Annotated in this window: 43 protein-coding genes and 1 riboswitch; of the genes, 8 read left to right on the forward strand and 35 right to left on the reverse strand. The window is 72.1% G+C overall.

The window, feature by feature from the left end; all coding sequences use genetic code 11:
* A partial coding sequence (locus tag ACFC09_RS38370) for a peptidase C39 family protein (protein WP_376536365.1) occupies positions 1 to 1,315 on the reverse strand: 1,315 nt, incomplete at its 3' end.
* A gap of 258 nt (positions 1,316 to 1,573) precedes the next feature.
* Here ACFC09_RS38370 and ACFC09_RS38375 point away from each other — a divergent pair.
* Positions 1,574 to 2,194: a uridine kinase gene (locus ACFC09_RS38375; protein ID WP_376536445.1), complete on the forward strand. Its 621-nt coding sequence runs from the start codon at positions 1,574 to 1,576 to the stop codon at positions 2,192 to 2,194.
* A gap of 432 nt (positions 2,195 to 2,626) precedes the next feature.
* Positions 2,627 to 4,492, forward strand: coding sequence for an AAA family ATPase (locus ACFC09_RS38380; protein WP_376536367.1), 1,866 nt, complete (start codon positions 2,627 to 2,629; stop codon positions 4,490 to 4,492).
* Positions 4,493 to 4,573: 81 nt separating this feature from the next.
* On the opposite strand, the gene ACFC09_RS38385 is transcribed toward ACFC09_RS38380, so the two are convergent.
* The 10 genes from ACFC09_RS38385 to ACFC09_RS38430 all read right to left on the reverse strand — a co-directional run bounded on the left by ACFC09_RS38385 (position 4,574) and on the right by ACFC09_RS38430 (position 14,013).
* Entirely contained in the window at positions 4,574 to 5,659 is a 1,086-nt protein-coding gene (locus ACFC09_RS38385) for a hemolysin family protein (protein ID WP_376536369.1), read from the reverse strand.
* Positions 5,656 to 6,990, reverse strand: a complete 1,335-nt coding sequence (locus ACFC09_RS38390) for a hemolysin family protein (RefSeq protein ID WP_376536371.1) — start codon at positions 6,988 to 6,990, stop codon at positions 5,656 to 5,658. Before ACFC09_RS38390 ends, ACFC09_RS38385 begins: the two co-directional genes overlap by 4 nt.
* 206 nt (positions 6,991 to 7,196) lie before the next feature.
* Positions 7,197 to 7,652 carry a PH domain-containing protein gene (locus ACFC09_RS38395; protein ID WP_376536373.1) on the reverse strand — a complete coding sequence of 152 codons (456 nt, stop codon included), beginning with the start codon at positions 7,650 to 7,652 and terminating at the stop codon, positions 7,197 to 7,199.
* Between the two features lie 22 nt (positions 7,653 to 7,674).
* Complete coding sequence (gene hisG, locus ACFC09_RS38400) at positions 7,675 to 8,532, reverse strand: ATP phosphoribosyltransferase (RefSeq protein ID WP_376536375.1); 858 nt, start codon at positions 8,530 to 8,532, stop codon at positions 7,675 to 7,677.
* A gap of 73 nt (positions 8,533 to 8,605) precedes the next feature.
* Complete coding sequence (locus tag ACFC09_RS38405) at positions 8,606 to 8,878, reverse strand: phosphoribosyl-ATP diphosphatase (RefSeq protein WP_128789165.1); 273 nt, start codon at positions 8,876 to 8,878, stop codon at positions 8,606 to 8,608.
* Positions 8,879 to 8,912: 34 nt separating this feature from the next.
* Positions 8,913 to 9,398 (reverse strand): 6,7-dimethyl-8-ribityllumazine synthase, encoded by a 486-nt coding sequence (ribH, locus tag ACFC09_RS38410; protein WP_376536378.1) that lies wholly within the window; start codon positions 9,396 to 9,398, stop codon positions 8,913 to 8,915.
* A gap of 21 nt (positions 9,399 to 9,419) precedes the next feature.
* The gene (locus ACFC09_RS38415) at positions 9,420 to 10,778 is read right to left on the reverse strand and encodes a bifunctional 3,4-dihydroxy-2-butanone-4-phosphate synthase/GTP cyclohydrolase II (protein ID WP_376536380.1); all 1,359 of its coding nucleotides are present in this window, start codon (positions 10,776 to 10,778) and stop codon (positions 9,420 to 9,422) included.
* A complete protein-coding gene (locus ACFC09_RS38420) occupies positions 10,775 to 11,419 on the reverse strand; it encodes a nicotinamide riboside transporter PnuC (protein ID WP_376536382.1) in 645 nt (214 codons plus the stop codon). Before ACFC09_RS38420 ends, ACFC09_RS38415 begins: the two co-directional genes overlap by 4 nt.
* Positions 11,416 to 12,018: a riboflavin synthase gene (locus tag ACFC09_RS38425; protein WP_376536384.1), complete on the reverse strand. Its 603-nt coding sequence runs from the start codon at positions 12,016 to 12,018 to the stop codon at positions 11,416 to 11,418. The genes ACFC09_RS38420 and ACFC09_RS38425 overlap by 4 nt, the downstream gene beginning before the upstream one ends.
* A 149-nt stretch (positions 12,019 to 12,167) precedes the next feature.
* A riboswitch (FMN riboswitch) is annotated at positions 12,168 to 12,298 on the reverse strand.
* Between the two features lie 512 nt (positions 12,299 to 12,810).
* Positions 12,811 to 14,013 carry an ROK family transcriptional regulator gene (locus ACFC09_RS38430; protein WP_376536386.1) on the reverse strand — a complete coding sequence of 401 codons (1,203 nt, stop codon included), beginning with the start codon at positions 14,011 to 14,013 and terminating at the stop codon, positions 12,811 to 12,813.
* A gap of 146 nt (positions 14,014 to 14,159) precedes the next feature.
* On the opposite strand from ACFC09_RS38430, the gene ACFC09_RS38435 reads away from it, so the two are divergent.
* Positions 14,160 to 15,371 (forward strand): MFS transporter, encoded by a 1,212-nt coding sequence (locus tag ACFC09_RS38435; RefSeq protein WP_376536388.1) that lies wholly within the window; start codon positions 14,160 to 14,162, stop codon positions 15,369 to 15,371.
* Positions 15,372 to 15,405: 34 nt separating this feature from the next.
* Here ACFC09_RS38435 and ACFC09_RS38440 read toward each other — a convergent pair whose 3' ends face one another.
* A complete protein-coding gene (locus ACFC09_RS38440) occupies positions 15,406 to 16,665 on the reverse strand; it encodes an alginate lyase family protein (protein WP_376536390.1) in 1,260 nt (419 codons plus the stop codon).
* Positions 16,666 to 16,787: 122 nt separating this feature from the next.
* On the opposite strand from ACFC09_RS38440, the gene ACFC09_RS38445 reads away from it, so the two are divergent.
* From ACFC09_RS38445 to ACFC09_RS38455, 3 genes are all read left to right on the forward strand, one after another.
* A complete protein-coding gene (locus ACFC09_RS38445; protein ID WP_376536392.1) occupies positions 16,788 to 18,194 on the forward strand; it encodes a uracil-xanthine permease family protein in 1,407 nt (468 codons plus the stop codon).
* A 322-nt stretch (positions 18,195 to 18,516) separates the two neighbouring features.
* Positions 18,517 to 19,212 carry a DUF5995 family protein gene (locus ACFC09_RS38450; protein WP_376536394.1) on the forward strand — a complete coding sequence of 232 codons (696 nt, stop codon included), beginning with the start codon at positions 18,517 to 18,519 and terminating at the stop codon, positions 19,210 to 19,212.
* 86 nt (positions 19,213 to 19,298) lie between these two features.
* Positions 19,299 to 20,228 carry an LLM class F420-dependent oxidoreductase gene (locus ACFC09_RS38455; protein ID WP_376536396.1) on the forward strand — a complete coding sequence of 310 codons (930 nt, stop codon included), beginning with the start codon at positions 19,299 to 19,301 and terminating at the stop codon, positions 20,226 to 20,228.
* Between the two features lie 53 nt (positions 20,229 to 20,281).
* Here the strand turns inward: ACFC09_RS38455 and ACFC09_RS38460 are convergent, their stop codons facing one another.
* From ACFC09_RS38460 to fmt, 9 genes are all read right to left on the reverse strand, one after another.
* On the reverse strand, positions 20,282 to 21,979 hold the full coding sequence (locus tag ACFC09_RS38460; protein WP_376536398.1) for an FAD-dependent oxidoreductase: 1,698 nt from the start codon (positions 21,977 to 21,979) through the stop codon (positions 20,282 to 20,284).
* Positions 21,980 to 22,029: 50 nt separating this feature from the next.
* The gene (locus ACFC09_RS38465) at positions 22,030 to 22,818 is read right to left on the reverse strand and encodes a carbon-nitrogen hydrolase family protein (protein WP_376536400.1); all 789 of its coding nucleotides are present in this window, start codon (positions 22,816 to 22,818) and stop codon (positions 22,030 to 22,032) included.
* Between the two features lie 331 nt (positions 22,819 to 23,149).
* Positions 23,150 to 23,602, reverse strand: a complete 453-nt coding sequence (locus tag ACFC09_RS38470; protein WP_376536402.1) for an Lrp/AsnC family transcriptional regulator — start codon at positions 23,600 to 23,602, stop codon at positions 23,150 to 23,152.
* Positions 23,603 to 23,908: 306 nt separating this feature from the next.
* Positions 23,909 to 25,375, reverse strand: a complete 1,467-nt coding sequence (locus ACFC09_RS38475) for a GuaB1 family IMP dehydrogenase-related protein (protein WP_376536404.1) — start codon at positions 25,373 to 25,375, stop codon at positions 23,909 to 23,911.
* A 247-nt stretch (positions 25,376 to 25,622) separates the two neighbouring features.
* Positions 25,623 to 25,949 carry a barstar family protein gene (locus tag ACFC09_RS38480; RefSeq protein ID WP_376536406.1) on the reverse strand — a complete coding sequence of 109 codons (327 nt, stop codon included), beginning with the start codon at positions 25,947 to 25,949 and terminating at the stop codon, positions 25,623 to 25,625.
* A gap of 204 nt (positions 25,950 to 26,153) precedes the next feature.
* Entirely contained in the window at positions 26,154 to 27,191 is a 1,038-nt protein-coding gene (locus tag ACFC09_RS38485) for a sugar-binding transcriptional regulator (RefSeq protein WP_376536408.1), read from the reverse strand.
* 78 nt (positions 27,192 to 27,269) lie between these two features.
* Positions 27,270 to 27,956: a ribulose-phosphate 3-epimerase gene (gene rpe, locus ACFC09_RS38490; protein WP_376536410.1), complete on the reverse strand. Its 687-nt coding sequence runs from the start codon at positions 27,954 to 27,956 to the stop codon at positions 27,270 to 27,272.
* A gap of 375 nt (positions 27,957 to 28,331) precedes the next feature.
* Positions 28,332 to 29,750 carry an RsmB/NOP family class I SAM-dependent RNA methyltransferase gene (locus ACFC09_RS38495; RefSeq protein WP_376536412.1) on the reverse strand — a complete coding sequence of 473 codons (1,419 nt, stop codon included), beginning with the start codon at positions 29,748 to 29,750 and terminating at the stop codon, positions 28,332 to 28,334.
* 78 nt (positions 29,751 to 29,828) lie between these two features.
* Positions 29,829 to 30,761, reverse strand: coding sequence for a methionyl-tRNA formyltransferase (fmt, locus tag ACFC09_RS38500; RefSeq protein ID WP_376536414.1), 933 nt, complete (start codon positions 30,759 to 30,761; stop codon positions 29,829 to 29,831).
* Positions 30,762 to 31,241: 480 nt separating this feature from the next.
* Here fmt and ACFC09_RS38505 point away from each other — a divergent pair, with 480 nt between their 5' ends.
* Positions 31,242 to 31,784: a hypothetical protein gene (locus ACFC09_RS38505; RefSeq protein WP_376536416.1), complete on the forward strand. Its 543-nt coding sequence runs from the start codon at positions 31,242 to 31,244 to the stop codon at positions 31,782 to 31,784.
* A 305-nt stretch (positions 31,785 to 32,089) separates the two neighbouring features.
* Here ACFC09_RS38505 and ACFC09_RS38510 read toward each other — a convergent pair whose 3' ends face one another.
* The 14 genes from ACFC09_RS38510 to pyrR all read right to left on the reverse strand — a co-directional run bounded on the left by ACFC09_RS38510 (position 32,090) and on the right by pyrR (position 49,031).
* On the reverse strand, positions 32,090 to 34,237 hold the full coding sequence (locus ACFC09_RS38510; RefSeq protein WP_376536418.1) for a primosomal protein N': 2,148 nt from the start codon (positions 34,235 to 34,237) through the stop codon (positions 32,090 to 32,092).
* 231 nt (positions 34,238 to 34,468) lie between these two features.
* Positions 34,469 to 35,692, reverse strand: a complete 1,224-nt coding sequence (metK, locus tag ACFC09_RS38515; RefSeq protein WP_376536420.1) for a methionine adenosyltransferase — start codon at positions 35,690 to 35,692, stop codon at positions 34,469 to 34,471.
* A 240-nt stretch (positions 35,693 to 35,932) separates the two neighbouring features.
* Positions 35,933 to 37,135 carry a bifunctional phosphopantothenoylcysteine decarboxylase/phosphopantothenate--cysteine ligase CoaBC gene (gene coaBC / locus ACFC09_RS38520; RefSeq protein ID WP_376536422.1) on the reverse strand — a complete coding sequence of 401 codons (1,203 nt, stop codon included), beginning with the start codon at positions 37,133 to 37,135 and terminating at the stop codon, positions 35,933 to 35,935.
* A gap of 188 nt (positions 37,136 to 37,323) precedes the next feature.
* Entirely contained in the window at positions 37,324 to 37,596 is a 273-nt protein-coding gene (rpoZ, locus tag ACFC09_RS38525; RefSeq protein WP_005319902.1) for a DNA-directed RNA polymerase subunit omega, read from the reverse strand.
* 38 nt (positions 37,597 to 37,634) lie between these two features.
* Positions 37,635 to 38,192: a guanylate kinase gene (gmk, locus tag ACFC09_RS38530; RefSeq protein ID WP_376536424.1), complete on the reverse strand. Its 558-nt coding sequence runs from the start codon at positions 38,190 to 38,192 to the stop codon at positions 37,635 to 37,637.
* 59 nt (positions 38,193 to 38,251) lie between these two features.
* Positions 38,252 to 38,575, reverse strand: a complete 324-nt coding sequence (locus ACFC09_RS38535) for an integration host factor (RefSeq protein WP_030810589.1) — start codon at positions 38,573 to 38,575, stop codon at positions 38,252 to 38,254.
* Between the two features lie 301 nt (positions 38,576 to 38,876).
* The gene (gene pyrF / locus ACFC09_RS38540; protein ID WP_376536427.1) at positions 38,877 to 39,764 is read right to left on the reverse strand and encodes an orotidine-5'-phosphate decarboxylase; all 888 of its coding nucleotides are present in this window, start codon (positions 39,762 to 39,764) and stop codon (positions 38,877 to 38,879) included.
* A complete protein-coding gene (locus ACFC09_RS38545) occupies positions 39,761 to 40,876 on the reverse strand; it encodes a quinone-dependent dihydroorotate dehydrogenase (protein WP_376536429.1) in 1,116 nt (371 codons plus the stop codon). Before ACFC09_RS38545 ends, pyrF begins: the two co-directional genes overlap by 4 nt.
* A gap of 66 nt (positions 40,877 to 40,942) precedes the next feature.
* A complete protein-coding gene (carB, locus tag ACFC09_RS38550; RefSeq protein ID WP_376536431.1) occupies positions 40,943 to 44,260 on the reverse strand; it encodes a carbamoyl-phosphate synthase large subunit in 3,318 nt (1,105 codons plus the stop codon).
* A complete protein-coding gene (gene carA / locus ACFC09_RS38555; RefSeq protein ID WP_376536433.1) occupies positions 44,253 to 45,410 on the reverse strand; it encodes a glutamine-hydrolyzing carbamoyl-phosphate synthase small subunit in 1,158 nt (385 codons plus the stop codon). Before carA ends, carB begins: the two co-directional genes overlap by 8 nt.
* Complete coding sequence (locus tag ACFC09_RS38560) at positions 45,407 to 46,000, reverse strand: hypothetical protein (RefSeq protein WP_376536435.1); 594 nt, start codon at positions 45,998 to 46,000, stop codon at positions 45,407 to 45,409. Before ACFC09_RS38560 ends, carA begins: the two co-directional genes overlap by 4 nt.
* Complete coding sequence (locus ACFC09_RS38565; RefSeq protein ID WP_376536437.1) at positions 45,997 to 47,286, reverse strand: dihydroorotase; 1,290 nt, start codon at positions 47,284 to 47,286, stop codon at positions 45,997 to 45,999. Before ACFC09_RS38565 ends, ACFC09_RS38560 begins: the two co-directional genes overlap by 4 nt.
* Positions 47,287 to 47,291: 5 nt before the next feature.
* Positions 47,292 to 48,356 (reverse strand): aspartate carbamoyltransferase catalytic subunit, encoded by a 1,065-nt coding sequence (locus ACFC09_RS38570; RefSeq protein ID WP_376536439.1) that lies wholly within the window; start codon positions 48,354 to 48,356, stop codon positions 47,292 to 47,294.
* Positions 48,357 to 48,461: 105 nt separating this feature from the next.
* Positions 48,462 to 49,031 carry a bifunctional pyr operon transcriptional regulator/uracil phosphoribosyltransferase PyrR gene (gene pyrR, locus ACFC09_RS38575; RefSeq protein ID WP_376536441.1) on the reverse strand — a complete coding sequence of 190 codons (570 nt, stop codon included), beginning with the start codon at positions 49,029 to 49,031 and terminating at the stop codon, positions 48,462 to 48,464.
* 253 nt (positions 49,032 to 49,284) lie between these two features.
* On the opposite strand from pyrR, the gene bldD reads away from it, so the two are divergent.
* The gene (gene bldD / locus ACFC09_RS38580; protein WP_376536443.1) at positions 49,285 to 49,788 is read left to right on the forward strand and encodes a transcriptional regulator BldD; all 504 of its coding nucleotides are present in this window, start codon (positions 49,285 to 49,287) and stop codon (positions 49,786 to 49,788) included.
* Positions 49,789 to 49,849 lie beyond the last annotated feature (61 nt).

Here is a 49,849-nt window from a genome sequence, read left to right on the forward strand (position 1 = left end):
GCTGCGCCGGGAAGTAGAGGTAGCAGACCCCGCCGGTGCCCGAGGCCACCGTTCCACTGGCGTTGTACCGCTTGGTCCTGAGCCAGATGTTCTCCCACTCGCGCCGCGGGTAGACGCGGCGCACCGCGTCGTTGTCCGGTGAGGCCGGGTCGTTGGCGATCACATCGCCCTCGGCGGTGAAGCCGATCACCGTCATCAGGTGCCCCGAGGTGCCGTACCCGGCACCGGTCAGCTCGGTCTTGAGGAACGACTGGGACGTTATGGCCGGGATGCCGGCCGCGATCAGCGTCTCCAGGTCGGTGAGCGAGCCGAGCCGGGTGACCACGCCCTGCAAGCCCTGGAAAGTGGCCGCGTAGGCCGCGTTGAAGGGCCAGTTGCCGCACCCCTCGTACTGGTAGTCGTAGGTGTACCGGGCCGCGTGGTCCACCTGCGGGTCGGCGTAGCTCGGGTCGACCCAGGACAGTTGCTCGGGGGTGAGCCGGCCGCCCCAGTACTCGATGATCATTTGCGAGGAGGTGGGGCTGCACCACGCCTCGCCGCCGTTGTCGTACTCCGGGTACTGGCCGGCGTGCACCTCCTGCGAGTACCGCGGGACGAGGAGTTCCTGGGCGAGACCGGGCGTGGAGGCCGGGACGGTGAAGCGGTCCGGGACGTCGGAGCCCATCGCGCCGAGCCGCCACACAGTGGGGGTCAGCTTCGTGCCGGGCCTGCGGTAGAGGGTGAGCCGGAGCCGGTACGACACCAGGCGCAGCCCCGTGGAGGCGTCGTCGACGGCGAAGGTGTCCGTCCAGACGCTGCTCCTGCCGTCGCTCTGGCCGTCCACGGAGGTCCGCCGGATGTCCTGGTCACCGGCCGCCCAGCGGCCCATGACGTACCACGGGGTGGGCGTGCCGTCGGAGTACGTGCCGCTCAGCTCGACCTGGAGCCAGGTGCCCGCCGGGGTGTGCGCGTTCCAGGAGGCGATCGCCTCCGTGGCCGGGACGGTGAGGCGGTGGACCGGCGAGGTCCAGGTGGCGTACTCCCAGGCGGCGGTGGTGCCGGTGTGCGGGTCCGGGTAGTCGGTGGTGCCCGCGGGGGCGGCGATCACCACGCCGGGGCGGGCGCCCGTGACGGCCCGCGTCCCCTTGACGGCACCGGAACGCCAGTCGGCGTACGTGGTCCAGGCTCGGTAGTCCACGGTTCGGGCGGGTGCCGGGTCGTCGGCATCGGGGACGGACGCGGGCGCGGCGGCCGCCGGTGCTGCGCCCGAGACCACCGCGGCGGCGACCGCGGCGGTCAGGACGGTTCTGCGGGACGGGTGTTCGGCGTTGCTCATCGGCGGAAGTACCCCCAGGTGTCCGTGTCTGCGCAGGTCCGCTCCGCGGCGGTTCGGCTCCGGGCGGCGCTGCCGCGGGCCCGACGGCCGTACTGCTGTCCGCCAACTATGGATCAGGCGGCATGCCCCTGCCAGCACTTCGTCCCATGCCGCGCCCACGAATATTGGTCTCGTCCTCTGACGGCACCCGACCGGCCCCACGGGCGCCACTAGGATGTTTCCGAAATACCGCCCACGCACCTCACCCCGGGATCCGCCATTCACGACCTCGCCTCCCGACTGCGCCGCCTTCCGCCCTCCTGCGGTCCGGTCCGGCTGATCGGCGTCGACGGCCACGCGGGCTCGGGAAAATCCACGTTCACCGGGAAGTTGGCCGCCGCCCTGGGCGGGGCGCCGGTGCTCCACCTCGACGACATCGCGAGCCACGACGAGCTGTTCGACTGGACCGGACGGCTGCTGGCCCAGGTGATCGAACCACTGGCCCGGGGCACGAGCGCCTCGTACGCGCCCTACGACTGGCGGGCGCGGTCCTTCGGCCCGCCCCGCCCGCTCCCCCCGGCGCCCGTGGTCCTCGTCGAGGGCGTCGGGGCGGGGCGGCGCGCCCTGCGTCCGCACCTGGCGGGGCTGCTGTGGATGGAGCTGGCGCGCGAGGAGTCCTGGACCCGCGGGCGGCTGCGGGACGGGAGCGAGCAGCGGGAGTTCTGGGCCGGTTGGGTCGAGGCGGAGCGCCGGCACTTCGCCGCGGACCCCTCACGGCCGTACGCCGACCTGCTGGTGCACCAGTCACAGCGGGGGTACGAGGTGCTCCCGGGTCCCGCCGCGACGGGCGGATCCGACCGGATCGTCACACACGGTGACGGGCCGTCCGCTGCGTGTTGAGCTTGTGAAGATCCCTGCACGAGAACTTCTCCGACTGCTTCAACTCGGCTTGACCCGGGGGCCGTACAGGACTTACGTTCTCAATGTGCGGCCATTCGGAGCCGCCCACAGACGCGAAGCCCCCGGTTGTTCCCCCGTGATCGGGGGCTTCGTTCTGCCCGCACCCCCCTCTCCCGGGCGCTCAGCGCGCCGATCCGCTCACCGTCGGTCACTGTGCCGTGTGCGCCCCGTCTGCTCCCACCTCGTCAAACGGCCCCTGCGACACCCTTCGGCGGGCGCCCACCTCGCGGGTACGATGCCCCTGGTGCGACCTACGGACGGCAGTTTCGCGCACCTGCAACTCCGGTCCGCGGCACAGCGGTTCGACCAAAGGCGACCGCCGGGCACACGCCCGGCGGTGAACCAACGGGGGCACGGTTTGTGGGGGACGTGATGGACTTCGGCACGCAGGGCCCCGAGGCCCCGGCCGACCTCGCCTGGCTGCGAGGCGTGGACGCCTACACGATGGGCGGCTATCCGCAGGCGGAGGAGGAGTTCCGCACCGCGGTGCGGCTGGATCCCGGGATGGCCGACGCGTGGCTCGGGCTGCACGCGCTGCGCGTCGACACGACGACCGCTCTGCTTCGGATGTTCCGGCACCGGGACCGCTTCGGGGAGCAGCGGGCCCGGCACCGCCGGGCCCTCAACTCCTGGTACTGGCTGGGCTGGTGGGTCCAGCCGGTGCTGGAGAGCCCGCGCGACCTGCTGCTCGCGCACTCCTCGCACTGGCTGGACGGCCGCCATGTGCCGGAGCTGGACCGTGCGCTGGCCGGCCTGCCGCCGGTGGACGCCGACCCGCAGGTCCGTTTCCTGCACGCCTGCCGCGCCTATCTCGTCAAGGACTGGGAACAGCTCGTCCGGCACACCGACCCGCTGCTCGACGACGCCATGCTCGGCATCGAGGCGGGCCTGTTCGGCGGCATGGCCCGGGTCCGCCTGGAGACGTACGGCCAGGCGGAGCCGCTGCTGGCGGCGGCCCTGATGCGCTGCCGCAGCGAGCAGCCGCAGCGCAAGGAGCTGCGGTACTGGCTGGCCCGGGCGCACGAGGGCACGGGCCGCAGCGCCGCGGCCCTCCCCCTCTACCGGGCGGTGCACCGGGTCGACCCCGCCTTCATGGACACCTCGGCCCGGCTCGCCGCCATCGCCGACGGCGACGGGTACGACGACGCGGCGGACCTCGCGGCGATCATGCTCACCGGGGCCGGGCAGGACAGCGTGGACGGCCCGGACATGCTCGACTCCTTCTTCGGCGCCGAGGGTCGCGACCTGCGGCTGCCCGAGCCCGACCTGCCGCCGGCCGGCTCGCTGCCGGCGGTGACCGATCCGTCGGTACGGGAGCGGACCGGTGCGCCGTCGCCACCGCTGCCCCCCGTTCCCACCGATCCCGTCCTGCTGGCGCAAGCGCTCGCCGAACTGGAGCGCATGGTGGGACTGGAGCCGGTGAAACGCCAGGTCAAGGCGTTGTCAGCGCAGTTGAACATGGCACGGCTGCGGGCCGGTCAGGGACTGCCCGTACAGCCACCGAAGCGGCACTTCGTCTTCTCCGGCCCCTCGGGCACCGGCAAGACGACCGTCGCCCGCATCCTCGGCCGGGTCTTCTACGCCCTCGGGCTGCTCGGCGGCGACCACCTGGTGGAGGCCCAGCGGGCCGACCTGGTCGGCGAGTACCTGGGCCAGACGGCCGTGAAGGCCAACGAGCTGATCGACTCGGCCATCGGCGGTGTGCTGTTCGTGGACGAGGCGTACTCGCTGTCCAATTCCGGCTACGGCAAGGGCGACGCCTACGGCGACGAGGCGCTCCAGGTGCTGCTCAAGCGGGCGGAGGACAACCGGGACCACCTGGTGGTGATCCTGGCCGGCTATCCCGAGGGCATGGACCGCCTGCTGACCGCCAACCCCGGGCTGTCGTCCCGCTTCACCAGCCGGGTCGACTTCCCCTCCTACCGGCCGCTCGAACTCACCGCGATCGGCGAGGTGCTCGCCGAGGAGAACGGGGACGTGTGGGACGAGGAGGCGCTGGAGGAGCTGCGGTCCATCGCCGGGCACGTGGTCGACCAGGGGTGGATCGACGAGCTGGGCAACGGGCGGTTCCTGCGGACGCTGTACGAGAAGAGTTGCGCCTACCGTGATCTGCGGCTGTCGGGCTGCCCCGGCGCGCTGTCCCGGGACGACCTGGCGACGCTGCGGCTGCCCGATCTGATGCAGGCGTACGGCGAGGTGCTCTCGGGACGGGGGCCGCAGGATCCGTCGGCCAGGTGACCTGCGGATCCCGCGACCCGGTGCGGGCTGCCGGAAGGGTCCGGCCCGTGGGCCCTGCCCGGAGGGCCGGACCTGACCGGCTCAGCCCGCCAGTGCCTCCTCCGGCTCGCCGCTCACCCGCGGCTCCGTCACCCTGGCTCCCCCGGCCCGGCGGTGCGCGGGGTCCCGTACCTCACCGACCAGCAGCTCCAGTACGTCCTCCAGCGCGACCAGACCGAGGATCCGGCCGGACGCGTCGGCGACCTGCGCCAGATGGCCGGCGGCCCGCCGCATCACGGTGAGGGCGTCGTCCAGCGGCAGCTCGGCCCGGAGCGTGGTCATCGGCCGCCACACCTGCTGCGGCACGGCCCGCTCGGACTCCTCCAGGTCGAGGACGTCCTTCACGTGCAGATAGCCCATGAAGGCGCCGGACTCGGTGGCGACCGGGAAGCGGGAGAAGCCGGTCTCCGCGGTGAGCCGGACGATCTGCCCCGGGGTGACCGAGGGGGGCACCGTCACCAGCGACTCCCGTCCGAGGAGTACGTCGGTGACCGGGCGCGAGCCCAGCTCCAGCGCGTCCTCCAGGCGCTCCTGCTCCTCGGGGCCGAGGAGGCCCGCCTGCCCGGAGTCCTCCACCAGCCGGCCCAGCTGCACACTGGTGAAGACGGCCTCCACCTCGTCCTTGGGCTCGACCCGGAACAGCCGCAGGATGCCCTGGGCGCAGGCGCCGAGCGCCACGGTGATCGGCCTGCACAGGCGGGCGAAGGCGACCAGGCCGGGGCTGAGCCACAGCGCGGCCTTCTCCGGTGCGGCCATCGCCAGGTTCTTCGGCACCATCTCGCCGATCAGCAGGTGGCAGAAGACCACCGCGGCGAGGGCGACGACATAGCCGAGCGGGTGGACCATGCCGTGCGGCAGATGGATCCACTCGAACACGGGCTCCAGCAGATGCGCCACCGTCGGTTCGGCGACCGCGCCCAGGGTCAGTGAGCAGACGGTGATGCCGAACTGGGCGGCGGCCATCATCTGCGGCAGCCGCTCCAGGCCGTACAGCACCTGGCGGGCCCGCGCGGTGCCGAGCGGTTCGATCTGGCTGCGGCGTACGGAGACGAGCGCGAACTCGGCGCCCACGAAGAAGCCGTTGGCGAGCACGAGCAGCGCGGCGAAGAAGAGTTGCAGCAGGCTCATCGGACCGCCTCCACGGCCGGGGCCACGGGGGCGGTGCGCACCAGCCGGACGCGTTCCGCCCGGTAGTGCCCGACCTCGCGCACCGACAGCCGCCAGCCGGGCAGCTCGGCCCGGTCACCGGTGGCCGGGATGCGGCCGAGCAGGTCGGCGACGAGTCCGGCGACGGTCTCGTACGGTCCCTCGGGGACGTCGAGACCTATCCGCCGCAGGACGTCGACGCGGCAGCTGCCTTCGACGTCCCAGGCGGGTCGGCCGTCCTCGGGCGGGGCGGGTGCGAGTTCGGGGACGTCCTGGCCGTCGTGCTCGTCGCGGACCTCGCCGACGAGTTCCTCGACGATGTCCTCCAGGGTCACCACGCCCGCGGTGCCGCCGTACTCGTCGACGACGACGGCGATGGGCTGCTCGCTGCGCAACCTGGCCAACAGCGGCTGGACGGGCAGGGTCTCCGGGACCAGCAGCGCCTTGCGGGCGATCCGGCGGACCGGGGTGCGCAGCCGCTCGTGCGGCGCGATGGCCAGGGCGTCCTTGAGGTGGGCCATGCCGACGATCTCGTCGATCTTCTCCCGGTAGACGGGGAAGCGGGACAGCCCGGTGGCCCGGGTGAGGTTGACGACGTCCTCGGCGGTGGCCGAGGACTGGAGCGCGCTGACCTTCACCCGTGGGGTCATGACGTGCTGTGCGGTCAGCTCGCCCAGCGACAGCGTCCGCACGAACAGGTCGGCCGTGTCCTGTTCCAGCGCGCCGGCCTGGGCGGAGTGCCGGGCCAGCGAGACGAGTTCGCCGGGGGTGCGGGCGGAGGCCAGTTCCTCGGCCGGTTCGACGCCCAGGGCGCGCACCAGCCGGTTGGCGGCCGCGTTGAGCGCGGCGATCACCGGGCGCAGCAGCCGGGCGAAGCGGTGCTGCGGGCCCGCGACGAACCGGGCGACCTGTAGCGGCCTGGACACCGCCCAGTTCTTCGGTACGAGTTCGCCGATCACCATCTGGATCGCGGAGGCGAGCAGCATGCCGATGACGACGGCGACGCCGGGGACGGCGCCGTCGGGGATGCCGGTGGCGGTGACCGGGCCGCTCAGCAGTTCCGCGAGGGCCGGTTCGGCGAGCATGCCGACGACCAGGGAGGTGATGGTGATGCCGAGCTGGGTGCCGGAGAGCTGGAAGGACAGCTCCTTGAGGGACTCGACGACCCTGCGGGCGCGTCGGTCGCCGTCGGCCGCGGCCTTCTCGGCGTCCGGCCGCTCGACCGTCACCAGGCCGAACTCGGCCGCCACGAAGAAGCCGTTGGCGAGAATCAGCAGGAATGCGGCTGCGAGGAGCAGCAGGGGTGTGCTCATGATGCCGCCGCCTCCGCGGTATGTCGGGAGGGGGCGGCGCAGGTACTACAGGACGATCCGTCCATCGCCGGAGGTGGTCACTCCTCGGGTAGCAGGAACCCCTGTGCGCCGGGCGGCACAGCAGGGGCGGAGGCACAACGGGAACGCCTCCGCCCACCAGATTAATCAAGACACCGGCCGACGTGGCAGGGTGGCCGGGCCCCGAGTCAGCTGAGCAGCCGCTCCGGGCCCTGTCCGGCGCGGGCCTCGGCGAGGGCCCGCAGGGCCCTGGCGTCGGCGATGGCGCTCTGTTTGGCGATGCCCGGCTGGATGCCGAGCGCGGGCAGGCTGGAGCCGTCGCTGAGGTCGAGGAACACCCAGGGGTCGCCCGGACGGAGGTTCACCCGGAGGATCTCCGCCCACTCCAGACGGCGCCTGCTGGCGATGTTCACGACGGTGACACCGGACTCGTCGGCGACGACCCGGACCCGGGCGAGCAGCGCGAGCACCCAGAAGATCAGCGCCCCGACGAGGAAGAAGCTGAGCTGCTCCCCCGGGTTGAGCTGCTCCAGCAGGAGCGCGACTCCGCTTATCACCACGAAGATCGCCACACCGGAGGTGAGCAGGATCACCCGGGTGCGGTTCGGGCGGAAGGTCACGGGCAGGTCGGGCAGGTCGGACATGGGAGGCGCGGTCTCCTCGGTGTCACAGGCGGCAGGCGTGGATGGCCGTGGTGAGGATGGCCCGCGCGCCGATGTCGTACAGATCGTCCATGATCCGCTGCGCGTCCTCGGCCGGGACCATGGCGCGCACGGCGACCCAGCCTTCGTTGTGCAGCGGCGAGATGGTCGGGCCCTCCAGGCCGGGGGTGATGGCGACGGCCTCTTCCAGGTGCTCGGCCCGGCAGTCGTAGTCCATCATCACGTACGTCCGGGCGACCAGGACGCCCTGGAGCCGGCGCAGGAACTGCTGGACCTTCGGCTCGGCGGAGTCGTCGGCGCGGGCGCCGGTGCGGCGGACGACGATCGCCTCGGACTTCATGATCGGCTCGCCGATGATCTCCAGGCCGGCGTTGCGCAGTGAGGTGCCGGTCTCGACGACGTCGGCGATGACCTCGGCGACACCGAGTTCGATGGCGGTCTCCACGGCGCCGTCGAGGTGGACGACGGAGGCGTCGATGCCCTGGTCGGCGAGGTGCTTGGCGACGATGCCCTCGTAGGAGGTGGCGACCGTCCTGCCGTCGAGGTCGGCGACGCCGCTCGCGATGCCGGGCTTGGTGGCGTAGCGGAACGTGGAGCGGGCGAAGCCGAGCGGCAGGATCTCCTCGGCGTTGGCGCCCGAGTCGACCAGCAGGTCGCGGCCGGTGATGCCGATGTCGAGCCGGCCGGAGGAGACGTAGATCGCGATGTCGCGGGGGCGGAGGTAGAAGAACTCGACCTCGTTCACCGGGTCGACGATCCTGAGTTCCTTGGACTCCCGGCGCTGCCGGTAGCCGGCCTCATGCAGCATGTCCGCCGCAGGGCCGGACAGGGAACCCTTGTTGGGGACGGCGATGCGCAGCATGAGGTCGGCTTCCTTCGTGTGACGGGGCGGGGAGTGTGCGGGGGGGTGCTGCCCGTGGGCTCGGCCGGACGGCCTAGAGATGGGCGTAGACGTCGTCCAGGGAGATGCCGCGGGCGACCATCATCACCTGGACGTGGTACAGCAGCTGGGAGATCTCCTCGGCGGCCGCGTCCTTGCCCTCGTACTCGGCGGCCATCCAGACCTCGGCGGCCTCCTCGACGACCTTCTTGCCGATGGCATGGACTCCCTTGCCGACCAGTTCGGCGGTGCGGGAGGTGGCCGGGTCGCCATGGGCGGCCTTGTGCTGGAGCTCCGTGAACAGCTCCTCGAACGTCTTCTTGGACATGGTGGTCCCCACCCTACGCGGTTGCGGGGTCTCCTCAGCGCCAGGTCTCGGATACCGAGCGGAGCGCGGCGACGGTCGCGACCGCGGCGGTCACCGCCTCGTGGCCCTTGTCCTCGTGGGAGCCGTCCAGACCGGCGCGGTCCAGGGCCTGCTCCTCGGTGTCGCAGGTCAGCAGGCCGAAGCCGACGGGCACCCCGGTCTCCACCGCCACCTGGGTCAGTCCCTGGGTCACGCCCTGGCACACGTAGTCGAAGTGCGGGGTGCCGCCGCGGATGACGACACCGAGGGCGACCACGGCGTCGTAGCCGCGGCCGGCCAGTGCCCTGGCGGCCACCGGCAGCTCCCAGCTGCCGGGGACCCGGAGCGGGGCCGACTCCTCGATCCCCAGGTCGCGCAGGGCCCGCAGGGCGCCGTCGACCAGTCCGTCCATCACCTTCTCGTGCCACTGTGCCGCGACGACGGCGACCTTGAGGTCTCCGACGTTCTGGACGGACAGTTCCGGTGCACCCTTGCCGCTCACGTGTCTCCTCAGTGCTCTTGCTTACTTGTCGCCGCGGCCGGACGCGGCCTGTGCGTCCAGCCAGGGCAGGTCGTGCCCCATCCGGTCCCGCTTGGTGCGCAGGTAACGGAGGTTGTGCTCGCCCGCGGGCACGGGCATCCGCTCGCGCCCGTTGACCTTGAGGCCGTGGCGCAGCAGGGCGTCGGTCTTGTCGGGGTTGTTGGTCATCAGGCGCAGGCTGCGCACGCCGAGGTCGGCCAGGATCCGGGCGCCGGCGCCGTAGTCCCGGGCGTCGGCGGGCAGGCCGAGTTCGAGGTTGGCGTCCAGGGTGTCCCGGCCGCGTTCCTGGAGTTCGTAGGCGCGCAGCTTGGACAGCAGCCCGATGCCGCGGCCCTCGTGTCCGCGCAGGTAGACGACGACGCCGCGGCCCTCGTCCCGGATGCGTTCGAGGGCGGCGTCCAACTGCGGGCCGCAGTCGCAGCGCAGCGAGCCGAAGACGTCGCCGGTGAGGCATTCGGAGTGGACGCGGACCAGGACGTCCTCGCCGTCGCCGAGCTCGCCGTGCACGAGGGCGACGTGTTCGACGCCGTCGGCGGTGGAGCGGTAGCCGTACGCCGTGAAGGTGCCGTGCCGGGTGGGCAGGTGGACCTCGGCCTCGCGCCGCACGGCGGGCTCGGGCGTGGGCGCCCGCTGCGGGAGCGGGACCGGTGTGGGCACCCGTTGGGTGGCCGGGGCGGGCCGCTCGGTGAGGCGCCGGTGGGCGATCAGGTCCTCGATGGAGATGATCGTCAGGCCGTGCTTGCGTGCGAACGGGACCAGTTCGGGCAGGCGGAGCATGCGGCCGTCCTCGCCCGCGATCTCCACGATCGCGCCCGCCGCCCGCAGCCCGGCGAGCCGGGCGAGGTCGACGGCGGCCTCGGTGTGGCCGGGGCGGACCAGGACACCGCCGGAGCGGGCGCGCAGCGGGAAGACGTGGCCGGGGCGGACCAGGTCGCCGGGCTCGGCCGTGCCGCTCGCCAGCAGCCGGAGCGTGGTGGCGCGGTCGGCGGCCGAGATCCCGGTGGTCACGCCGTGGGCGGTGGAGGCGTCCACGGAGACAGTGAAGGCGGTCTTCATGGACTCGGTGTTGTCCTCGACCATCTGCGGGAGCCGCAGCCGGTCGAGTTCCGCGCCCTCCATGGGGGCGCAGATCAGGCCGCGGCACTCGCTCATCATGAAGGCGACGATCTCGGGGGTCACCTTCTCGGCGGCGATGACGAGGTCGCCCTCGTTCTCCCGGTCCTCGTCGTCGACGACCACGACCGGGCGGCCGGCCGCGATGTCGGCGACGGCCTGCTCGATCGGGTCGAGGCCGAAGTCCTCGATGTTGTCCGTGCCGTACAGGATCGGTGCCGCGGTCATGCGGGCGCTCCTTCCAGGACGGGCCGCGCGGTCCTGCGGGAGCGCAGCCACCAGTCGCGCAGGCCCCACAGGACGAGCGCGCCGTAGATGACGTAGACGAAGCCGGAGAAGGCGAAGCCGTTGGCGAAGTTGAGGGGGACGCCGACGGCGTCGACGAGGAGCCAGGCGCACCAGAACTCGACCATGCCGCGCGCCTGGGCGTACATCGCGACGACGGTGCCGACGAAGATGTAGGCGTCCGGCCAGGGGTCCCAGGACAGCGCGGGGTAGGCGTGGAACAGTCCGGAGACGGCGACCGTGCCGACGGCGGCGGCACCGGCCAGCACGGCCCGTTCGCGCCAGGTGGCGAACCGGACGGTGATGTGGCCGTCCGTGCCTCGCGCGGTGCCGCGGTTCCATTGCCACCAGCCGTAGCCGGCGGCGGCCATGACCACGATCTGTTTGCCCGCGCTGCCGGAGAGGTGGGCGGTGGCGAACGCGGCGAACAGGATCAGGCCGGACAGGAACTGCGTCGGCCAGCTCCACAGGGAGCGGCGCCAGCCGAACGCCAGGCCGATCAGGCCGAAGACGTTGCCGATCATGTCCGACCACTTGATGTGCTGGCCGAGGACGGTGAACGCCTGCGAGTTGAGCCAGTTCACCGGGTCGCTCCCCGGCCGGCGAGCAGCCGCTCGACGTACTTGGCGATGATGTCGACCTCCAGGTTGACCGGGTCGCCGGGCTTCTTGAGGCCGAGCGTGGTCAGGGCGAGGGTGGTCGGGATGAGGCTGACGGTGAAGTGGTCGGCGCCCGCCTCGACGACGGTGAGGCTGATGCCGTCGACGGTGATGGAGCCCTTCTCGACGACGTAGCGGGCGAGGTGCGCGGGCAGCGAGATCTTCACGATCTCCCAGTGGTCGGAGGGGGTGCGCGTCAGCAGTTCGCCGGTGCCGTCCACGTGGCCCTGCACGATGTGGCCGCCCAGGCGGGCGCCGACGGCGGTGGGGCGTTCGAGGTTCACGCGGGAGCCGACGGTGAGGGCGCCCAGGCTGGAGCGGTCGAGCGTCTCGGCCATCACGTCGGCGGTGAACTCGTCGCCCTCGTGCTCGACGACGGTGAGACAGACCCCGTTCACGGCGATGGAGTCGCCGTGCCGCGCGCCGTCGGTGACGACGGGGCCGCGGAGCCGGAAACGGGAGGCATCGCCCAGGTTCTCGACGGCGGTGACTTCACCCAGTTCTTCGACGATTCCGGTGAACACTTCCCGGGTCCTCCTGCCTCATTGGGGCACGGACTCCGGGGCCTGTCGATATCGACAGAAGGAACGGATGAGCACTCGGGGAACGGCGCCGGAGGGATCGCCCACAAGGGACGAACCCATATACGGCGGCGCGCACGGATGCCCGCCCGCCGCGCACTGCCTCCCATCCGGACTTTGACCGTCGGTCCAGGAATTTCACCTGATCAGCCGACCGCTGGACGCGGTCGGGTCGCGGACTGTAACCGCCGGTTCGGAATTTCACCGACCCCGGAGTGCGCTGCTTCTGGTACTCGACCAGTGTGCCACGCCCGGACACCGTCCAGACAGGGCGCCTCTGTGGGCTGTCTCACAGAGCGCCGTGCCGGACCCAGCCTCAGGGCCGTCGCAGGTCAACTACCGTTCAGGGGAACGTTCTTGACCATCGGTTCACACCCATTGACCTTACTGGTCTAGTCCTTTTAGGGTGCGGACGGGCCCGGTGGCGGTGACGACGGCCCTTGCCCGCCGCCGGGTCGCCAGCCTTCCGGCGGAGGGCCGGGCGACCACGGCCCGACGGCCGCCCGAAAGGACCCGCCCCGCGCGCCCCCTCTCGCCGCTTTCCCTTTCTGCCCGGCTTCTGCTGCCTTTCATTGAATTCCACCCCCTTTCCACACTTTTCCCGACTTCTCTCGCGTTTCGCCGACTTAGGTCACCTACTGGTCGTCTTCCCAGCGCTTTCACGTTCCTCCGCGTTTTCCGTGCCTTCGTCACCGACAGGGACCGCCTGCTCCGACGCCGCTTTCGAAACACGCCCTACTGGTCCCGGGGTGCGAACAAGTCGTCCTGGGCGCGTTCCCGCGCGGTCAGCAGGGCGCCGCGGAGCACGGCGCCGCCCCCCAGAGTGCTCGCGCGCACCTCGGTGGCCAGGGGCGACATCCCTCGGACCCGTTCCATGACCCGGGCCGCGAGCGTCGCGCCGCCCGCCTGGCCGACCTCACCGCCGAGGACCACGCAGCCGGGATCCAGAATCGCGACCACGGAGGCCGCGCCGATGGCCACCCGGTCGGCGAGGGCGTCGAGAAAGCGGTCGGCCGCGGTGTCGGCGCCCGCCTCGGCCCCGGCCACGGCGGCCCGGACCAGGCCCGCGGCGCGCGGCCCCTCCGTGTCGCCCGCGGCCACGGCGAGCCCGAACCCGTCGGCCAGCGCCTCGATGGCCGCGCCGCCCGCCAGCGAGTGGAAACCTCCCTCGCAGTCCGTCGCCGAGGGCAGCACCGAGGTGCCCGGCACGGGGAGGAAGCCGATCTCGCCCGTGCCGCCGGAGGCGCCGCGACGCAGGACGCCGTCCAGGACGACGGCGGCACCGGCGCCGTGACCGAGCCAGAGCAGGACGAAGGTGTCGCGGTCCCGGGCGCAGCCCTCGCGCTGCTCGACCAGGGCCGCGAGGTTGGTCTCGTTCTCCACGGTGACCCGGGCCGCGGGAATGCGCTCCTGGAGCGCGGCGACCAGCCGCCGGTGCCAGGCGGGCAGCCCGGAGGAGTCGCGGAGTTCACCGGTGACCGGGTCGATCAGGCCCGGCGCGCCGATGCCCACGGTGTGCAGCCGGTCGACCCCGGCCTCTTTCGCCGCCCGCTCGACCAGCGCCACCGCCTGCTCCACCGCCGGCCCGGTCCCGCTGTCCCCGGCGATGGGCACCGACGCCTCGGTGAGTACGCGGCCCAGCAGATCGGACACCAGCACGGAGACGCCCTCCGTGCGGACGTCGAGCGCGGCCAGATGGGCCCGGTCGGCGACGATGCCGTAGAGCCGGGCGTTGGGGCCGCGGCGCTGCTCTCCGGACTCGCCCACGATCGTGATCAGGCCGGATTCCGCGAGCCGTTCGACGAGGTCGGCGACGGTCGGCCGGGACAACCCGGTCAGGTGCTTCAACTGCCCGGCCGTGAGCGGGCCTTCCTCCTGCAACAGCCGCAGGGCGAGCCGGTCGTTGATGGCCCGGGCGGTGCTCGGTGATGCGGGCATGACGGGAATCCTCCCACTTCGGCGACGCCGTTCCCGGCCGCCCGTTGCCCTGCCGGGGACGGCAGAATACTCCCTATCTATCAGGCAGGGTCCCTGATAGTTTGCGCGGAGACAGCGGGGTGACCCATCCAGGGAGGGGCCGGAGCATGAGTGGCGTGATCCACACACAAGGTGAGGTGAAACGCTCCCGGTACGCCGTCGCGGCCGTGTTCACCGTGCACGGAGCCGTCACCGGCTCGTTCGCGACCCGGGTGCCCTGGATCCAGGACCACGCCTCGCTGAGCGCGGGCCAGCTCGGGTTCGCGCTGGCCTTCTCGGCGCTCGGCGCCTCGTGCGCGATGCCGCTGGCGGGCCGGATCAGTCACCGCTTCGGCAGCCGCACCGCGTTGCGCGGGCTGATCGCGCTGTGGACGCTCTCCCTGATCCTGCCCGGCCTGGCACCGAACCTGTACACGCTGTGCCTGGCGATGTTCGTCTACGGCGCGAGTTCCGGCACGGCCGACGTGGCGATGAACGCGCTGGGCGTGGAGGTGGAACGGCTGCTCGACAAGTCAATCATGTCGGGGCTGCACGGCATGTGGAGCGCGGGCGCCCTGACCGGCTCGGCCGCGGGCACCCTCGCCGCTCATCTGGGGTCGGACGCGCGGGTGCACTTCGGGCTCGCCGCGGCCGTCCTCACCCTGCTCGGCATCCTGGCCGCCGGCTGGGTGCTGGATCTCCAGGCCGCCGAGGACGAGGAGCCGCCGCCGCGGTTCGCGCTGCCGCCCCGTTCGGCGCTGCTGATCGGCGCGGTCGGCTTCTGCGCGGTGTTCGCGGAGGGCGCGAGCCTCGACTGGTCGGCGGTGTTCCTACAGGACCGGCTGGAGACCTCCGCCGGGCTGGCCGCGGCGTGCACGACCGGATTCATGCTGACCATGGCGGTGGCCCGGATCGCCGGGGACGCGGTGGTGAACCGGTTCGGCGCGGTGCGCACCGTCCGTACGGGCGGGGTGCTCGCCGCGGCGGGTGGGCTGTCGATCGTCCTCGCCGGGCATCCGGCGGTGGCGATGGCCGGGTTCGCACTGATGGGGCTGGGCATCGCGGTCGTCGTACCGCTGTGCTTCGCGGCGGCCGGGCACAGCGGCCCCAATCCGAGCCAGGCCATCGCCGGTGTGGCGACCATCACCTACACCTCGGGCCTGATCGCGCCCAGCATGATCGGCGGGGTGGCCCAGGCGACCAACCTGACGGTGTCGTTCTGCGTGGTGACCGTGCTGGCCTGCGGGCTCGCGGTGTTCGCGGGGGTGCTCCGCCCGCGCGGCCGGGCGCAGGCCGAGGCCGGCCGGCAGGCGGCGGCGGTGCCCGACCCGCAGCCCTGAAACGTCACCGCCGACGCCTCCACCGCCGCGGCCGTCAGCCCGCGATCGAGTCCAACTGCTCGGCGGCCGGGCGCAGTTGCCACAGGTCACCGCCGGGCGGCTCCGCCAGCAGCGGGACCGCCCGCCGGGCCGCCCGGTCCCCCGCGTCCGCCGCCGCCCGTACGACGTCGCTCGCCGCGAACCGTTCGAACTCCAGCTCCGGGTGCGGCCATGCGGCGGCGCCGGTGGCCGCGGGCAGCAGATAGTCCACGGCCTTGAACAGGCTCTGCCCGTCCGGTCCCCGGTAGGCCCAGAGGTCCACGCCGACGTGCCGGCCGATGGCCGCGAGGCGGGTGTAGGCGACCAGGTCGAAGGTCGAGTAGTGCCAGCTGCGGGTCCGGGCCAGCTCCTGGGGCTGGCTGCCGTCGCCCGCTATCTGCGGGTCGATGCGCCCGGCCCGCGCGTCCAGCACGGTGCGCCGGGCCAGGGCGGTGTCGCCGGTCGCGTAGGCCAGCGCGGCGAGCTGCATGTCGTAGAAGGTGCCGTGGTTGTTGGCGGCGGCACCTTCCTCCTTGCCGAAGTCACTGTCCTTCAGCCAGTCGCGGAAGTCGGAGTTCCACCGGGCCATGCCACTGCGGTCGGCCCCGGTCCAGCCGGGCGCCCCGGTGGCGAGGATCGCGAGCGCGTCGACGACGCCGGTGTACGACTGCGAGAAGTCGATGATGCCGATGGCCCTGCCGTCGTACTTGCAGGGGATGAACTGGGCGTGGTTCAGGTTCGGGTTCATCCTCGTGGCCGGGTCGAGGAACCAGGTGCGCAGGATCTGCCCGGCCTTCTCGGCGTAGCGCCGGTCGCCGGTGTAGTACCAGGCGAGCGAGAGGTCGTAGGCCGAGTCGAAGACCCTCTCGACGTCCTGGCGGTCGGTGCCGCTGTCCACTTCCGGATTGCGCTGTCCGTCCCGCTGGACGTAAGGGCAGCCCCAGGGGTTGCCGGCGGTCGGCGCCGTGCTCGGCCACCAGTAGGGGGCCTGGCTCAGATAGTCGTGGACGTCGCCGCCGGGGGCGGGTCTGGGCTTGTCGACGACCGTCCAGGGGCCCTGGTCCAGCCAGGTGTCCGCACGGGCCGTCAAGTCCTTGAGGACCGGCCACAGTCGACGGTCGCCGTGGTCCAGCCGGACCTTCGTCCGCTGGAGCCGGGCGCCGTCCAGGACGGCGGTGTCCGGGGCCTTCGGCGCCGCCTGCGCGCCGGGGACGACCACGGCCGCGAACGCCACCACCGCGGCGAGCAGGACCGCGGCGCGGGAGCTTCCACGCATCACACACTCCGATCATGGATATGAACGCAGTTCATGAGTGGGACCCGGTGAGCGTAGGACCACCAGGTAGCCGTGACAATGGTCCGGACCGTCATCACGTACAGAGAAAGTGACACCTCACCATGGACCTCGGCGTGCGCTGGAAGCTGCACGGTGACGGGCGCACGCCCGCGCCCGGAGCGGTGGTACGCCCCGACGAACGGCTGTCCTGGCCCCGCACGGTGGGCCTCGGCGCCCAGCACGTCGTGGCGATGTTCGGCGCGTCCTTCGTGGCCCCCGTGCTCATGGGGCTGAACCCCAACCTCGCGATCATGATGTCGGGCGTCGCGACGGTGATCTTCCTGCTCGCGACCCGCGGACGGGTGCCGAGCTATCTGGGCTGCTCCCTGTCCTTCGTGGGGGTCGCCGCGGTCATCCGTGCCCAGGGCGGCACGAGCGCCACGGTGACCGGGGCGGTCTTCGTGGTCGGCGTCGCGCTGTTCCTGGTGGGGCTCGCCGTGCAGCGCTTCGGGGCACGCATCATCCACGCGACGATGCCGCCGATCGTGACCGGCGCCGTGGTCATGCTGATCGGCTTCAACCTGGCGCCGGTGACCGCGTCCACCTACTGGCCGCAGGACCAGTGGACCGCCCTGCTCGTGATGGTGTTCACCGCCGTGTCCGTGGTCTGCCTGCGTGGTTTCTGGTCACGCATCGCGATCTTCCTCGGCCTGGTCTTCGGGTACGTCGCCTCCTGGGCCTTCGACCGGATCTTCGGCCGCATCCACTCGGTGGACGCGAGCGGCAAGCTCACCGACCACTGGCGCCTGGACCTGTCCGGCGTGGGCAGGGCCGACTGGATCGGGCTGCCGTCCTTCCACGGCCCGTCCTTCCACTGGTCGGCGATCCTGGTCGCCCTGCCGGTCGTCATCGCGCTGGTCGCGGAGAACGCCGGGCACGTCAAGGCGGTCGGCGAGATGACCGGCGATCCCCTGGACGACAAGCTCGGCACGGCGATCTCGGCGGACGGCGTCGCCTCGATGCTCTCGACCGCGGTCGGCGGCCCGCCGAACACCACCTACTCCGAGAACATCGGCGTGATGGCCGCCACCCGCGTGTACTCGACGGCGGCGTACTGGGCCGCGGCCGGCTTCGCGCTGCTGTTCGGCGTGTGCCCCAAGTTCGGCGCGATCGTCGCCGCCGTCCCGGGCGGGGTCCTCGGCGGCATCACCGTCATCCTGTACGGCATGATCGGCCTGCTCGGCGCGCAGATCTGGCTGCACGGCGGGGTGGACCTGCGCAACCCGCTGAACCTGGTCCCGGCCGCCGCGGGCATCATCATCGGCGTCGGCAACGTCTCCATGAAGTTCACCGACACCTTCTCGCTCAGCGGCATCGCCCTCGGCACGCTGGTCGTGATCATCGGCTACCACACGCTGCGCGCCCTCGCCCCCGCCCACCTCAAGGAGCAGCAGCCGCTGCTGGACGAGGGCACCTCCGCCTACGACGCGCCGGACACCGGGACGGACGGGCACCGCGCCGGTCCGTGACGAGCCGTGACGAGCCGTGACGAGCCGTGGACTCGGACGATCCGGGACGGGCAGTCACCTCGGCGGTCCGGGAGGGACGGTCACCTCGGCGGTCCGGACGGACGGTCACCTCACCGATCCGAGAAGGACGGTCATCTCACCGGTTCGGCGGCGTACTCCGGCATGCGCGTCGCGTCCGGGCCGGGCTCCGGGCGCGGTGCCCGGCCGGATCGGCGCTCCCCGGCGGCCCAACCCCCGCGCACGACGGCCCCGTTCCCTCGTTCCGGGGACCCGCCGGGCCCGTCGGCGCTTCGGCGGGCCCGAGGCTGGGACCCTGGCCCCCATGGCGCACTTGGAACAGCTCACCGCATCCGTCCGCACCGTCGACGCCGTCCTCTCGCGGATGCGCGCCCTGGCCGCCGGCCTTCCGGCCCGGGACGGGGTCGCGGTGTTCAACCGCGTCTACCTGACCGTCACCGAGGAGGTCGAACGGGGCCTGGGCACGGGGTACTTCACCGACCGGCGGAGCGCGATCGCGCTGGACGTCCGGTTCGCGCACCGGTATCTGGCCGCGGTGGACGCGGCCGCGGACGGCCGCCGCACACCGGCCTGTTGGCGGCCGCTGTTCCAGTTGCGCCGCCATCCGGGCGTACGGCCCGTGCAGTTCGCGTTAGCAGGCATCAACGCGCACATCGGCCACGACCTCGCACTCGCCGTGGTGGACGCCTGCCGCACGCTCGACTGCGAACCCGACGACCTGGAGGACGAGTTCGACCGGGTGGGCGACCTCCTCGTGGCGCTGGAGGAGCGCGTCCGCGAGGACCTGATGCCCGGCCCCGATCTCCTCCAGATCGCCGATCCGCTGACCCATCTGCTCGGCTCCTGGAGCCTGGAGCGGGCCCGGGACGCCACCTGGTCGGCGGCGCGGGCGCTGTGGGCGCTGCGCCGCTGCGGGGACCTCGCCGAGGAGTTCAGCGAACGCCTGGACGCGGTCGTCGGTCTCGCCGGCCGCCTGCTGCTCACCCCGCTACCGGACTGATCCGGCCATTGCGCAAGCCTTCCCAGGAACCGCCCTGCGACAAGGTTAGATTGACGGACAGCACTCGATCATGAAGGAGCACCGTCATGGCGACCCGGCTCGGACTCGGACTCCCGCAGATGCGCCACTACTCCATCGGCAGGGACGTACCCGACGTGGCGCGCGCGGCCGAACAGATCGGCTACGACAGCCTCTGGGTCTTCGAACGGGCCCTGTTCCCCGACCCGGCCACCCAAGGTCTCTACGGCATCGAGGGACTTCCCTGGCCGGACAGTTACCGGCACGTCGCCGATCCGCTGGTCACCCTCGCCCTGGCGGCGTCGGCCACCGAGCGGGCCGAACTCGGCTCCAGTGTGCTGGTGGCCCCGCTGCACCAGCCGTTCCAACTGGCCAAGGCCCTCGCCTCGGTGGACGCGGCGAGCGGTGGCCGGCTGATCGCGGGCTTCGGCACCGGCTGGTCCCTGGACGAGTACGCGGCGGCCGGGATCCGTCCGTTCGAGGAGCGCGGCCAGGTGCTGGACGAGATCATCGAGGTGTGCCGGGCGGTGTGGGGCCCCGACCCGGTGCGCTACGAGGGCCGTCTCACGAAGATCGCCTCGGCCGCGGTGGGGCCGAAGCCCGTCCGGCCGATCCCGGTCCTGCTGGCCGCGGGCAACAAGCGGGCACTGCGGCGGCTGGTCGACCACGCCGACGGCTGGCTGCCGGTGGCCACGGGCGCCGAGCAGCTGGCGGCGCAGTGGCGACAGGTGCAGGACCTGGCGGCCGAGCGGGGGCGTACGGAGCCCCTCCGTCTGGTCCTGCGGGCGAACTCGGTCCTCTCGGCCGAGCCCCACACCGGTTCCGACCGCCGGCCCTTCCAGGGCGATGCCGACCAGATCGTCGAGGACCTGGCGGCCCACGCCGCCGCCGGTGCGCAGGAGATCATCGTCGAGTTGCAGACCAGCGCCCGCGACGCCGAGCACCTGAAGGACATCGCGGCGGAGGTCCACGAGAAGGCCCGAGCCGCCGGGGTCTAGCCCCGCGGGGCCGGTCCAGCCCCGCGGAACCGGTCCAGCCCCGCGGAACCGGTCTAGTTCTCGGGGAGTTCCACCGGCGCGATCTCGTCGAACACGTCGCCAGGCCCGGGGTTGCCGGGATCCGTCGCCCCACCGAAGTGGTGCATCACGCCCCAGACCGCGTTCAGCGCGGTCTGGACGGCGCCCTCGGCCCACCCGGCGGTCCACGAGATGTCGTCGCCGGCGAGGAAGAGACCGCGCCGGCCGGCGGGCAGCCGGTCCTGCATGAAGTGGGTGAACAGCCGCCGCTGGTAGCGGTAGTGACCGGGCAGGTTTGCCTTGAACGCGCCCAGGAAGCAGCGCTCGTCCTCCCAGGAGACCGTCACCGGGTCGCCGATGACGTGCCCCCTGATGTCGACGTCCGGGTAGATCTCGCCGAGCGACTTCAGCATGACCTCCATCCGCTCGTCCGCGGACAGCGGCAGCCACTTCAGGCTGTCGTCGCACCAGGTGTAGGAGAGGCAGATGACCGCCGGCCGGTCCGGACCGTCGTCGAGCAGATAGGTGCCGCGGGTCATGCGGTCGGTGAGCGTCATCGACATCACGTCCCGGCCGGTGGCCGGGTCCTTGTCCCGCCAGAACGGCCGGTCGACCGGGACGAACAGCTTGCTGGACTCCATGTAGTGGGTGCGCTCGATCGCCGTCCAGTGGTCGATCGGAAAGAGCGAGTCGTCGCAGGCGATCCTGGAGAGCAGCAGCCAGGACTGGGCGGTGAAGACGGCCGCCCGGTAGGTGCGGACGTCGCCGTTCTCGTCCGTCACCGTGATCCGGTCGCCCGCGGTGCGATGCAGCCGGGTCACGGCGGGACGCGGCTCGCCGTCGTCGTGCAGCGACGCGAGGGAGGTCCCGGGGGACCAGTGCACGATCTTCTCCGGCTCGCGCCGCCACAGGCGCAGCGGCAGTTGCTGCGAGCCTCCGACGATGCCGCGGTGGTGGTCGTCGGCCTCGGTGTAGACGACGCGCAGGATCTCCAGGATGGAGTTCGGGAAGTCGGTGTCCCAGCCGCCGGTGCCGAAGCCGACCTGCCCGAAGATCTCACGGTGCCGGAAGGATCTGAAGGCATCGGAGTCGCACAGGAATCCGTAGAAGGTCTGGTCGTCGAGCTTCTCGACGAGCCGCGCCCAGATCTCCCGGATGCGCGGCACGTCCCGTTCGCGTAGGGCGCGGTTCATGGCGGAGAAGTCCGCGCCTTCTTCGAGACACCTGCGCCAGGCGTCGGCGACGTCCCGGTAGACCTGCGGCAGGTCGTCGATCGTGGTGGCGTAGTGCGACTCGCCCTTGAGGTCGACGACGGTGGACGGTGTCGCCTCGGCGAGGGGGTTGGGGAACGGGCTGGTCCGAAGGCCGACGAGGTCGATGTAGTGCTGGAGCGCCGTGGCGGACGGCGGGAAGCGCATCGCGCCCAGCTCGGCGGTCAGGGACGGGTCGCAGCCGTCGAAGCCGACCGTGCGCAGCCGGCCGCCGAGCTGGTCCGCCTCGTACACGACGGGCCTGAGGCCCATCTTCATCAGCTCGTAGGCGGCGACGAGGCCGGACAGGCCACCACCGATGACCGCGACCTCGGTGCCGTGCTCGGTCGCGGGTATCTGGCCGAGGCCCGCCGGGTGGGCGAGGAAATCGTCGTACGCGTAGGGGAAGTCCGGTCCGAACATGGTGATCGGCGGTTGCGGTCTGGCTGCCTGCTCGACGGCGGCGGGCACCGTGGACGTCATGGGGTACGGGCTCCTTGCACGGGTGAACTCAAGGGGAGGGCTGGCGGTGCTCAGACCAGGGACCGGTACAGGCCGGGGCGGCGGTCCCGCAGATACGGGTTGGCCTCGCGGGATGCCGTGAGGAGGTCGGGGTCGGCGTCGGCGAGGACGAGTTCCGCGGTGCGGCCCGCCCGGCCGCGGGCGACGCCGTCCGGGCCGGCCAGCGCGGACAGCCCGGCGAACTCGAACTCGCCCTCCGGGCCGACCCGGTTGACGTACGCGATGTACATCTGGTTCTCGAAGGCCCGCACGGGAACCAGCGACTCGGCGACGAACTGGTACGGGTGCATCAGCGCCGTCGGCACGACGAGCAGGTCGGTGCCGGCCAGCGCATGGGCCCGGACGTTCTCCGGGAACTCGACGTCATAGCAGATCAGCAGGCCGACGGTGCGGCCGTTCAGCTCGGCCTGTACGACCGGCCGGTCGCCGGGGGTGAAGTGGGCCTGTTCGAAGCCGCCGAAGAGGTGGGTCTTGCGGTAGTTGGCGAGCCGGGTGCCGTCGGCGGAGATCAGCTGGGCGGAGTTGTGGACGGCGCCGCCCGCGCGCTCCGGGTAGCCGTAGGCGATCGCGAGACCGCGCCGGGCGGCGATGCCGGCGACCGCGGCGGCGCCCGCCCCGTCGGCGGGCTCGGCGAGCCGGCCGACGGCGTCGCCGATCGCGTACCCCGTCAGGAACAGTTCCGGCGCGGCCAGCAGCCCGGCGCCCGCGGCGGCGGCGCGGGCCGCGGCCTCGTCGAGGACCTTGAGGTTCTCGACGACGGATCCGGGGCGGCCGGAGCTCTGGAGCAGGGCGGTGCGCATGCGTGATCCTCACCGGTGGGTGGCGGGGGGCGGGGGCATCTAGACCGTACGGTCGGCGCGCCGGGCCGGACAAGAAGCAGCCGTTGCGCACCGGTGAGCGGTTCGTTGCGTGCTCCGCGGCCCGGCCGGCGATTCGTTGCGCGTCCGCCGGCCCGACGGGCGCGCAACGCATCGCCGGGTCGTGCCCGGCCACCCATGGATCGGCATGGGCACGCGCGCGTACGTAAGCGCGCGTGCCCGGCGGTGTCTGTCGCCCGCGCCGCATCGGCCGTGGGCACCGGCCGCCGGCGCCTGGGGACGGACGTCGGTCCGGGGTGACGGTGACGGTGGATCAGCCCGGCGCGCCCGAGGAGAACCGGCGCAACAGGGGCGACAGCACCAGCACGGACTTGGTCCGTTCCACGAACGGCTCGCCCGCGATCCGCTCCAGCACCCGTTCGAAGTGGCGCATGTCGGAGGCGAAGACCTGGACGACGGCGTCCGCGTCACCGGTGACGGTGGACGCGGCCACCACCTCCTGGTAGCCCACCAGGCCCCGCTGAATGGTCTCCGGAGAGGTGTTGCGCCGGCAGTAGACCTCGATGAACCCCTCGGTCTCCCAGCCGAGCGCCGCCGGGTCCACCCGTACCGTGAAGCCGGTGATGGCGCCGGTGGCGCGCAGCCGGTCCACGCGCCGTTTCACGGCCGGCGCGGACAGGCCGACCAGGTGCCCGATGTCCGCGTAGGAGCGGCGGGCGTCCGCGGCGAGGGCGTGCACGATGCGTGCGTCGAGATCGTTCAGCACTGCGGGTGGTTCACTTCTTCGTCGGGGTCCTACTCCGCCGCCGCGACGGTCTGCGGGGTCGCGAGACGGGGACGGCGATGGCCGTACACGAAGTAGAACACGAGCCCCACCCTCATCCGGACGCCGCACACCACGCAGATGACCGTCGACGGACCGCCCCGGACCGCCCCTCATGCGGAAGGTCAGCCGTGCGTCGCACGGCACCGTCCCGCCGCCGCACACCGTGCTCCGCGACCGCGGGTCCTCCCCCGGTTCCCGGCGCGGCGGCGGGTCCGGCCGCCTGCCGGGCCGCGCGCCGCGGCCGGGTCAGTTCCAGCTGGCGTGCAGCGGCTTGCCCTCGGCGTAGCCGGCCGCGCTCTGCACGCCGACGATGGCCTTCTCGGTGAACTCGTCCAGGGAGGCGGCGCCGGCGTAGGTGCAGGCGGAGCGGACACCCGCGATGATCGAGTCGATCAGGTCCTCGACGCCCGGGCGGGCCGGGTCGAGGAACATCCGGGAGGTGGAGATGCCCTCCTCGAACAGCGCCTTGCGGGCGCGGTCGTAGCCCGACTCCTCCGTGGTGCGGTTGCGCACGGCACGCGCGGACGCCATGCCGAAGGACTCCTTGTAGAGCCGGCCGCTCGCGTCCTGCTGGAGGTCGCCGGGCGACTCGTACGTGCCGGCGAACCAGGAGCCGATCATGACGTTGGAGGCGCCCGCCGCCAGCGCCATCGCCACGTCGCGCGGGTGCCGCACTCCGCCGTCGGCCCACACGTGCTTGCCGTACTTGCGTGCCTCGGCGGCGCACTCCAGCACGGCCGAGAACTGCGGCCGGCCGACGCCGGTCATCATGCGGGTGGTGCACATCGCGCCGGGGCCCACGCCCACCTTGACGATGTCGGCGCCCGCCTCGATCAGGTCCCTGACGCCCTCGGCGGAGACGATGTTCCCGGCGACCACCGGGACCTGCGGGCCGAGGTCCCGCACCAGCTTGAGCGCGTTGACCATCGACTCCTGGTGGCCGTGCGCGGTGTCGATGACGAGCGTGTCGACGCCGGCGTCCAGCAGTTGTTTCGACCTGCCCGCCACATCGCCGTTGACACCGACGGCGGCGGCGATGCGCAGCCTGCCGTGGGCATCGGTGGCCGGCGTGTACAGCGTGGCGCGCAGCGCGCCCTTGCGGGTGAGGATGCCGGCCAGCTTGCCGTCCCCGTCCACCGCCGGGGCGTAGCGGCGGTTGGCCGTGTCCAGCGTGTTGAAGGCCTCGCGCGGGTCGATGTCCGCGTCGAGCAGCAGCAGGTCGCGGGACATGACCTCGGTCAGCTGGGTGAAGCGGTCGACCCCGGACAGGTCCCGGTCGGTGACGACACCGACCGGGCGGCCGGTCCCGTCGACGACGACACCCGCGTTGTGCGCCCGCTTCGGCAGCAGGGCCAGCGCGTCGGCGACGGTCTGGTGCGGGGCCAGCACGATCGGCGTGTCGAGGACCAGGTGGCGGCCCTTCACCCAGGCGATGACGTCGGTGACGACGTCGATCGGGATGTCCTGCGGCACCACCACCAGTCCGCCGCGCCGGGCCATCGTCTCGGCCATGCGCCGCCCCGCGATGGCGGTCATGTTGGCGACGACCAGCGGGATCGTGGTGCCCGTGCCGTCCGGGGAGCTGAGGTCCACGTCCTGACGCGAGCCCACCGAAGAACGGCTCGGCACCATGAACACGTCGTCGTACGTCAGGTCGTAGGGCGCCGACGAACTCGGCACAAGCCGACCGGTACCCGGCTCAAGAAAACGCATGACCCTACTTTTTCACGTGAAACGGCGCAGGTCACTGCCGCGAAGACACGACGAAGGGGCCCCATGCCCGTTGGTTCCTCCAAGGGGGCGGAAGGGGCCGCGCCGGCGGGAAGCGGTTACCTGCCTTGCACACAGATACTACCCAGGGGGCTACAGAGGGGGCCACGACGCTGGTGGGGCCGTGGTTCATCCCGGGGCGGGGGCCGTGCCGGTGCCGGCCGGTCGGCGCACCGCGGTCACTCGTGGTTCAGCCCAGCGCGAGGGCCACCGTCAGTCGTGGTTCGCGCTCGGACGCCTCGGTGAACACGTCCTGTGCGACCGTCCACTCCTGCGGCTGCCGTCGCGCGTACGCCCGCCAGCCGGTGACGACGACGAGCAGCGCGCGGCCGGCCGTCCGCGACGGCCACACGGACGGGTCGGCGAGACTGTCGGCGAGGGCGTCCCAGTTGCGCCCGAACCACTCGGGCAGTTCCAGCGCCCGCGCGGAGCGGTCCATGAGGCCCGCCTTGTCGATGATGCCCGCGAGGTCGAGCAGCACGACGTACGGGGTCGACATCGGCGACGGAGTCGTCATCTCAGCACCGTCCGGAACGATTCGTAGTGATCATCAAAGTAGTGGGCCTTCCCGCCCGGCCTCGCGGTGATGCCTCCGGCTGCCTTCGGACGTGTGCGGCGCGGCGGGGCGGGACCGAGGCGCGGAAAAGTGCGCGGGGACGGCCGTGCCGGCATGTGTCCATGCTGGCACGGCCGTCCCCGCGTGGGTCCGCCGCCCGGCCGGTCAGGGTCCGTCGGGGTCCGACCGGTTCAGGGCGGGCCGCGGCGCCGGGCCGGCGGTCATCAGGTAGTCCGCGGCCGAGGTGTCCGTCACCAGGCTGGTGACGAGACCCGAGCGCAGCACGGCGTCGATCGCGGCCGCCTTGCGCTGCCCGCCGGCGATCGCGACGACCTCCGGGACCCGCCGCAGCTGATCGGCCTTGACCGTGATGCACCGCTCCCCCAGGTCCCGGCCGATCCGGCGGCCTTCCGAGTCGAAGAGGTGCGCGGACATCTCGGCGGCCACCCCGAGCGAGTCGTAGTGGCCGCGCTCCTCGTCGCTGAGCATGTCGTACACCGCCGAGATGCCCGGCTCCCAGGAGCCGATCGAGACACAGGCGACCGTGACCTTGTCGAAGTACTCGAAGGCACGGGCGATCCCGGTCTGGTTGCGCAGCGCCGCCGCGGTGGCCGCGTCCGGCAGCAGCATCGGCGCGTAGATGGGATGCGCGTCGCCGCCGGACACCTGGGCGGCGCGGCGGACGGCCTCGACCGAGCCGCGCTCGGCGGTCCCGGCGTCGTACACGCCGGTCAGCTGCACCACCGTGCACGGCGGCAACCGGTCGAGGGCGGCGGCCATGTGAATGGTGGACCGGCCCCAGGCCAGGCCCAGCACGTCTCCCTCGTTGACCAGCTCACCGAGCAGGTCGGCCGCGACCTCGCCGAGGTTCTCCGGATCCGGGGTCTCCTCCGCCTCGGCCGGGGACTCGACCACGACGGCGTGCCTGAGCCCGTAACGGGCGCGGAGCGCGTCGGAGCGCTCGGCGTCCAGTTCGGCCGGCACACGGATCTCGATGCGTACGAGATCCCGTTCGAGGGCGGTCTCCAGGACCCTGGCCACCTTGAAGCGGCTGACGCCGAACTCCTCCGCGATCTGGATCTTGGACTTGCCCTCAAGGTAGAAGCGGCGGGCCATGGCCGCCGCCTGCACCAGCTCAGCGGGTCCCATCCGCGTGCGGCCCGCCGACATACCCGACACGGCGATCTCCTCACTGCTGTTCACATTCTCGATTCGCCGTTCATCCTTGCAGATCCGGCGCGGTTGATCAGCCCTGATGGCCGCCGTTCACGTAGCTGTGGCTCACTGGTCGCATGCCCAGGACGCCTTCGCGGTGGCCGCCTCCGCCTGGTTGCGCAGTGCACGTACCGCCGCTGCCGGGTCGTTTGCGCCGTAGACCGCCGAACCGGCGACGAAGACGTCCGCTCCCGCGTCCGCGCATCGCTCGATCGTGGCCGCCGACACGCCCCCGTCCACCTGGAGCCACAGTTCGAGGCCGTGCTTGGCGATCAACTCCCGGGTACGGCGGATCTTCGGGAGCATGATGTCGAGGAACGCCTGCCCGCCGAAGCCGGGCTCAACCGTCATGATCAGCAGCATGTCGAGTTCCGGGAGCAGGTCCTCGTACGGTTCGACGGGCGTCGCGGGCTTGAGCGCCATGGAGGCGCGGGCGCCCTTGGCGCGGATCTCACGGGCGAGCCTGACGGGTGCGCCGGCCGCCTCGACGTGGAAGGTGACCGAGGAGGCGCCCGCCTCGACGTACTGCGGTGCCCAGCGGTCGGCGTCCTCGATCATCAGGTGGCAGTCCAGCGGTGTGTCCGTGGCTCGGGCCAGGGACTCCACGACCGGTACGCCGAGCGTCAGGTTCGGGACGAAGTGGTTGTCCATGACGTCGACGTGGAGCCAGTCGGCTCCCTCGACCGCCTTCGCCTCGTCCGCGAGGCGGGCGAAGTCGGCGGACAGGATGCTGGGGTTGATCTGCACGGCCATGCCCCCAAGCCTGCCACGTCCGGGCCGGGTCCCTCGCCCCGGGCACGAAGGGCGGCCGGTACGGCGGCGGCCGTGCCGCGGAGCCCTCGGTAGCCCCGGTAGCCCCCGGTCGGAGCCCCGGACCCGGTCCGGGGCTCCGACCCAGTGTCTTCGATCGGCCTCCGCCCGGTCCGGCCCACTCGACGCGGTTCGCCCGGATCCGATTGCGGTGGATCCGATTGCCGTGGATCCGATTGCGGTGGATCCGATTGCGGTGAAGCGGTGGCAGTGCCTCCCGTGGGGGCCGTCCGCCGCCGCGTTCGGACCGGCCGACCAGCAGCCGGACGGCGAACCGGCGGACCAGGAGACCGGCGGACCAGGAACCCGGCGGCCCGGTCAGCCGGTCCGGCGGATCAGCGCCAGGTACATGGCGTCGGTGCCGTGCAGGTGCGGCCACAGCTGGATGTCGGGGCCGTCGCCGAGCGCGGGAACCTGGGACAGCAGCGGACGGGCGTCGACGAGTTCGCTGTGCGAGCGCTGTTTGAGCACATCGTCGACGACCGCCCGGGTCTCGGCGAGGTGCGGCGAGCAGGTCGCGTAGCCGACGACGCCGCCCACCCGCACCGAATCGAGCGCGGTGCGCAGCAGGGCGCGTTGCAGCGGTGCGAAGTTCTCCAGGTCCTCCGGCCGTCGCCGCCAGCGGGCCTCGGGCCGTCTGCGCAGCGCGCCGAGCCCGGTGCACGGCACGTCCACCAGGACCCGGTCGAAGGTGCCGGGCCGCCACGGCGGCCGGGTCCCGTCCGCGGTGACGACCTGCCAGGGCCCCGGGTTGCCGTCCAGTGCGTTGGCCACCAGACCGGCGCGGTGCGGCTGCTTCTCGGCGGCCAGCAGGACGGCTCCGCGCTCGGCGGCCAGCGCCCCGAGCAGCGCGGCCTTGCCGCCGGGTCCCGCGCACCCGTCGAGCCACTTCTCGTCCGGCCCGTCCAGCGGCGCGCTCGCGAGGGCGAGGGCGACCAGTTGGCTGCCCTCGTCCTGCACGCCGGCCCGGCCCTCCCGCACGGCGGCGATGGCGCCCGGTTCCCCGCCCTCGGTGAGCCGTACCGCATACGGCGACCAGCGGCCCGGCACGGCGGCGTCCTCACGGAGCAGTTCCTCGCGGCCGGAGCGGCCCGGCCGGGCGACGAGGGTCACCTCCGGGCGCTCGTTGTCCGCCGCCAGCAGGTCCTCGATCCCGGCCCGGCCGCCGCCGAGCGAGTCCCACAGCGCGGAGACGACCCAGCGGGGGTGCGAGTGCACCACGGCGAGATGGTCCTCGGGGTCCTCGTCGTAGGACGGCGCGACCTTGGCCAGCCAGCCGTCGAGATCGTCCTGCGCCACCTTCCGCAGCACGGCGTTGACGAACTTGGCCCGGCCGTCGCCGAGCACCGCCCGGCCCAGTTCGACGGAGGCGGACACCGCGGCGTGCGTCGGGATCCGCGTACCGAGCAGTTGGTGCACGCCGAGGCTGAGCACGTCCAGCACCGGCGGGTCGACCTCGCGCAGCGGCCGGTCGACACAGGAGGCGATGATCGCGTCGTAGGTGCCCTGGCGGCGCAGCGTCCCGTAGACCAGTTCGGTGGCGAGGGCGGCGTCCCGGCCGTCGAAGTCGCCCTTCTCCCGCGCCTTGCGCAACAGCGGCGGCAGTACGAGGTTGGCGTACGCGTCCCGCTCGTCCACGGCCCGCAGGGCGTCGAAGGCGAGGATGCGCACGGGGTCCCTGTGCGGGCGGCGGTAGGGCTTGGCGGGCTTGCGGGGACGACGGGACTGCTCGCTCACGAAAAGGTGCTCCGGTGCTGGAAGGGCTGCTTTCCCAGCCTACGTCGGAATGCCGCCGTCCCCGGCGCCGGGCGGGACTCAGCCGCCCAGGGTCTCACCGTCCGCGACCCGCACACCGCGCGCCCAGTCCGCCGCCCGCATCGGCTTCTTGCCCTGGGCCTGCACCCAGAGCAGTTCGACGGCGTGCGAGCCGGTGCCCACGTGCACGCTGTTCTTCCCGACCGACGGCTGCCCCGGGGCGAGGTCGGTGCGTTCGGGCGCGGGGGTGACCTGGATGACCTTGAGCCGCTCCCCGCGGAAAGTGGTCCAGGCGCCCGGGGCCGGGGTGCAGCCGCGCACCACCCGGTCGACCCGCAGCGCCGGGGCGGCCCAGTCCAGACGGGCGTCCTCGACGGTGATCTTCGGCGCGACGGTGACGCCGTCCACCGGCTGCGGTACGGCCTTCAGCGTGCCGTCCGCGATGCCGTCCATGGTCGCGACGAGCAGCCCGGCCCCGGCGAGGGCGAGCCTGGTGAGCAGGTCGCCGCTGGTGTCGGTGGGCCGGACCTCCTCGGTGACCGTCCCGTACACGGGGCCCGAGTCCAGCCCCTCCTCGATCAGGAAGGTCGAGGCGCCCGTGATCTCGTCCCCCGCCATGAGGGCGTGCTGCACGGGCGCGGCGCCGCGCCACGCGGGCAGCAGCGAGAAGTGCAGGTTGACCCAGCCGTGGGCGGGGACGTCGAGGGCCACGCGCGGCAGCAGCGCCCCGTAGGCGACGACGGGACAACAGTCGGGGGCGATCTCCCCGAGCCGCTCAAGGAACTCGGGGTCCCGCGGCTTCAACGGCTTCAGCACCTCGATCCCGGCCTCCTCCGCCCGCTCGGCCACGGGAGACGCGACCAGCCGGCGCCCGCGGCCGGCCGGCGCGTCGGGCCGCGTGACGACGGCGGCCACCTCGTGCCGCCCGGAGGCGATGAGGGCGTCCAGGGCGGGAACGGCGACTTCGGGGGTACCGGCGAAGACGAGCTTCATGGGCGGGTGGGGGCCTCTCGGGCGGGGTCGGACGGGCAGCGCACCAGTCTATGACGAGGTGTACGACGAGGGCCCGCCCACTCGGGAAGGGAAGGGAGGAGGTGCGGACGGCGGTCATCCCACGGTTCGTCCCACTCCTCGTCCCACTCCGCTGTGCGCCCGCCCTCCGAAGGCTCGTCCGGCTCCGCGACCTGCCGCCCTCCACCCGCCGCCCGTCGGCCACCTGCCACCTGCCACCTGCCACCTGCCACCTGCCAGTCGCCATCTGCGAACCGCCAGCCGCCAGCCACTGCCCGCCGGCGACCGGGCCACCCGGCGGGACACGGGTGGTGCGCGAGCAGGAGATGGGCGTACGCATATGCCCGTACGCCCCCACCGCGTGACCAGCGGAGCGCACACGCGTTGGTCAAGAAAGAGTTGACCACAACGGGCCGCCGACGCGGCCCGATTCCTTTCAACGCCGGTTCGAGAGGCTTGTTCATGGCCGACCACGCAACCCACGACGCCCAGGCCCGGGCCAGCCTGCACTTGCTGGTGCGGGACATCGAGCGGGTCCGCCGGCAGGTGGACGCACTGCGTACGCTCACCGCCCAACTGGGCAACGTCTACCGCCCGCGCCGCTCCGGCCCCTCCACGGGCTTCGTAGTCTACGGACGCGCCCCCGCCCCGACCGTCCGTCTCGCCCAGGAACTCCGGGACAGTGTCGAGACCCTGGTCACGGCCGCCGTGGATTTCGACCGCTCGCTCGGCTTCTCGTGGGACGCGGTGGGCTCGGCCCTCGGCGTCACCAAGCAGGCGGTGCACCGTCGTTACGGCGCCCGCCGCGCCGCGGCCCAGGCCGCCGCGGAGGCCGAGCGCACGCCGGAGCCGTCGGGCACCCGCACGATGAACGTGAACACCGGACTTCCCACGGTTCCGACGGTCCCCGCGGCCCGTTCGATGCCGACCCAGCCGACGGCGGGCAGCCCCACGCTCCGGGACGAAGTCCGTCCGACGGCCTTCCCGGCCCCTCGCAACGGCTGACCCGCTCCTGCCCCGCCCTCCCGGCACGTCCGGGAGGGCGGCTGCCCCTGAGGGCCATGGCGCGCCCCCACACCTCGGCTCCGTCAACGACCGTACGAAACCACGGGCGTCGACCCCTGACGAACGCCTGGGGCCGCGCCTACGGCCCGATCACCGCGCGCCCCGCCACGGACCGGCAACCGGAGGCCCGATCACCCGGCTCCCGGCGCGCCCAGCCAGACAGGCGCCGGACAGGCAGAGGCGGAGGCGCAAGGAGGAGCAGCGGCAGGAGCACGGGCAGGGGGCTGGGCACCGGCGAGGCCCCGTCACCCGATGTCCGGCGGATCGATCCGGACACGCACCGCCTCCTCGCCGCCCCGCACCATCCGTGCGGCCTGCGCAGCCTTCAACGCGGTCGCGAGTGCGGCCCCGCTGCCCGGCGGCACCCGCACCAGCGCACGCTCCCACTGCTCGCCCGGCGGCGGCCCCCCGGCCCGCCGCGGCCTCCCGGGCGGCGTGACCGGCAGTGGCACCGGCCCCAACACCTCGGCATCCGGCGGAAGCTCGACCTCCGCGAGAAAACCGGCGACGGCCTGTACCGACCCCGACACGGCCGCCATCCGGGACACCGGGGGGAACCCCAGCTCCGCCCGCTCGGCCAGCTCACGCACGGCGTGCCCGACCGGGTCCCACCGCACCAGTGCCTGCACGGGCCGCAGCGTCGGCTCGGCGACGACCACCACCGTCCCGCCCTCGCCCTGCGAACGGACCAGCGCGGCGGCCCCGAGCCATCGGCGCAGCGCGTCCTCACCGGCCCGCAGGTCGGGGCGGCCCAGCATGGCCCAGCCGTCGAGGAGCAGCGCCGCCGCGTAGCCGCCCTCGGCGACCGGCTCGGCTCCCGGGGTGCTCACGACCAGCGCGGGCGTCTCCGGCACCGTGTCCAGCACCTGTTCGCGCCCCGAGGTCCGCACCGGTACCGCGGGGAAGGCCCGCCCCAGTTCCTCAGCGGTCCGCCGCGCCCCCACGACCTGTGCGCGCAGCCGCAGCGACCCGCACTCCGGGCAGTGCCACGCGCTCTCCTCACGACCGCACCAGCCGCAGCGCAGCGCTCCCGCGTCGTGGGCCTCCAACGGCCCGAAGCAGTGCCGGCAGCGGGCAGGCGCTCGGCAGGTCGCGCAGGCCAGGCGCGGCACGTATCCGCGGCGGGGCACCTGCACGAGCACCGGCCCGTGCCGCAGCCCGTCCCGGACCACCTGCCAGGCCAGCGTCGGCAGCCTGGCCGCGCGGGCGGCCTCGTCCCGTGCCAGGTCGCCGTCGCCCACCGTCCGCACCAGCGGTGCGGACCGCCGCACCCGCTCCCTGCTCGCGACCAGGGGCCGCGCCCAGCCGGTCTCCACCAGCTGCGCGGCCTCCACGGTGCAGCTCCGGCTGCCCAGCAGGAAGGCGCACTTGTCCAGGGTGGCGCGCAGCAGGAGCACATCCCGGGCGTGCGGCAGCGGGGCGTGCTGCTCGCTGTGGTTGTCGTCCCCGTCGTCCCAGATGGCGACGAGTCCCAGATTCCACACGGGCGCGAACATGGCGGCCCGCGTCCCGACGACGGCCCGTACGGCGCCCCGGCGCACGGCCAGCCACTGCCCGTAGCGCTTCTCCGGCCCGGCGTCGGCGGTGAGCAGGGCATGCCGCCCCGGGCCGAGCAGCTCGGTGAGCGCGGCATCGACCCGGGCGGCGGCGCGGCCGTCCGGTACGACGACGAGCGCACCGCGCCCCGAGGCGAGCGTGGCGGCCACGGCGCGGGCCAGCTCCTCGTTCCACCGGGGGCCGGGCAGCGCGTTCCACACCGCGCGCGGCACGCCTCCCGAGGCCAGCGATTCGATGAAGGCCGCCCCTCGTTCGTACCGCGCCCAGGACCCGGGCTCGGGGGGCGCCGGCGGCGGCGACGGCGCGGGCGACGGCCGCCGCTCGGCGCGCGCGCTGCGCGGCGGCACGGCCAGTTGGAGCACATCGGCGAGGCTCCCCGCGTAGCGGTCGGCGACGGCTCGCGCGAGCCCCAGCAGTTCCTCGCTCAGCACCGGTTCCGGTGACACCACCTGGGCCAGCGCGGCCAGCGGCCCGGAGTAGTCGGACTCGGCCAGCCGCTCGACGAGGAACCCGCCGATGAGGCCACCGCCCTCCCGGCGCCCTTCCCGCACCCGGTGCCGTCCGGCCCCGAACCGCACCCGCACCCGCACCCCGGGCTGAGCCTGCTCGTCCAGTTCCTCGGGCACGGCGTAGTCGAAGTAGCGGTCGAGATGGAGCACACCCTTGTCGACCAGCACCCGGGCGACCGGCAGTTCCTTCGCCAGCGCGGCCCCCCGCCAGGTCCGCGGCTTGGCCCGCGGTGCCCTGGCACCGCGCACACTCTCCCGAATGAGCGCGAGCTGCTTGGGCGGCGCACCCTCAGCACCACCGTCACGACCGTCGTTCTCGCTGCTCACGCTTGCATTCTTACCAAACGCCACCGACAACCGCCGCCGCCCGGCCGTCGCCCTGGTCCGGTCCGATGTCGCCCTGGTCCGGTCCGACAGGGGCGGGAGTCGACGGTCACGATCGTGGAGGTCGGCCGCGCTCGCCGCCGCATCCGGTTCGGGCCGGTCGGGTGACCGAAGACGTGCCGGGGCCCGGCTCCCCGAAGGAGACCGGGCCCCGGCGGCGGTCGTACGCCGAAGCTACAGGCCCACGGCCGCACGCAGGGCGTCCACGCGGTCCCTGCGCTCCCAGGTGAAGTCCGGCAGTTCGCGGCCGAAGTGGCCGTAGGCCGCGGTCTGGGCGTAGATCGGGCGGAGCAGGTCGAGGTCGCGGATGATGGCGGCCGGGCGGAGGTCGAAGACCTCGTCGATCGCCTTCTCGATCCGCTCGGGCTCGACCTTGTGGGTGCCGAAGGTCTCCACGAACAGGCCGACCGGCTCGGCCTTGCCGATGGCGTACGCGACCTGGACCTCGCAGCGCGAGGCGAGGCCCGCCGCGACCACGTTCTTGGCGACCCAGCGCATCGCGTAGGCAGCCGAGCGGTCCACCTTGGACGGGTCCTTGCCGGAGAAGGCACCGCCGCCGTGGCGGGCCATGCCGCCGTAGGTGTCGATGATGATCTTGCGGCCGGTGAGACCGGCGTCACCCATCGGGCCGCCGATCTCGAACCGGCCGGTGGGGTTGACCAGCAGGCGGTAGCCCTCGGTCTCCAGCTTGATGCCCTCGTCGAGCAGCGCCTTCAGCTCCGGCTCGACGACGAATTCCCGGATGTCGGGCGCCAGCAGGGACTCCAGGTCGATGTCCGAGGCGTGCTGGCTGGAGACGACCACGGTGTCGAGACGGACCGCCTTGTCGCCGTCGTACTCGATGGTGACCTGCGTCTTGCCGTCCGGGCGGAGGTAGGGGATGGTGCCGTTCTTGCGGACCTCGGACAGCCGGTTGGACAGCCGGTGGGCCAGGAAGATCGGCAGCGGCATCAGCGTCGGCGTCTCGTCCGTCGCGTACCCGAACATCAGACCCTGGTCGCCCGCGCCCTGCTTGTCCAGATCGTCCTTGTCGCCGGCCGCCGCGCCGCTGTCGACCCGTGACTCGTACGCCGTGTCCACGCCTTGGGCGATGTCCGGGGATTGCGCGCCGATCGACACCGACACGCCGCAGGAGGCGCCGTCGAAGCCCTTTTTCGAGGAGTCGTAGCCGATTCCGAGGATGGTGCCCCGGACCAGGGTCGCGATGTCCGCGTACGCCTTGGTCGTGACCTCGCCGGCCACATGCACCAGGCCGGTCGTGATCAGCGTCTCCACGGCGACCCGGGAGGTCGGGTCCTCACGCAGAAGCGCGTCGAGAATGGTGTCGCTGATCTGGTCAGCGATCTTGTCGGGGTGACCCTCGGTCACGGACTCCGAGGTGAACAGGCGACGGGACACAACGCTCCCTGGGGTTGCAGCGGCTGCTGGCTGATCATTGGCGGACGGCACGGGGAGCTGCGCCCGGCGACATCCGCAACACAGTTTATCGGTCGCACTTCGCCGCGGGCCCAGCAGTCTCGCCGGTTGGGAACGCTGTGACCTGCGGCACGGGCATTCTGCCCAATGCCGTGCCGCATTGGCCAGAGGCCCCCCGGGAGAATGTCGTGCTGAGGGAAACTGTCGAACGGCTGAAACAAATCAGCCCAAACGGTCCCGTACCAGATCCCAGACGATCTCGGCGAGAGCCTCCTTGGGGCCGTGCGGCACCGGGGTCTCGCTGCCGTCGGCGCCCAATACCACGGCCTCGTTGTCCTCGGAACCGAACGTCTTCCCCTCCCCCACCTCGTTCACCACGAGGAAGTCGCACCCCTTGCGTGTCAGCTTCGCCCGGCCGTTGGCGAGGACGTCGTCGGTCTCGGCGGCGAAGCCGACGATCACCTGTCCGGGCCGCGCCCGGTCGGCCGAGATCTCCGCGAGAATGTCCGGATTCCGTACCAACGCGACGGGCTCGGGCTCCTGGCCGTCCTTCTTCTTGATCTTCCCGGTCGCGTAGGCGGCCGGACGGAAGTCGGCCACGGCGGCGGCCATCACCACCGCGTCGGCGTCGGCGGCGGCCTTGAGCACCGCCTCGCGCAGTTGGACCGCCGTGCCGACCGGGACGACGTCCACGCCGGCCGGGTCGGGCAGTCCGGTGTTCGCGGCGACCAGGGTCACCCGGGCGCCCCGCGCGGCGGCCGTGCGCGCGAGGGCGTAGCCCTGCTTGCCCGAGGAGCGGTTGCCGAGGAAGCGGACCGGGTCGAGCGGCTCGCGGGTGCCGCCGGCGGAAACGACGACGTGCCGCCCCTTCAGGTCGGGCTCGGTGACCCCGCGGGCCAGCACGCGCCGGCAGACCTCGAAGATCTCATCGGGGTCGGGCAGCCGGCCCTTGCCGGTGTCGACGCCGGTCAGCCGCCCCACCGCGGGCTCGATGACGACGGCGCCCCGGCGGCGCAGCGTCGCCACGTTCTCCTGGGTGGCCGGGTGCTCCCACATCTCGGTGTGCATGGCCGGGGCGAAGACGACCGGACAGCGCGCCGTCAGGAGCGTGTTGGTCAGCAGATCGTCGGCAAGGCCGTGGGCGGCCCTGGCGAGCGTGTCGGCGGTGGCGGGGGCCACGACGACGAGGTCGGCGTGCTGGCCGATCCGGACGTGCGGGACCTCGTGGGCGTCGTCCCAGACCTCGGTGGAGACGGGGTTGCCGGACAGCGCGGACCAGGTGGCGGCGCCGACGAAGTGCAGCGCGGCGGCGGTGGGGACGACACGCACGTCGTGCCCCGACTCGGTGAATCTGCGCAGCAGCTCACATGCCTTGTAGGCGGCGATGCCCCCGCTGACCCCCAGAACGACCTTCGGCTTGTCCACCGTCTCTCCCCGGACTCGGAAACCCGTACTCCATGCCCATGCTGCACCACGGCGCGGCGCCCGCCCCGCTCCCCCGAGCACACCACAGGCCCGACAGCTCGTGCTGACGGGCCTGTGGACAAGTCGACCGCAGTCCGAATGTATGACCGCGATGTACTACCGCGCGGATCAGGTGCTGCCGCGCGTCGTTACTGCGCGGGACCTTCGATGGCCTCGGAGGTCAGCAGACCCGCGTTGATCTCGCGCAGGGCGATCGAGAGCGGCTTCTCGTGGACGTGGGTGTCGACGAGCGGACCGACGTACTCAAGCAGGCCCTCGCCGAGCTGCGAGTAGTACGCGTTGATCTGACGGGCACGCTTGGCCGCGTAGATCACGAGACTGTACTTCGAGTCGGTGGCCTCAAGCAGCTCGTCGATCGGCGGGTTGATGATGCCCTCGGGCGCGGTGATGGAAGAGGACACGCTCTACCTTCCGAAAGATGGGAAAAGATCAGACACAATCACACAACGTCCATCAAGGCTAGCAGCTCGCCCGACACATCCTCGACGGAGGTGTTGACCAAGGTCAGGTCGAACTCCGGCTCGGCGGCCAGCTCGGTCCTGGCCGCCTCCAGACGGCACTCGATCACCTCGGGAGGCTCGGTGCCACGGCCGGTGAGCCTGCGCACCAGCTCCTCCCAGGTGGGCGGAGCCAGGAACACCAGTTGGGCCTCCGGCATGGACTCACGGACCTGCCGGGCGCCCTGGAGGTCGATCTCCAGGAGGACGGGCTCGCCCGCCTCCAGGCGGTCCAGCACGGCCGTACGCGGCGTGCCGTAGCGGTTGCCGGCGAATTCGGCCCACTCCAGCAGCTCGCCGTTGGCGATCAGCTTGTCCATCTCCTCGTCGGTGACGAAGAAGTAGTGGACGCCATGCCGCTCGCCGGGGCGGGGCCTGCGGGTGGTCGCCGACACCGAGAGCCAGACCTCGGGGTGTTCCTTGCGCATATGGGCGACGACCGTGCTCTTGCCGACCCCGGAGGGGCCGGAGAGCACGGTCAGCCGCGGACGTTCACTCATGCAGCAATTATTCCAGCAATCCCGGAGTGCCCGGGACTCCCTTCCCGGAGTACCCGGGCTCAGGAACCGGTGCTGCCGAACTCGCGCTCCAAGGAGGCGATCTGGTTGGAGCCGAGGCCACGTACACGGCGGCTCTCGGAGATGCCGAGACGCTCCATGATCTGCTTGGCGCGGACCTTGCCCACGCCCGGCAGGGACTCAAGCAGGGCGGAGACCTTCATCTTGCCGATGACCTCGTTCTCCTGGCCCTGCTTGATGACCTCGTGAAGCGAGGCGCCGGAGTGCTTGAGTCGATTCTTGACCTCGGCCCGCTCCCGGCGAGCCGCGGCGGCCTTTTCGAGCGCGGCTGCGCGCTGTTCAGGGGTAAGGGGCGGAAGAGCCACGCCTACGTCACCTCGGATGTCGAACTATTCGGATACGGACCGGTGAGGAACCTAGTCGCCCCACACCTGGGGAGCCACGAGCAACACGCTGGCCCGCTCTCCCCCACTGCCTTGAAGGGCGTGGGAGGTGCCCCCACTGCTCGGAGACTAGCGGGCAAGTCCGCCAGAGTCAGCGAGAACAGCGGAAAAGTCCTGGTCAGCCTCCATCAGGTCGGACATTTCAGACATACTGCCCCGGATTTGAGAATGTATCCAGACTCAAGGCGTCGCCGCGCCGCCGTCCGGACACCCCTCGGAGGACTCAGCCGGCCGTCACGCAGGCCCGGATCTCCTCCGCGAAACGTTCCGCGGCGGCCCGCAGCGCCCTGGGCTCGGGACCGTGACGCAGAACACTCCGGCTGACGTGCGGGACCACATTGCGCACGGCTTTCCCGAAAAGTCCGGGAAGGTCGGCCGGGGTCGCCCCCTGGGCTCCGATGCCGGGCGCGAGGAGCGGACCGTTGATGTCGAGGTCGTATGCCGACAGGTCGCCGAGCGTGGCGCCCACGACCGCGCCGAACGAGCCCAGAGGCGTCCGGCCGGCGTTCTCCGCCGCCAGGTGCGCCAGCATCGTCGCACCGACGGTCCGGCCGTCGGGACGCACCGCGTGCTGCACCTCGCCGCCCTCCGGATTGGAGGTCAGCGCCAGCACGAAGACGCCCGTGCCGCTCTCCCGCGCCAGGGCCAGGGCGGGGCCGAGCGAGCCGTAGCCGAGGTAGGGCGAGACGGTCAGGGCGTCCGAGAACAGCGGGGCGTCCGGGTGCAGGAACGCCTCGGCGTAGCCGGCCATGGTCGAGCCGATGTCGCCGCGCTTGGCGTCCATGACGACCAGGGCACCGGCCGCGCGCGCCTCCTGGACCGACTTCTCCAGGACGGCGATCCCGCGCGAGCCGAAGCGCTCGAAGAACGCGCTCTGCGGCTTGAGGACGGCCACCCGGCCGGCCACCGCCTCGACGACCGTGCGGCTGAACCGCTCCAGGCCGGCGACGTCGTCGTTCAGGCCCCACTCGGCCAGCAGGGAGGCGTGCGGGTCGATGCCCACGCACAGCGGGCCCCGCTCGTCCATGGCGCGGCGCAGGCGGGCCCCGAAGGGTTCCGCGGAGGAACGCTCGGACCCGGCGGGCCCGGATGAAGTGCGGGGGGCGCTCATACGGTCCTGCCTGCCTTCTTCACATCGGCGCCGACCGCGTCGGCGAGGGTGGCGTACGGGCTGGTGCCCAAGCGGGCGGCGAGGCCCTTGTGGATCGCGCGGGCCCAGAAGGGGCCCTCGTAGATGAAGGCGCTGTAGCCCTGGACCAGGGTGGCGCCCGCCAGGATGCGCTGCCAGGCGTCCTCGGCGTCCTCGATGCCGCCCACGCCCACCAGGGTGATCCGGTCGCCCACGCGCGCGTAGAGGCGCCGCAGCACCTCCAGGGAGCGCGTTTTCAGGGGCGCGCCGGAGAGTCCGCCCCTCTCCCCGACGGTCGCGGGGGCGGAGACCAGGCCGAGGCCGTCGCGCGCGATGGTGGTGTTGGTGGCGATGATGCCGTCCAGGCCCAGCTCCACGGCGAGGTCGGCGACGGCGTCGACGTCCTCGTCGGCGAGGTCGGGCGCGATCTTCACCAGGAGCGGCACGCGGCGGCCGGGCAGGGCGCGGTCGGCGGCGGCGCGGACCGCGGTCAGCAGGGGGCGCAGCGCCGCGGTGGCCTGTAGGTCGCGCAGCCCCGGTGTGTTGGGCGACGACACGTTCACGACCAGGTAGTCGGCGTACGGGGCGAGTCGTTCGGCCGACTTCACGTAGTCGGCGACCGCGTCCCCCTCGGGAACGGTCTTGGTCTTGCCGATGTTGACGCCCACCACGGTGCGGAAGACGGGCTCGCGTGCGGCGAGCCGGGCGGCGACGGCGAGCGAGCCCTCGTTGTTGAAGCCCATGCGGTTGATCAGCGCCCGGTCGGGGACCAGCCGGAACAGCCGCTTCTTCGGGTTGCCGGGCTGCGCCTCGCCGGTCACCGTGCCGATCTCGACGTGGTCGAAGCCCAGCATCGCCATGCCGTCGACACCGACGGCGTTCTTGTCGAAGCCGGCGGCGAGCCCGAAGGGGCCGTGCATGCGCAGCCCGAACGCCTCGGTGCGCAGCTCCTTGTGGCGGGGTGCGAGGGCGGCGGCGAGGAAGGTGCGCAGCACCGGGATGCGGGCGGCGCGGCGGATCCAGCGGAAGGCGAGCCGGTGCGCCTGTTCCGGGTCCATCCGCGAGAAGACCAGGCGGAAGAAAAGTTTGTACATGTCAGTGTCCTCTGGGTGAGCCCGACGAAGAGGGGGACACCGTTTCCGGTGTCCCCCTGGGGGCCGCTAGTCGCGGGCCGCGGTCAGGTGCCGCGCGTGTTCCTGGAGCGAGCGGACGCCCACGTCGCCGTGGGTGAGCGCGTCGATGCCCTGGACCGCCGCGGCGAGCGCCTGCACCGTGGTCAGGCAGGGCACCGAGCGGGCCACCGCGGCCGTACGGATCTCGTAGCCGTCGAGACGGCCGCCGGTGCCGTACGGGGTGTTGACGATGAGGTCGACCTCGCCGTCGTGCACGAGCTGGACGATGGTCTTCTCGCCGTTCGGGCCGGTGCCCTCGGACTGCTTGCGCACGACCGTGGCGTTGATGCCGTTGCGCCTGAGGACCTCGGCGGTGCCGGAGGTGGCGAGCAGTTCGAAGCCGTGGGCGACCAGTTCCCGCGCCGGGAAGATCATGGAGCGCTTGTCGCGGTTGGCGACCGAGATGAAGGCGCGGCCCTTCGTCGGCAGCGGCCCGTACGCGCCCGCCTGGGACTTGGCGTACGCCGTGCCGAAGACGGAGTCGATGCCCATGACCTCGCCGGTGGAGCGCATCTCCGGGCCGAGCACGGTGTCCACGCCCCGGCCGCGGACGTCCCTGAAGCGCGACCAGGGCATGACGGCCTCCTTGACGGAGATCGGCGCGTCCAGCGGCATCTCGCCGCCGTCGCCGCGGGCCGGGAGCAGCCCCTCGGCGCGCAGGTCGGCGACCCTCGCGCCGAGGGAGATCCGGGCGGCGGCCTTGGCCAGCGGCACGGCGGTCGCCTTCGAGGTGAAGGGGACCGTGCGGGAGGCGCGCGGGTTGGCCTCAAGGACGTACAGGATGTCGCCCGCCAGCGCGAACTGGATGTTGATCAGGCCGCGCACGCCGACGCCCCGCGCGATGGCCTCGGTCGAGGCGCGCAGGCGCTTGATGTCGAAGCCGCCGAGCGTGATCGGGGGCAGCGCGCACGCCGAGTCGCCGGAGTGGATGCCGGCCTCCTCGATGTGCTCCATGACGCCGCCGAGGTACAGCTCCTCGCCGTCGTAGAGCGCGTCCACGTCGATCTCGATGGCGTCGTCGAGGAACCGGTCGACGAGCACCGGCCGGGAGGGGCTGATCTCGGTGGACTCGGCGATGTAGGAGGCGAGGCGCGTCTCGTCGTAGACGATCTCCATGCCGCGTCCGCCGAGGACGTAGGAGGGCCGCACCAGGACCGGGTAGCCGATCTCGTCGGCGATGGCCTTGGCCTCGGCGAAGGTGGTCGCCGTGCCGTGCTTCGGGGCCGGCAGGCCGGCCTCGGCGAGGACGCGGCCGAAGGCGCCGCGGTCCTCCGCGGCGTGGATCGCCTCGGGCGGAGTGCCCACGATCGGCACGCCGTTGTCCTTCAGGGCCTGGGCGAGGCCCAGCGGCGTCTGGCCGCCGAGCTGCACGATGACGCCCGCGACCGGTCCTGCCTGCTGCTCCGCGTGGACGATCTCCAGCACGTCCTCCAGGGTCAGCGGCTCGAAGTAGAGGCGGTCGGAGGTGTCGTAGTCGGTGGAGACGGTCTCCGGGTTGCAGTTGACCATCACGGTCTCGTACCCGGCGTCGGACAGCGCGAAGGACGCGTGCACGCAGGAGTAGTCGAACTCGATGCCCTGGCCGATCCGGTTGGGGCCGGAGCCCAGGATGATCACCGCGGCCTTCTCGCGCGGAGCGACCTCGGTCTCCTCGTCGTAGGAGGAGTAGAAGTACGGCGTCCGCGCGGCGAACTCGGCGGCGCAGGTGTCGACGGTCTTGTACACCGGGCGGATGCCGAGGGCGTGCCGCACCTCGCGCACGACGTCCTCGCGCAGCCCGCGGATCCCGGCGATCTGCTGGTCGGAGAAGCCGTGCCGCTTGGCCTCGGCCAGCAGGTCACCGGTCAGCTCGGGGGCGGCGGCCAGCTCGTCCGCGATCTCCTTGATCAGGAACAGCTGGTCGACGAACCACGGGTCGATCCTGGTGTGCTCGAAGACCTCCTCGGGCGTGGCGCCCGCGCGGATGGCCTGCATCACGGTGTTGATCCGGCCGTCGGTGGGCCGGGCCGACTCGCGCAGCAGCGCGTCCTTGTCGCCGTCGGAGCCCGGCTCGCCGACGAAGGTGAACTGGCTGTCCTTCTTCTCCAGCGAGCGCAGCGCCTTCTGGAACGCCTCGGTGAAGTTGCGGCCGATGGCCATGGCCTCGCCGACCGACTTCATGGTCGTGGTCAGCGTGGAGTCGGCGCTCGGGAACTTCTCGAACGCGAATCGAGGGGCCTTGACGACGACATAGTCGAGGGTCGGCTCGAAGGACGCCGGCGTCTCACGCGTGATGTCGTTGGGAATCTCGTCGAGGGTGTAGCCGACGGCGAGCTTCGCGGCAATCTTCGCGATCGGGAATCCGGTCGCCTTGGACGCGAGGGCCGAGGACCGGGACACGCGCGGGTTCATCTCGATGACGATCACCCGGCCGTCCTCGGGGTTCACCGCGAACTGGATGTTGCAGCCGCCGGTGTCCACGCCGACCTCGCGGATCACGGCGATGCCGATGTCCCGCAGGATCTGGTACTCGCGGTCGGTCAGCGTCATCGCCGGGGCGACGGTGATCGAGTCGCCGGTGTGCACGCCCATGGGGTCGAAGTTCTCGATGGAGCAGACGACCACGACGTTGTCGTGCTTGTCGCGCATCAGCTCCAGCTCGTACTCCTTCCAGCCGAGGATCGACTCCTCCAGGAGCACCTCGGTGGTCGGGGAGAGCGTCAGGCCCTGGCCGGCGATGCGGCGCAGTTCGTCCTCGTCGTGGGCGAAGCCGGAGCCCGCGCCGCCCATGGTGAAGGACGGACGGACGACGACCGGGTAGCCGCCGAGCGTCTCGACGCCCGCGAGCACCTCGTCCATGGAGTGGCAGATCACGGAGCGGGCGGACTCGCCGTGCCCGGTCTTGCGCCGGACCTCCGCCACGACCGCCTTGAACAGGTCGCGGTCCTCGCCCTTGTGGATGGCCGCCACGTTGGCGCCGATCAGCTCGACGCCGTACTTCTCCAGGACTCCGCTCTCGTCCAGTGAGATCGCCGTGTTGAGGGCCGTCTGGCCGCCCAGGGTGGGCAGCAGGGCGTCCGGCCGCTCCTTGGCGATGATCTTCTCGACGAACTCCGGGGTGATCGGCTCGACGTAGGTGGCGTCGGCGATCTCCGGGTCGGTCATGATCGTCGCCGGGTTGGAGTTGACGAGGACGACGCGCAGCCCCTCGGCCTTGAGGACGCGGCACGCCTGGGTACCGGAGTAGTCGAACTCCGCGGCCTGGCCGATGACGATCGGGCCGGAGCCGATGACCAGGACGGACTGGATATCGGTGCGCTTAGGCACGCTGGCCCTCCATCAGGGAGACGAAGCGGTCGAACAGGTAGGCGGCATCGTGCGGGCCCGCTGCCGCTTCGGGGTGGTACTGGACGGAGAATCCCGGCTGGTCGAGCAGGTGCAGCCCCTCCACGACATCGTCGTTGAGGCAGACGTGCGAGACCTCGGCGCGGCCGAACGGCGTGTCGCTGACCCGGTCGAGCGGCGCGTCCACGGCGAACCCGTGGTTGTGCGCGGTGACCTCGACCTTCCCGGTCGTACGGTCCTGCACCGGCTGGTTGATGCCGCGGTGGCCGTACTTGAGCTTGTAGGTGCCGAAGCCGAGGGCGCGGCCCAGGATCTGGTTGCCGAAGCAGATGCCGAACAGCGGTGTGCGCCGTTCAAGAACGGCGGTCATGAGGGCGACCGGGCCGTCGGCCGTCGCCGGGTCACCGGGGCCGTTGGAGAAGAAGACGCCGTCCGGCGCGACGGCGTACACGTCCTCGGGGGTCGCGGTCGCGGGCAGGACGTGCACCTCGATGCCCCGTTCGGCCATCCGGTGCGGCGTCATGCCCTTGATCCCGAGGTCGACGGCGGCGACGGTGAACCGTTTCTCGCCGATCGCCGGGACGACGTACGCCTCCGGGGTCGCGACCTCCTCGTAGAGGCTCGCGCCCTTCATGTGCGGCTGGGCCTGCACGCGCGCGAGGAGGTCCGCCTCGGGGGCGATCGAGTCGCCGGAGAAGACTCCGGCCCGCATGGAGCCGCGTTCGCGCAGATGGCGGGTGAGGGCGCGGGTGTCGACGCCGGAGATGCCGACGACGCCCTGGCGGACGAGTTCGTCGTCCAGGGAGCGCGTGGCACGCCAGTTGGACGGCACGCGCGCGGGGTCGCGCACGACGTAGCCGGCGACCCAGATGCGGCCCGACTCGTCGTCCTCGTCGTTCCAGCCGGTGTTGCCGATCTGCGGGGCGGTCGCGACGACGATCTGGCGGTCGTACGACGGGTCGGTGAGGGTCTCCTGGTAGCCGGTCATGCCGGTGGAGAACACGGCCTCGCCGAAGCTCTCCCCCACGGCCCCGTAGGCGCGGCCGCGGAAGATCCGGCCGTCCTCCAGGACGAGAACCGCGGGAAGCACCTTTTTCCGCTGTGAGGTGTTCCCCTGTGTGGAGGTCGTCATCGTTCGGCGCCTTCCCTGCTGGGTGTCTTGATCATGGAATTGATGGCGTCGACCCACTCACCGTGTTCGGCGGCGTGGTCGGAGCGGAAACCGGAGTCGATCAACCGGTCGCCGTGTGCCCAGGTAACGACGAGCAGGCCGCCCTCGGTGAGGACCTTGCCCGCGATGCCCTTGTCGAGCCGCGCCGCACGCAGCGCCGCGGTGGGGACGAAGAAGTCGGCGGCTCCGGGACGTACGACGTCCAGGCCCGCGTCCGTCAGGGTCAGCTCGGCCCGGCTGCGGGTGCCGAGGCCGCGGGCCACGATGCGGTCCAGCCACTGCCCGGCGGTGGTGGAGCCGTGGTAGCGGCCGGTCAGCGCCAGTGCGGCCGGGCCGGGGTTCTCCGGCGCGGTCGGCAGCTGAGGCAGGTCGCTCTGGAGCGTGCCGCGCCACTTCCAGCCCTCGCGCATCAGCCAGTACACGAGCGCCACGAAGAGGGCGAGTCCGACGAGCCAGCCGATCCGGCCGGCCCAGTCGGTGACCTGGGCCGACTTCTTCTCGGTGGCGAGCGCGGGCGCGATGGTGGCTGCGAGCAGTGTTGCAGGTGTCACGTGAGCTTCCCGTCGACGAGCGTGGCCTTGCCCCGCAGCCACGTGTGGGTGACACGGCCCGGCAGCTCGCGCCCCTCGTACGGGGTGTTGCGGCTGCGCGAGGCGAATCCCGCGGGGTCCACCCGGCCACGGTATGCCGTGTCGACGAGGGTGAGGTTGGCGGGCTCGCCTGCCGAGACGGGACGGCCGTGGCCGTCGGACCGGCCGATCCGGGCCGGGGCGAACGACATGCGGTCGGCGACGCCCGCCCAGTCCAGCAGGCCGGTCTCCACCATCGTCTCCTGGACCACGGACAACGCGGTCTCCAGGCCGACCATGCCCATGGCGGCCGCGGCCCACTCGCAGTCCTTGTCCTCGTGCGGGTGCGGGGCGTGGTCGGTGGCGACGATGTCGATCGTCCCGTCGGCGAGCGCCTGGCGCAGGGCGAGCACGTCGCGCTCGGTGCGCAGCGGCGGGTTCACCTTGTAGACCGGGTCGTACGAACGCACCAGTTCGTCGGTGAGCAGCAGGTGGTGCGGGGTGACCTCGGCGGTGACGGCGATGCCGCGGGACTTGGCCCAGCGGACGATCTCCACGGAACCGGCGGTCGACAGGTGGCAGATGTGGACGCGGGAGCCGACGTGCTCGGCGAGCAGGACGTCCCGGGCGATGACCGACTCCTCGGCGACCGCGGGCCAGCCGCCCAGGCCCAGCTCGGCGGAGACGACGCCCTCGTTCATCTGGGCGCCCTCGGTCAGCCGCGGCTCCTGCGCGTGCTGCGCGACGACCCCGCCGAACGCCTTCACGTACTCCAGCGCGCGCCGCATGATCACGGCGTCGTCGACGCACTTGCCGTCGTCGGAGAAGACGGTGACGCCCGCGGCGGACTCGTGCATGGCGCCCAGTTCGGCGAGCTGCCTGCCCTCCAGGCCGACGGTGACGGCGCCGATCGGCTGCACGTCGCAGTAGCCGTGCTCCCGGCCGAGCCGGTAGACCTGCTCGACGACGCCCGCGGTGTCGGCGACCGGGAAGGTGTTGGCCATGGCGAACACGGCAGTGTAGCCGCCGGACGCGGCGGCGCGGGTGCCGGTCAGCACGGTCTCGGAGTCCTCGCGGCCGGGTTCCCGCAGATGGGTGTGCAGGTCGACCAGGCCCGGGAGCAGGACTTTCCCGGCGGCCTCCACGACCTCGTCGGCGCCGTCGGCGTCCAGCCCGGCGCCCACGGCGGCGACGGTCCCGCCGTCGATCAGGACGTCGCGCGGTCCGCCGCCGAGCACGTCGGCCCCCCGGATCAGGATCTTGCTCATCGTTCTCACTTCTCCTCGGCCGCGGTGGGCGGGTGTGCGGAGCGCACGTCGGACGGGTGGTGGGCGGCGGGTCCGGCAGGGGAGTGCGCGGAGCGCTCGTCGGACGGGTGGTGCCGGGTGACGGCGGGCTCGTTGCCGCCGAGCAGCAGGTACAGCACGGCCATCCGGATCGACACCCCGTTGGCGACCTGCTCGACGGCGGTGCAGCGGTCGGAGTCGGCGACCTCGGCGGTGATCTCCATGCCGCGGACCATCGGGCCGGGGTGCATGACGATGGCGTGCTCCGGCATCCGCGCCATGCGGTCGGCGTCGAGGCCGTAGCGCCGCGCGTACTCGCGCTCGGTCGGGAAGAAGGCGGCGTTCATCCGCTCCCGCTGCACCCGCAGCATCATCACGGCGTCGGACTTGGGCAGCGTCGCGTCGAGGTCGTACGACACCTCGCAGGGCCATGCCCCGACGCCGACCGGCAGCAGGGTCGGCGGGGCGACCAGGGTGACTTCCGCGCCCAGGGTGTGCAGCAGGTCGACGTTGGAGCGGGCGACCCGGCTGTGCAGGACGTCGCCGACCAGCGTGATGTGCCGGCCGGCCAGGTCGCGGCCGAGGCCGGTGTCCCGGCCGGTCAGGCGGCGGCGCATGGTGAACGCGTCGAGCAGCGCCTGGGTGGGGTGCTGGTGGGTGCCGTCACCGGCGTTGATCACGGCGGCGTCGATCCAGCCGGAGTTGGCGAGCCGGTAGGGCGCGCCGGAGGCGCCGTGCCGGATGACGACGGCGTCGACGCCCATCGCCTCCAGGGTCTGGGCGGTGTCCTTCAGGGACTCGCCCTTGGAGACGCTCGACCCCTTGGCGGTGAAGTTGATGACATCGGCGGACAACCGCTTCTCGGCGGCCTCGAAGGAGATCCGGGTGCGGGTGGAGTCCTCGAAGAAGAGGTTGACGACCGTGCGTCCGCGCAGGGTCGGCAGCTTCTTGATCGGCCGGTCGGCGACCCGGGCCATCTCCTCGGCGGTGTCGAGGATCAGGATGGCGTCGTCGCGGGTGAGATCGGCGGCCGAGATGAGATGACGCTGCATCTGTCAGGCTCCGTAAGGCAGTTCAGGTATCGGGAGAATCCGGGCAGGCATGGGCAGGCATGGGCATGGCGACGCGGCGCACGGCACGGGCCGCGCGCCGGCGCGCTAACGATCGCCCGGGGTGGCCTGCTTGACGCCGAGCAGGACGGTGTCGCGGCCGTCCTCCTCGGCGAGCTGGACCTTGACCGTCTCCCGCAACGAGGTGGGGAGGTTCTTGCCGACGTAGTCGGCGCGGATGGGCAGCTCGCGGTGGCCGCGGTCGACGAGGACCGCGAGCTGGACCGCGCGGGGGCGCCCGATGTCGTTCAGGGCGTCGAGGGCGGCCCGGATGGTGCGGCCGGAGAACAGCACGTCGTCGACGAGGACGACGAGACGGCCGTCCACACCCTGGCCGGGGATGTCCGTGCGGGCCAGCGCGCGCGGTGGCTGCATGCGCAGGTCGTCGCGGTACATGGTGATGTCGAGCGACCCGGTGGGCATCGGGCGGTCGGTGATCTGCTCCAGTTTGGCGGCGAGCCGCTGGGCGAGGAAGACGCCCCGGGTCGGAATGCCGAGGAGCACCACGTCGTCGGCGCCCTTGGCGCGCTCGACGATCTCGTGGGCGATGCGGGTCAACACCCGCGCGATGTCGGGCCCTTCGAGCACGGGCCGGGCATCGGACGCTTGCGTGTCCATATGAAACGGACCTCCTTCTCCGCCTCACGGGACGGACCTTAAAGGACGCCGGAATTGCGCCATCCACCGTAGCAGGTGGTTTGGACCCCTCCGATCACCCGGTTGGCCCAATGCGTCGCGTCTACCACGGATGAGTCGGTGTGGACCATTCGGCTTGACGCAGAAGTGTCACGCTGCGTAACCTCACAGTGAGTTACCAGCCGCGCGGCGGGAATCGCAGCCGGCCGCGTCGACACAGTGTCCGGGGAGCTATATGTCCAGCGAATACGCCAAACAGCTCGGGGCCAAGCTCCGGGCCATCCGCACCCAGCAGGGCCTTTCCCTCCACGGTGTCGAGGAGAAGTCCCAGGGCCGCTGGAAGGCCGTCGTGGTCGGTTCGTACGAGCGCGGCGACCGTGCCGTGACCGTGCAGCGCCTGGCGGAGCTGGCGGACTTCTACGGCGTTCCGGTGCAGGAACTGCTGCCCGGCACCACCCCGGGCGGCGCCGCCGAGCCGCCGCCGAAGCTGGTCCTGGACCTGGAGCGACTGGCCACGGTGCCGGTCGAGAAGGCAGGTCCGCTACAGCGCTACGCGGCGACGATCCAGTCGCAGCGCGGCGACTACAACGGCAAGGTGCTGTCGATCCGCCAGGACGATCTGCGCACACTCGCCGTCATCTACGACCAGTCGCCCTCGGTCCTCACCGAGCAGCTGATCAGCTGGGGCGTCCTGGACGCGGACGCGCGCCGCGCCGTGGCCACCCACGAAGAAGCCTGAGTCGCCCGACGTCTCAGCAGAAACGTGCCGCCGGGGTGGCCGGAACTTCACGGTTCCGGCC

The sequence above is a fragment of the Streptomyces sp. NPDC056161 genome, assembly GCF_042268025.1.
Taxonomy (GTDB): Bacteria; Actinomycetota; Actinomycetes; order Streptomycetales; family Streptomycetaceae; genus Streptomyces.

Bases quoted from the DNA above. Each gene is read 5' to 3' on its own strand.
- ACFC09_RS38380 (WP_376536367.1), top strand. From the start codon at position 2,627: ATGGACTTCGGCACGCAGGGCCCCGAGGCCCCGGCCGACCTCGCCTGG.
- ACFC09_RS38385 (WP_376536369.1), bottom strand. From the start codon at position 5,659: ATGAGCCTGCTGCAACTCTTCTTCGCCGCGCTGCTCGTGCTCGCCAAC.
- ACFC09_RS38390 (WP_376536371.1), bottom strand. From the start codon at position 6,990: ATGAGCACACCCCTGCTGCTCCTCGCAGCCGCATTCCTGCTGATTCTC.
- ACFC09_RS38395 (WP_376536373.1), bottom strand. From the start codon at position 7,652: ATGTCCGACCTGCCCGACCTGCCCGTGACCTTCCGCCCGAACCGCACC.
- hisG (WP_376536375.1), bottom strand. From the start codon at position 8,532: ATGCTGCGCATCGCCGTCCCCAACAAGGGTTCCCTGTCCGGCCCTGCG.
- ACFC09_RS38405 (WP_128789165.1), bottom strand. From the start codon at position 8,878: ATGTCCAAGAAGACGTTCGAGGAGCTGTTCACGGAGCTCCAGCACAAG.
- ACFC09_RS38415 (WP_376536380.1), bottom strand. From the start codon at position 10,778: ATGACCGCGGCACCGATCCTGTACGGCACGGACAACATCGAGGACTTC.
- ACFC09_RS38430 (WP_376536386.1), bottom strand. From the start codon at position 14,013: ATGCCCGCATCACCGAGCACCGCCCGGGCCATCAACGACCGGCTCGCC.
- ACFC09_RS38435 (WP_376536388.1), top strand. From the start codon at position 14,160: ATGAGTGGCGTGATCCACACACAAGGTGAGGTGAAACGCTCCCGGTAC.
- ACFC09_RS38440 (WP_376536390.1), bottom strand. From the start codon at position 16,665: ATGCGTGGAAGCTCCCGCGCCGCGGTCCTGCTCGCCGCGGTGGTGGCG.
- ACFC09_RS38445 (WP_376536392.1), top strand. From the start codon at position 16,788: ATGGACCTCGGCGTGCGCTGGAAGCTGCACGGTGACGGGCGCACGCCC.
- ACFC09_RS38450 (WP_376536394.1), top strand. From the start codon at position 18,517: ATGGCGCACTTGGAACAGCTCACCGCATCCGTCCGCACCGTCGACGCC.
- ACFC09_RS38455 (WP_376536396.1), top strand. From the start codon at position 19,299: ATGGCGACCCGGCTCGGACTCGGACTCCCGCAGATGCGCCACTACTCC.
- ACFC09_RS38460 (WP_376536398.1), bottom strand. From the start codon at position 21,979: ATGACGTCCACGGTGCCCGCCGCCGTCGAGCAGGCAGCCAGACCGCAA.
- ACFC09_RS38465 (WP_376536400.1), bottom strand. From the start codon at position 22,818: ATGCGCACCGCCCTGCTCCAGAGCTCCGGCCGCCCCGGATCCGTCGTC.
- ACFC09_RS38475 (WP_376536404.1), bottom strand. From the start codon at position 25,375: ATGCGTTTTCTTGAGCCGGGTACCGGTCGGCTTGTGCCGAGTTCGTCG.
- ACFC09_RS38480 (WP_376536406.1), bottom strand. From the start codon at position 25,949: ATGACGACTCCGTCGCCGATGTCGACCCCGTACGTCGTGCTGCTCGAC.
- rpe (WP_376536410.1), bottom strand. From the start codon at position 27,956: ATGGCCGTGCAGATCAACCCCAGCATCCTGTCCGCCGACTTCGCCCGC.
- fmt (WP_376536414.1), bottom strand. From the start codon at position 30,761: ATGAAGCTCGTCTTCGCCGGTACCCCCGAAGTCGCCGTTCCCGCCCTG.
- ACFC09_RS38505 (WP_376536416.1), top strand. From the start codon at position 31,242: ATGGCCGACCACGCAACCCACGACGCCCAGGCCCGGGCCAGCCTGCAC.
- gmk (WP_376536424.1), bottom strand. From the start codon at position 38,192: ATGAGTGAACGTCCGCGGCTGACCGTGCTCTCCGGCCCCTCCGGGGTC.
- pyrF (WP_376536427.1), bottom strand. From the start codon at position 39,764: ATGAGCGCCCCCCGCACTTCATCCGGGCCCGCCGGGTCCGAGCGTTCC.
- ACFC09_RS38545 (WP_376536429.1), bottom strand. From the start codon at position 40,876: ATGTACAAACTTTTCTTCCGCCTGGTCTTCTCGCGGATGGACCCGGAA.
- carA (WP_376536433.1), bottom strand. From the start codon at position 45,410: ATGACGACCTCCACACAGGGGAACACCTCACAGCGGAAAAAGGTGCTT.
- ACFC09_RS38565 (WP_376536437.1), bottom strand. From the start codon at position 47,286: ATGAGCAAGATCCTGATCCGGGGGGCCGACGTGCTCGGCGGCGGACCG.
- ACFC09_RS38570 (WP_376536439.1), bottom strand. From the start codon at position 48,356: ATGCAGCGTCATCTCATCTCGGCCGCCGATCTCACCCGCGACGACGCC.
- pyrR (WP_376536441.1), bottom strand. From the start codon at position 49,031: ATGGACACGCAAGCGTCCGATGCCCGGCCCGTGCTCGAAGGGCCCGAC.
- bldD (WP_376536443.1), top strand. From the start codon at position 49,285: ATGTCCAGCGAATACGCCAAACAGCTCGGGGCCAAGCTCCGGGCCATC.